We start from the raw sequence: 55,765 nt of genomic DNA, 5'->3' as shown, positions 1-55,765 counted from the left end.
CATGACGGGCGCGAAGTCGCCGATCGGGTCGAAGGGGGTGCGGCTGCCGTAGAGGGCGGGGCCCATGCCGTTCGGCCCGGCATTGCCCATCAGCAAGGTGTAGCCATCCGGCGGGCTGCGGGCGACAAGTTCCGCGGCGATGAAGCCGTTGGCGCCCGGCCGGTTCTCCACCACCAGGGTCTGGCCCAGCGAGGCGGTGAGATGCGGCGCCATGAGCCGGGCGATGATGTCGCTCGCGCCACCCGGCGGATAGGGAATGACCATGCGGATAGGCCGCTGCGGCCATTCCCCTTGCGCGAGCGCCGGGCTGGCGAGCGCCAACCCACCGAGGACGAGGCCGCGGCGGGTGGCGCTCACCGGCGTCAGCCCGCCGCGTCGATGGCGCGCTTGGCCATGACCGTCACAAGGTGGGCGCGGTACTCGGCGCTGCCGTGGATGTCGCCGTTCAGCCCATCGGCCGGCTGCTTCACCCCGGCCACGGCGTCCGGCGACCAATTGGCCGTCAGCGCCTTCTCCATATCCGCCTGGCGGAAGACGCCCGGGCCGGCGCCGTTGATGGCGACGCGCACCGCGCCGCCGGTCTTGGCGACGAAGGCGCCGGCCATCACGTAGCGGCTGGCCGGGTTGCGCATCTTGGCATAGCCGGCCTTCTCAGGGATCGGGAACTCGATCGCCACCAGCAGCTCACCCGGCTCCAGCGCCGTGGTGAACATGCCTTGGAAGAAGTCATCCGCCGCGATGCGCCGCTTGTCGGTGACGACCGTGGCGTTCAGCCCGAGCACCGCCGAAGGATAGTCCGCCGCCGGGTCGTTGTTGGCGACGCTGCCGCCGATGGTGCCGCGGTTGCGCACCTGGGTGTCGCCGATGGTGGAGGCCATCTGGGCGAGGGCCGGGATCGCCGCCTTCACCTCGGGGCTGGTCGCCACCTCGAAATGCTTGGCGAGCGCGCCGATGACGAGCTTGTCGCCCTCGCGCTTGATGCCCTTCAGCTCCGCGATGCCGGAAAGGTCGACAACGGAGGTCGGCTTGTTCAACCGGTGCTTCAGCGCCGGCAGCAGGGTCTGGCCGCCCGAGATCGGCCGCGCATCCGGGTCGGCCGAGAGCAGCTTCACCGCATCCGCCAGCGAGCCGGGCTTGTGGTACTCGAAGTCATACATCGCTCGATCCCCTGATCATTCCGCGGCCATGGCCGGCCGGCTTGCGTTGATGATGCCCCAGATCTTCGCGGCCGTCGCCGGCATCTCGATATGCCGGACGCCGTATTCCTTCAACGCATCGACGACGGCATTGATCACCGCCGGCGGCGAGCCGATCGCCCCCACCTCGCCGCAGCCCTTCACCCCGAGGGGGTTATGGGTGCACAGCGTGGTGTGCGTTGCGACGCTCACCATCGGCAGGTCGTTCGCCCGCGGCATCTGGTAGTCCATGAAGCTCGCCGAGACGAGCTGCCCTTCGCTGTCATAGACGCAGGATTCGAGCAGCGCCTGGCCGATGCCCTGGCAGACCCCGCCCTGCACCTGGCCCTCGACGATCATTGGGTTGATGACGCGCCCCACATCGTCGACGGCGGTGAAGTTGACCACGGTGGTGATGCCCGTCTCCGGCTCGATCTCCACCTCGCAGATATGGCAGCCGCCGGGATAGGTGAAGTTCTTCGGGTCGTAGAAGGCGGTCTCGTCGAGGCCGGGCTCCAGCTCCTCGATCGGGTAGTTGTGTGGCACATAGGCGGTCAGCGCGATTTCGGCCCAGGACTTGGTCTTGTCCGTCCCCGCCACCCGGAAGGTGCCGCGGTCGAACTCCACGTCCTCGACCGAGGCCTCCATCAGATGGGCCGCGATCCGCTTGGCCTTGGCGACGATCTTGTCCATCGCCTTCACCATGGCCGAGCCGCCGACCGCGAGGCTGCGGCTGCCATAGGTGCCCATGCCGAAGGGAATCTTGGCGGTGTCGCCATGCACCACATCGACCTGCGCCAGCGGCACGCCGAGGCGGTCGGTGACGAGCTGGGCGAAGGTCGTCTCATGGCCCTGGCCGTGGCTGTGAGTGCCCGTCAGCACGGTGACGCTGCCCGTCGGATGCACCCGGATGGTGCCGACCTCGTAGAGGCCGGCCCGCGCGCCGAGCGAGCCCACCACGGCCGAGGGCGCGATGCCGCAGGCCTCGACATAGGTGGAGATGCCGATGCCGCGCAGCCTGCCGCGCGCCTTGGCCTCTGCCCGCCTGGCCTCGAAGCCGGCCCAGCCGGCCGCCTCCAGCGCCTGGTTCAGCGTGGCCTGGTAGTCGCCGCTGTCGTATTGCAGGGCCACCGGGGTCTGATAGGGGAAGGCATCGGCGGGGATGAAATTGCGCCGGCGGATCTCGACCCGGTCCATGCCCGTCTCGGCCGCCGCCACGTCGACCAGGCGCTCGAGCAGGAAGGTCGCCTCCGGCCGCCCGGCACCGCGATAGGCATCGACGGGCACGGTGTTGGTGAAGACTGCCTTCACTTCGGCATAGACCGATGGCGTCGCATACACCCCGGCCAGCAACGTGGCGTAGAGATAGGTCGGCACGCTTGTTGCGAATGTGGACAGGTAGGCGCCCATATTCGCCAGGGTCTGCACGTGCAGCGCCAGGAATTTGCCGTTGGCATCGAGCGCCAGCCGCGCCTTGGTCACGTGGTCGCGGCCATGCGCGTCGGTGATGAAGCTCTCGGTGCGCTCGGCCGTCCACTTCACCGGGCGCTTCACGCGTCCCGCGGCCCAGGTGACGATCGCCTCCTCGGCATAGTGGAAGATCTTGGAACCGAAGCCGCCCCCCACATCGGGCGCCACCACGCGCAGCTTGTGCTCCGGCAAATGGAGGACGAAGGCGCCCATCAGCAGCCGAATTACATGCGGGTTCTGGCTGGTGGTGTAGAGGGTGTAGTCCTCGGTCGTCGGGTCGTAGTCGCCGATGGCGGCGCGCGGCTCCATCGCATTCGGCACCAGCCGGTTGTTCACCAGCTCGAACTCGACGACCTTCGCCGCCTTGGCGAAACCCGCCTCGTTGATCGCCTTGTCGCCGATATGCCAGTCGTAGCAGACATTGCCGGCGACATCGTCGTGCACCTGCGCGGCGCCCGGGGCGAGCGCCGCTTCCAGGGTGGCGACGGCGGGCAATACCTCGTACTCGACTGCGATGGCCTCGGCGGCGTCCTTGGCCTGCGCCCGCGTCTCGGCGATCACCGCCGCGACGGCATCGCCGACGAAGCGCACCTTGCCGACCGCCAGCACGGGGTGCATCGGCTCCGCCATCGGCGAGCCGTCCTTGTTGTGGATCTGCCAGCCGCAGGGGATGCCCCCAAGGTCGGGCATGTCCGCCCCGGTGAAGACCGCCACCACCCCCGGCATCGCCGCGGCGGCCACGGTGTCGATGGAGGCGATGCGCGCATGAGCATGCGGGCTGCGCAGGATGGCCGCATAGGTCTGGCCGGGCCGGTTGATGTCATCGGTGTACTGGCCGCGGCCGGAAAGGAAGCGCAGGTCCTCCTTGCGCTTGACGCTGGCGCCGATGCCTTCGAACGGGGTCACGACATTCATCTGCAACGCCTCCCTGGGTGCTGCTCGCCCCACCTTTGCGGCGGGATCCTTTTATGGGGCGCGCGGGTGGTGCCGCGCGCCCGGGGGCGACCGCTATTCGGCCGCCGGCGCCAGGGCCTGGGCCCGGCCGTGCATCACTTCCTGCGCTGCGGCGATCGCCTTGACGATGTTGTGGTAGCCCGTGCAGCGGCAGAGGTTGCCCTCGAGCCCCTCGCGGATCTCCTTCTCGGACATCCCGTCGGGATGCTTCTCCACCAGGTCGATGGCCGACATCACCATGCCCGGCGTGCAGAAGCCGCATTGCAGCGCGTGGTACTCGCGGAAGGCCTCCTGCATCGGGTGCAGCGTGCCATCCGGCTTGGCGAGCCCCTCGATGGTCGTCACCTGGCTGCCATTGGCCTGAAGGGCCAGGATGGTGCAGGCCTTCACGCTCTCGCCATCCACATGGACAACGCAGGCGCCGCACTGGCTGGTGTCGCAGCCGACATGCGTGCCGGTCAGGCGCAGTTTCTCCCGCAGCAGCTCCACCAGGAGCGTGCGGCCCTCGACATCGACCGTGCTGGTCTTGCCGTTCACGGTCAGCGTTACTTGCGGCATGCCGCGCCTCCCCCGATCCATTGGAAATCCGACGCCCCTGCGCAACGAGGGGCATCCGTGGGTGGAAAGGTCGCCTCGCACCCGGCTTCCGTCAAGGACCAGAGCGGGCGATCAGCCACGTCCTGCTGTTTCGGGTGCCGGAATCAGGCGTTTCCGCCCCCGCGTGGCCAGCAACAGCCCCCCGAGCAACAGAGTGCCGACCGGCCAGAGCACCCAAAGCGTGCCGATGGCCATCGCCCCGAACAGCCCGGCCCCCATCGCCACCTCGGGGTCCGGCCCGGCCAAGTAGGGCGTGACGGCCGCGCAGGTGCCGAGGCTGCCAACCAGCATCAGCAGCTGGAAGCCCCAGAAGCACCATCTCACCACCCGGCCGAAGCGGCTCCGCCGCTCCCGCACCTCCAGCAAGACCGGCTCCGCCATGGTCAGACCGCGAGCAGCGCCTGCCCCTTGGCCACCGCCAGCGGGTTCCGGTCCGCCGAGAGGTCGTGCAGGTGGCAGGCCGCAAGGTGCCCCGCCTCCAGCGCGGTCGGCACCGGGCGCAGCGGCGGCTCCTCGACCCGGCAGCGGTCGAAGGCATAGGGGCAGCGGGTGTGGAAGCGGCAGCCCTTGGGCGGGTTGATCGGGCTCGGCACGTCACCCTTGAGGATGATCCGCTCGCGCGCCTTGCCCGGCATCGGGACCGGCACGGCGGAAAGCAGCGCCTCCGTATAGGGGTGCTTCGGTGCAGCGAAGAGGCTGCGCTTCGGCGCCACCTCGGCGATCTTGCCGAGATACATCACCGCCACCCGGTGCGTCATGTGCTCAACGATCGCCAGGTCGTGGCTGATGAAGAGCAGGGCGAGGCCAAGCCGCTCCTGCAGCTCCTGCAGCAGGTTGACGATCTGCGCCTTCACCGAGACGTCTAGCGCCGAGACCGCCTCGTCGCAGATGATGAGGTCCGGCTCGGCCGCCAAGGCGCGCGCGATGCCGATGCGCTGCCGCTGCCCGCCGCTGAACTCGTGCGGCCAGCGGTTCACCGCGTCGCGCGGCAGCCGCACCGTGTCCATCAGCTTGCCGACCTTCTCCTCCAGCTCGGCACCGCTCCGCGCCAAGCCGAAATTATGGATCGGCTCGGCCAGGATGTCGCGCACCTTCATGCGCGGGTTGAGCGAGGAGAAGGGGTCCTGGAAGACCACCTGCATGCGCCGCCGCAGCGGCCGCAGCGCGCTCGACGACATGTCGTCGATGCGCGTGCCGTCCAGCACCACCTGCCCGGCAGTGATGCCGAAGAGCTTGAGGATCGCCTTGCCGACGGTCGACTTGCCGCAGCCGCTCTCGCCGACGAGGGAGAGCGTCTCGCCCTTGTTGATATGGAAGGAGACGCCGTCCACCGCATAGACATGGCCGGTGACGCCGCCCAAGAAGCCGCCCTTGATCGGGAAATGCTTCTTCAGGTCCTGAACATCGAGCAGCGGGGAGCTCATGCGGCGATCGCCCCTTCCTTGAGTGCGTAGTGGCAGGCGGCGACGTGGCGCGGCGCCTTCTCCTCCAGCGCCGGCGCGACCTTGACGCAGAGATCGGTCGCATGCGGGCAGCGCGAGGCGAAGACGCAGCCGGGAATCTTCTGCTTGAGGCTCGGCACCAGGCCGGGAATCTCGGCCAGCCGCGTCTCCGTCCCCGTCAGCGAGGAGCCGAGCTTCGGCATGGAGCCGAGCAACCCCTGCGTATAGGGATGGCGTGGCGAGTTGAAGAGCTCGACGACCGGCGCCTCCTCCACCTTCTTGCCGGCATACATCACCACCACCCGCTCAGCGACCTCGGCCACCACGCCGAGGTCATGGGTGATGAGCACGATGGCGGCACCGACGCTGTGCTTCAGCCCGCGCATCAGCTCGAGGATCTGCGCCTGGATCGTCACGTCGAGCGCCGTGGTCGGCTCGTCGGCGATCAGCAGCTTCGGGTTGCAGGCCAGCGCGATGGCGATCATCACCCGCTGCCGCATGCCGCCCGAGAGCTGGTGCGGATACTCGCGCACGCGCCGCCCCGGCTCCGGGATGCCGACCAGCTTCAGCATCTCGACGGCCTTGGCCTCGGCATCGCGCGCCGAAAGCCCCTGATGCAGGCGCAGCGTCTCGCCGATCTGCCGGCCGATATTCAGCACCGGGTTCAGCGAGGTCATCGGCTCCTGGAAGATCATGCTGATCTCGTTGCCGCGGATGTCGCGCATCTCGCGGTCGGAGAGCTTCAGCAGGTCCCGCCCCTGGAAGCGGATGGAGCCGGCGATCTTGCCTGGCGGCTCCGGGATGAGGCGGAGGATCGACATCGAGGTGACGGACTTGCCGCATCCCGATTCGCCGACGATCGCCACCGTCTCCCCCGCATTGACGTGGAAGCTGACGCCGTCCACCGCGCGGTTGATGCCATCCGGCGTGCGGAAATGTGTCTGCAGGTTCTCGACGACGAGAAGCGGCTCGGCCATGGCCTAGACCCTCTTTGCCATGCGCGGATCGAGCGCATCGCGCAAGCCGTCGCCGAGCAGGTTGATCGCGAGCACCGTGATCGACAGGAACACCGCGGGGAAGAAGACGATATAGGGCTTCACCTGCCAGAGGGCGCGGCCCTCGGCCATGATGTTGCCCCAGGAGGGGATGATCGGTGGCGTGCCCGCGCCGATGAAGGAGAGGATCGCCTCCGTGATCATCGCCGCGCCGCAGACATAGGTCGCCTGCACGGTGATTGGCGCGAGCGTATTGGGCAGGATGTGGCGCAGGATGATGCGCGGCGTCCGGCTGCCGGCGGCGACGGCGGCATCCACATAGGGCTGCTCGCGGAGCGAGAGCACCACGCCGCGCACCAGGCGGGAGACGCGCGGGATCTCGGCGATGGTGATGGCGAGGATGACGTTCTGCACGCTGCCGCGCGTCAGGGCCATCAGCGCGATGGCGAGCAGGATGGAGGGGATCGACATCATCCCGTCCATGATCCGCATGATGATGCTGTCCGCCCAGCGCACATAGCCGGAGACGAGGCCGATCGTGAGGCCGATCACCGAGGCGAAGAAGGCGACCGAGAAGCCGACGATCAGCGAGATCCGGGCGCCGTAGAGCACGCGGGAGTAGACGTCGCGCCCCAGCATGTCGGTGCCGAACCAGTACATGGCCGAGGGCTCGCGCGTGCGCCGCGCCGGCGCCAGGGCGGTCGGGTCGACCGTCCAGAGCAACGGCGCGAAGACGGCGATGCTGACCATCAGCAGCAGCAGGAAGGCGCCGATCGCCATGGTCGGGTTGCGACGGATGAAGCCGATGAGGCCCCGCTTCGGCTTCACCGGCGGCAGGACGTCGCCCATCGGCGGAGCCGCGGCGACCTCCTGCGGCGGGGCGGAGGAGAGGACGGCGGAGGACATCAGTAACGGATCCTCGGATCGAAGAGGGTATAGGCCAGGTCGATCAGCAGGTTGACCAGCACGTAGACGAAGCTGAACAGCAGCACGACGCCCTGAATCACCGGATAGTCGCGGCGCAGGATGGCATCCACCGTCAGCCGGCCGAGGCCCGGGATGGCGAAGACGCTCTCCGTCACCACCGCGCCGCCGATCAGCAGGGCGATGCCGATGCCGATGACGGTGACGATCGGCACCGCGGCGTTCTTCAGTGCGTGCAGGAAGAGGATGTTGCGCTGCCCGGCGCCCTTGGCCCGCGCCGTGCGGATGTAGTCCTGCTGCAACACCTCGAGCATGGTCGCCCGGGTGATGCGGGCGATCAGCGCGATATAGACCCCGCCCAGCGCGATGGACGGCAGGATCAGGTTCTCCAGCCAGGGGAAGAAGCCCTCGCGGAAGGCGGTGTAGCCCTGCACCGGCAGCCAGTCGAGCTCAAGCGCGAAGATATAGGCGAGCACGTAGCCGACGACGAAGACCGGCACCGAGAAGCCGAGCACGGCGAAGCCCATCACCGCGCGGTCGATCCAGCTGCCCTGCTTCCAGGCGGCGATGACGCCCATCGGCACCGCGATGGAGACGGCGAGGCAGAGGGTAAGGACCATCAGCGAGACCGTGGGCTCGATGCGCTGCTGGATCATCGTCGTCACCGGCAGGTTGGTGAAGATCGAGACGCCCATGTCACCGTTGAGGATGTTCCACACCCACTCCCCGAAGCGGATCAGGAAGGGCCGGTCGAGGCCGAGCGAGGCGCGGATGCGCTCCACATCCTGCGGCGTCGCCTGGTCGCCGGCGATGACGGCAGCCGGGTCGCCGGGCGCGATGTAGAGCAGGCTGAAGACGAAGAGCGCAACGATGGCCATCACCGGAATGGTGGCCAGGACGCGCCGGACTGCATAGGCGAACATGGCGCCTCCTTACGCTTGGGAGAGTTCCGCGCAACCGGTTTGCGGCTGCGCGAAGCTTCCGATCTTATCCATCACAGTCAAGTCTTCGAGACACCCCAGAAGAAGGGCAGCGGCCCCTTCGCGATGCCCGAGACATTCGCCCGCCAGGCCTGATAGCCGAGGAAGAAGCCGGTCGGCGCGTAAACGACGTTGTCGAGCGCCGCCTTGTTCAGCCGGTTGATGACGGCCTTCTCCGCCGCGAGGTCAGGCGCTTCGAACCAGTTCGCCACCTCGGTCTCGACGGCGGGAATGTTCGGCCAGCCGAACCAGGCGCCGTCGCCGCTGGCGCGGATGGCATTGTAGACGGCCGGGTTGATGCAGTCCGCGCCAGCATGCCAGCTGTGGAACATGCTCCAGCCGCCCTGCCCCACCGGGTTCTTCATGGCGCGGCGCTGGCCCGTGGTGCCCCAGTCGGTCGCCACGAAATCGACGTTGAAGCCGATGCGCTTCAGCAGGTCGGCGGTGACGTCGCCCTGCGCCTTGGTGATCGGCTGGTCCTGCGCAACGACGCAGGTGACAGGCGTGCCGTTGTAGCCGCTCTCGGCCAGCAGCCGCTTCGCCGCGTCGAGGTTGCGCGGCCCCTTGAGGATCTCCCCGCCCTCCTCGCTGTAGAGCGGCGTGCCGGGGGTGAAGTAGCCGGGCAACGGCTTCCACAGCTTGTCGTCGTCGCCGACCAGCGCCCGCATGTAGTCTTCCTGGCTCAGCGCCGCCAACACCGCGCGCCGCGCCTTCACGTTGTTGAAGGGCGTCGTCGTGTGGTTCATGCGGAAGGTGCCGATATTGCCGAGCGGGTCGGCGATGTCGACGCGGATGTTGCGGTTGCGGCGAAGCTGCGGCACCAGGTCGGTGATCGGATTTTCCCACCAATCGACCTCGCCGTTCTGCAGGGCGGCGGCGGCCGTCGCCGGGTCCGGCATCACGAGCCACTCGATCCGGTCGACGCCCATCCGCTTGCCGCCGGCGAGCCAGGAGCTCGACTCCTCCCGCGGCACGTAGTCGGCAAATCTTTCGAAGACGGCCCGCGCACCGGGATTCCACTCGTCGCGCTTGAAGCGCATCGGGCCGCTGCCGATGAACTCGCTGACCTGCTGGAAGGGGTCGGTCTTCGCCAGCCGTTCCGGCATCATGAAGCACATCGGCGTGCTGTTCTTGCCGAGCGCCATCAGCAGCTTGGGATAGGGCTTCTTCAGCACCCAGCGGAAGTTCCGGTCGTCGACGGCGACCAGCTCGTTCTGCAGGGCCTTGACCATCAGCCCCATCGGGTCGCGGGCCGACCAGCGGGTGAGGCTCGCCACCACGTCCTTCGCCAGGACCGCCGTGCCGTCATGGAATTTGAGGCCGGGGCGCAGGCGGAACTCCCAGGTCAGCCCGTCGGCCGAGACCTGCTCGGCCTCCACCATCTGCCGCTTCGGCGTCAGTGTCTCGTCGAAGCCGTAGAGCGTGTCCCAGACCATGGCCGCGGCGTTGCGGACCACATACTGGGTGCCCCAGATCGGGTCGAAATTGGCGAGGTTCGCCTGTGGCACGAAGCGCAGCGTGCGCGCCGCGGCCCCTTGCGACAGGGCCGGGCCGGCCAAGCCGGCAGAGGCGCCCACCAGGCCGGCAGCGGCCGTCCCCTTCAGGAAACTCCTGCGATCCATCCTTTGTCGTCCCTCAGCTCCCAGCCGTGCGGTCCGTTCCCGCCCGGTTATCCATCAGCCTGCCTCAGCCTTGGGCATTGCGCCAGCGTACTTACGCAGCGACAAGGGCCTTGGCTGCGGTCCGGCCAGAACCGCAGCCTGCTCACTTGCACGGCCCGTGCCACTAGCCCCGGCGAACGTTCCAGAACAGCGGCGGCCCGCCGGTGACGATGTTGGTCAGGCTCCGGCGGAAGGCCTGGGGCGGCCGCAGCAGGCCGAGCGGGATGAAGGGCGCCTCCTCCCACACCAGCGCCTGCAATTCTTCGGCGATCTTCCGTTCCGCCGCTTGGTCCGGCGCATCGAACCAGGCCTCGCGCAGCGCCTCCCGCCGCGGGCTGGTGGACCAGCCGATCCAGCCCTGGGCGCCATTGCCGCGGATCGGCTGGTGGCTGCCGGGGACGGAAACGTCCAGCCCCTCCCAGGTGGTGCAGAAGATGTTCCAGCCGCCTTGGGCCGGCGCCTCGCGCTTGGCCCGGCGCTGCACCAGCGTGCCCCAGTCCATGCTTTGGAGATCGACCTTCATTCCCACCCGCCGCAGCGCATCCGCCGCCACCTCGGACAGGGCGTTGATGGTCGGGAAGTCGGTCGGCGAGAGGATGACGACCGGCTCGCCCCGGTAGCCGGCCGCGGCCAGCGCCCGCTTCGCCGCCTCCAGGTCGCGTGGGCCGGCCAACGCCTCCATCCCGACGCTGTTGGCCAGCGGTGTGCCCGGGGTGAAGGCCCCCGCCGGCACCTGCCACAGCGCCCTGTCCTCGCCGAGCGCCGCCTGCATGAAGGCCGTCTGCTCGATCGCCGGCAGCAGCGCCCGCCGGACCTCCGCCCTGTCGAAGGGCGGATGGAGGTGGTTGAAGCGGATCATCGCCAGCGCACCGGCGGTGTTCACCACTTCGATGGCGATGTCGCGGTTGCCGCGCAGCACCGGCAGCAGGTCGGCGAGCGGCGTCTCCCACCAATCCACCTCATTGTTCTGCAGGGCGGCGGCGGCGGTCGCCGGGTCCGGCATCACATGCCACTCGACCCGGTCGAAATGCACCACCTTGCCGCCGGCGAGGAAATCCGCCGGCTCATCCCGGGGCACATAGCCGGAGAAGCGCTCATAGGCCGCCATGCTGCCCGGCACCCATTGCGAGCGGCGGAAACGGAAGGGTCCGCTGCCCACATACTCCGTGATCTGGGTGAAGGGGTTGGTCTGCGCGATCCGCTCGGGCATGATGGCGCAGATATTGGCCGAGGGCTTGCCGAGCGCCCAGGCCAGCCCCGGCCAGGGCTTCTTCAGCACGATCTCGAAGCGGTCATCGGCCTTGACCCGCACCTCCTCGAGCAGCAGGGCGAGGTGCTGGCCGAGCACGTCGCGCTTCGACCAGCGGGCGATGGAGGCGATGCAGTCCCGGGCCAGCACCGGCTGCCCGTCATGGAAGCGGAGGTCGGCCCGCAGGGTGACGGCATGGGTCAGCCCGTCCGCCGAGACCTCGTGCCCCGCCGCCATCTGCGGCTTCGGCTGGAAATCGCGCCCCAGCCCGAAGAGCGTGTCATAGACCATCAACCCGTGATTCCGGGCGAGGGTCGTCGTGGTCCAGACCGGATCGATATTGGCTAGGTTGCCCTGCGGCACGAAGCGGAGGGTCCGGGCATTGCCCTGGGCCAGCGCCAGGCGCGGCGCCGCCAGGGCGAGGCCCGTGCCCTGCAGCAGGGTGCGACGATGCATGCGGCGTTTCTCCCGGTCCGGCCCGGCAGTGCTTGCCTCAGCCCCGCCCCCCGCGCAACGGGGTTACGCCTTGGACATGTTCCAGAAGACCGTCGCCGGGGTCCTGAAGGCCCCGGTGATGTTCCGCCGCCAGGCCGAGGGCTGCCAGTAGAAGCCGAGCGGGATATAGGCCATCACCTCCATGGCCCGCCGGTTCAGCGCCTCGGCCACGCGCCGCCCCTCGGCCGGATCCGGCGCATCGACCCAGGCCTGGCGCAGCCGCTCGATCTCGGCATCCTCGGGCCAGCCGAACCAGGCCTGCGGCCCGTTGGCGCGCAGGAAGAGGTGATAGACCGGCAAGGTCAGCGACTGCCCGGAGGAGGTGGTGTGGATGATGCTCCACCCGCCCCGCTCCACCGGCTCCTTGCTTGTCCGCCGCTGCACCAGCGTGCCCCAATCGGTCGAGACCAGTTCGAGGTTCATCCCGAGCCGCCGCAGGATGTCGGCGGTGACGAGGGAGAGCGCGTTGATCTGCGGATAGTCGCCGGGCGCTACCAGCACCACCTTCTCGCCCTTGTAGCCCGCCTCGGCCAGCGCCGCCTTCGCGCGCTCGATGCTGTGCGTCTTCAGCACCTCGCTGCCCACCTCATTGGCGAGCGGCGTGCCGCAGGTGAAGACGCCCTCGCAGGCCTCCCACCCGCCCGGCTCGTTGCCGGCAACGGCGCTCAGATAGTCGCGCTGATTCACCGCCATGGCGACCGCGCGGCGGATGGCAGGATTGTCGAAAGGCGGCTGGAGGCAGTTGAAGCGGCAGATGCCGTAGAAGCCATCCAGCAGGCGCTGTTCCACCACCACCTGCCGGTTCCGCTTCAGCAGCGGGAGCAGGTCGTGCAGCGGGTATTCCCAATAGTCCTGCTCGCCCGTGGTCATGGCGGAGGCCGCCGTCGCCGGGTCGCTGATGACTGTCCACTCCACCCGGTCGAGCCGCGGCACCCGCCCGCCGGCCAGCCCGTCCACCGGCTCCGGCCGGGCCTCGTAGCCGTCGAACTTGGCCCAGACAGCGCGTTGGCCCGGGTTCCACTCGTCGGGGAGGAAGCGGAAGGGCCCGCTGCCGACCGCCTCCCGCACCTGCTGGAAGGCGTCGGTCGCGGCGATCCGCTCCGGCATGACGAAGCAGGGAAATTGCGTCTGCCCGAGCGCCATGGTCAGCAGCGGCACCGGCTTCCGCAGGCGGAAGCGGAAGCGCCGGTCGTCCATCACCTCCACTGCAGCGACGCTCGGCTGCAGCACCTGCATGAAGGGGTCGCGCCGCGCCCAGCGATTGATGCTGGCGACGCAGTCCTTCGCCAGCACCCGCTCGCCATCGTGGAATTTCAGGCCGGTCCGCAGGGTGAAGGTGACGGTCAGCCCATCCGGCTCCGTCACCCAGCCCTCCACCATCTGCGGCCGGATCTCGCCCTTGGCATCCTGCGCGAGCAACTGGTCGTAGACCAGGAAGCCATGGTTGCGGGTGACGACGGCCGTGGTCCAGACCGGGTCGAGGCTGGTGAGGTTGGCCTGCGGGATCACCCGCAGCACCTTCGCCGTCCCTTGCGCCAGCACCGGCGCGGGAAGCGCCGCCAGCGCGGCACCTTGCAACAGGCTGCGACGATGCATCGGCTAGCTCCGCTTCAGGTTCCAGAACAGCGCAAAGCCCGGCACACGGCCCGAAAGGTTGCGCCGGAGCGAGGTCATCGAGAGATAGGCCCCGACCGGAATGTAGGGCACCTCGTCGAGCGCCGTCAGCTGAATCTCCCGTGCCAGCCTCTGCTGCGCCTCGATGTCCGGCGCGTCGAACCAGGCATCCCGCAGCTCCTCCAGCCGCGGGATGGTCGGCCAGCCGAACCAGGCCGCCGCGCCATTGCCCCGCAGCGGGAAATTGCCCGCCGGGTCGGCGAATTCGAAGGACGAGAATGCGGTGAGGAAGGTGCTCCACCCGCCCTTCTCCACCGGCTCCCGGCTGGCACGGCGCTGGATGACGCTGCCCCAGTCGGTCAGCACGAAGTCGAGGTTCACCTCCAGCTTGCGGAACATGTCCACCGCGACCTGCGTCAGGGCCGCCGGCGCCAGGATGTCGGTCGGGCCGATGAGGCGGATCGGCTGGTTGGCATAGCCCGCCTCCTTTAGAAGCGCCTTCGACCGGTCGATGCTGCGCGGGCCGAGCAGCGCCCCCATCCCCGCGTCATTGGCCAGCGGCGTGCCGGGCGTGAAGATGCCCATGCTGGAGAAGCCCGCCGGGTCCGGCCCGACGATCGCCGTCATGTAGTCCGTCTGGTCCACCGCCGGCAGCAGCGCCTGGCGGATCTTCCTGTCGTTGAAGGGCGGATGCAGGTGGTTGAAGCGGAGGATCGCCGGGTTCGGCAGGATGTCGATCGGCTCCACCACGATCTGCCGGTTGCGGCGGAAGAGCTGCTGGATCTCGGGCGGCGGCTGCTCGTACCAGTCGATCTCGCCGGCCTGCAACGCCGCCGCCGCCGTCGCCGCATCGGTGATGATGTGCCACTCGATCCGGTCGAAATGCGCGACCTTGGGCCCCGCCGTGAGGCTCACCGCGCCGGAGGAAACCGGCTGGTAGTCCGGGTTGCGCTCATAGGCGACGAAGCTGCCGGAATTGTACTCGCGCGGCAGGAAGCGGAAGGGCCCGCTCCCCACTGTCTCCCGGATCTGCTGGAACGGATCGGTCCGGGCGATCCGCTCCGGCATGATGAAGGCCGCCGGGTTGGACGGGTTGGCGAGCGAGGCGAGCAGCCGCGGGAAGGCGCGCTTCAGCCGGAAGCGCAGCCGCCGGTCGTCGAGCGCGACCAGCTCATCGACCAGCGGCTCGATCTTCTGCCCATTGGGATTGCGCTTCATCCAGCGCCGGAGGCTAGCGACGCAATCCGTGGCGCGCACCGGCTCGCCGTCATGGAAGCGAAGGCCGTCGCGGAGGGTGAAGGTCCAGACGCGCCCCTCATCCTCCACCGTGTGCCCCGCTGCCATCTGCGGCTGCGGCTGGAAGCGCGCATCCATGCCGTAGAGCACGTCGTAGACGAGCCAGGCATGGTTGCGGGTGACGTTCGCCGTGGTCCAGATCGGGTCGAGGCTGGTGAGGTTGGCCTGGGGGACGAATTTCAGCACCCGCGCATTGGCGGGCTGGGCCAGTGCGGCGGTGGGCAGGGCGGCGGCCGGCAGCGCGGCGGCACCCGCCAACAGGCTACGGCGATGCATGGTCAGGCCTTCCTCGCATTCCAGAACAGCGGCGGACCTTTCAGGACATCGACGAGGCTCCGCCGGTAGGCCGTCATCGGATAGCACTGGCCGAGCGGCAGGGTCGGCACCTCCTCGAAGGCGATCGCCTGCTGCTCCCGCGCCGCCTGCTGCTGCACGGCGAGGTCTGGCGCGTCGAACCATTCCGCGCGCTTCGCCTCCAGCCGCTCGGAGCTCGCCCAGCCGAACCAGCCATTGGTGCCGTTGCCGCGGAGCGGCTGGTTGACGCCCGGATTGATCGTGTCGAAGCCGCCCCAATAGGTGAAGAAGATGCTCCACCCGCCCCTCGACGGCGGCTCGCGGCTGTTGCGCCGCTGCACGACCGTGCCCCAGTCGGACGCGACGAAATCGACGTTCAGCCCGACCTGCTTGAAGAGATCGGCGCCGACCATGCACAGCGCGTTGATGATCGGGAAATCGGTGGCGCCGAGCAGCACCACCGGCTCGCCCTTGTAGCCGCTCTCGGCCACCTCCCGCTTCACCTTCTCCAGGTCGCGCGGACTGGTCAGGGCGGCGAGGCCGGCATCGCTGGCGAAGGGCGTGCCCTCCGGGAAGAAGCCCACCTTGTCCCGCCAGGCGCCCCGCTCGCTGCCGAAGGCCGCGGTCATGAAATCCGCCTGGTTGATCGCGCCGAGCAGGGCGCGGCGCAGCTTCGGGTTGTTGAAGGGCGGGTGCAGGTGGTTGAAGCGGCCGAATGCCAGCTGCCCGGCCGGATCCGGCAGATCGACCGTGATCTCGCGGTTGCGGCGGAGCGGCGGCACCAGGTCGTTCGGCGGGTTCTCCCACCAATCGACCTCCCCCGATTGCAGCGCGGCCGCCGCCGTCGCACTGTCCGGCGTCACCCGCCACTCGACGCGGTCGAAGAAGGCGCGCTTCGGACCGGCGGTCCAGGAAGGCGTGCCCTCGCGCGGCACGTAGCCCTCGAACCGCTCATAAACGAAGCGGCTGCCCTGCACACGCTCATCTGCCTTGAAGCGAAAGGGCCCGCTGCCGACGAACTCGGTGATGGGCCGGAAGGCGTCAGTATTGGCCAGCCGCTCCGGCATCATGAAGGGCGTCGGCGAGCCGATCTTGCCGAGCGCGTCCGGCAGCAGGGCGAAGGGTTTCTTTAACCGGAAGACCATCGTGCGGTCATCCGTCGCCACCAGCTCATCGGTCCGCGCGGCCAGCTCCTGCCCGAGCGGGTCGCGCCGCTGCCAGCGCTTGATCGAGGCCACGCAATCCCGCGCCCGCACTGCCTCGCCATCGTGGAATTTGAGGCCGGGGCGCAGTGTCAGCGTCCAGCGCCTGCCGTCATCCTCGACCCGGTGCCCCTCGACCATCTGCGGCTGCGGCTTGAGCTCGGCATCCAGCCCGTAGAGCGTGTCCCAGATCAGGAAGGCATGGTTGCGGGTGACGTAGGCGGTCGTGGTGATCGGGTCGAGGGTGCCGATATCCGACTGGGGGATGAAGCGCAGCACCCGGCTGTTGGCCGGCTGGGCGATCGCAAAGCGGGAAAGGGGCGCTGCCGCGGCAGCGCCCAGCAGGGTGCGTCGATTCATCGTGGTCTCCCCGGAAGCCGGTCGAGCCGGCCGTTCCGGGGAGTGAAGCGCGGATCGCCGCCGATCCGCAAGCGGGTGGGATCAGGCTTTCTGGGCGTTCCAGAACAGCGGCATCCCCCCGAGCACGCCCGTCAGCCCACGGCGATAGGACCAGGGCTGGAAATACTGGCCGAGCGGCAGATAGGGCGCCTCGCGCAGCCCCTCCTCCTGGATCTCGGCGGCCAACTTCTGCTGCGCGGCGAGGTCCGGCGCATCGAGCCAGGCGGTGCGCAGCTCTTCGAGCTTCGGCATGGTGGGCCAACCGAACCAGGCACTGGTCCCGTTGCCGCGCAGGCCGAGATGCGTCGCCGGCGAGAAGAAGTCGAGCCCGGTGAAGAAGGTGAAGAAGACGCTCCAGCCCCCCTTCTCCGCCGGCTCGCGGCTGGCGCGGCGCTGCACGACGCTGCCCCAATCGGTCGAGACGTAATCGACATTCATCCCCGACTTCACCAGCATGTCGCGCCCCACCTGGGCAAGGGCGTTGAGCGAGGGGAAGTCGGAGGCGGCGATCACCACGATCTTCTCGCCCTTGTAGCCGGCGGCGGCGAGGTCGCGCTTCACCTTGTCGTAGTCGCGCGGACCCTTCAGCGCGTCGAGGCCGACGGTGCTGGCCATCGGCGTCCCCGGCGGGAAGCAGCCGACGCCGTCCCGCCAGTTGGACGGGTCGGTGCCGATGACGGCGCTCATGTAGTCGGACTGCTCGACGCCGCCGAGCAGGGCGCGGCGGATCGCAGGGTTGTTGAAGGGCGGGTGCAGGGAGTTGAAGCGCAGCAGCGCCATCAGCCCGGTCGGGTCGTAATTCTCGACGACCAGGTTGCGGTTGCGGCGGAGCAACGGCAGCAGGTCGGCTGTCGGTTGCTCCCACCAATCCGCCTCGTTGTTGCCGAGCGCGGCCGCGGCGGTCGAGGCATCGGGGACCACGCGCCATTCGACACGGTCGAAATTGACGCGCTTCGGCCCCGAGGTCCAGGCCGGCGTGCCGGCCTCGCGCGGGACGTAATTCGGGTTGCGCTCATAGACCAGCAGGCTGCCTGGCACCCGCTCGTCGGCTTTGAAGCGGAAGGGCCCGGAGCCGATATTCTCCTTGATCGGCGTGTTGGCGTCCTGCGAGGCGATACGCTCCGGCATCATGAAGGGCACCGGCGTCGAGGGCTTGGCCAGCGCGTCGAGGAGCAAGGCAAAGGGCCGCTTGAGGCGGAAGGTGAGGTTGCGGTCGTCATCAGCGACCAGCTCGTCGGTCGCTGCCATCAACGCCTGGCCGAGCGCGTCGCGTTGGGCCCAGCGCTTGATCGAGGCGACGCAGTCCCTCGCCCGCACCGGCTCCCCGTCATGGAAGGCAAGGCCCTGGCGCAGCGTGATGGTCACCCGCCGCCCGCCATCCTCCACCTTGTGCCCCTCAGCCATCTGCGGCTGCGGCTTGAAATCGGCATCCAGGCCATAGAGCGTGTCATAGATCAGGAAGGCGTGGTGCCGCGTGACATAGGCGGTGGTGACGATGGGGTCGACCACCGCCACGTCGGACTGGGGGATGAAGCGCAGCACCCGGCTGCCCGCCGGCTGCGCCAGGGCGGGCACCGGCAGGCGCATAGCGGCGCCGGCCAGCGCGGCGCCGGCCAGCGCGGCGCCGGCCAGCAGATTGCGACGATGCATGGGCTCTTTCTCCCGGAAACGAAACGGCCGGGACAGTAGCGGTTTTCCCGTCCCCGTGAAGCACCCTATTGGGGAACGGCATCCGCAGGGTGAAGCGCGTGTCCGCCGGGGTGGAAGTGACCTCAACGATGCTGCCTTGCGGCTCGGCGATCTGCTGGGCGATGCAGAGGCCGAGCCGTACACCGGCTGGTCCGCTGCGCCATGGGGCAGTGCGTTGCCGAGCAGGCTGGAGACGAGGTGCGTCATGTGCCTGGAGGCACAGGGGACTGGCGCATCGAGGGGGCGGGTAATCTCGCCAATCCGATCCGGTCAGTCGCCTTACAACCTGTGCGTGATTTATTTCAAAAATCATTACATCTCGACGTGCTCTCGCTCGAACAACAGCCCGCCGTCGATGGCGGTGAGCGGGTTGCGCAAGTCATGCTCAAGCACCACGATGAACTGCTCGTGCAGAGCCGCCACGCGGTGCGCGTCGAGCAGCGTCGCCCGCTCCAGCGCTGTGAGATGCTGCCCGATGAAGTCGGCGAACATCTCGAACAACCTAACGATCTCGCGCACCTCCAGCCGGTGCGGCTCCGAGTTGATGGTGAAGGGCATACCGAAGACGCTGCCGTCGGCGCCGCCAATCGACACGGGAACGTAACCGCGGAAGCCGCAGCTCGCTGGCGTGTGATGGGAACAACAGACCGGATGGGCGATGACGACGCGCGTCGTCGCCACGCGCACCCGATGGCAAAGCGTCGACTCGATGGGAACCTCGCCGCCGGGGCGAGGTCGAAGACGATCTCGTCACGGACGGCGCAGGCGATCCACCGGTCCGTTGCCGCGCGACGCTTGCGAAACGCATGTCGCTCAACCGCCAGACGATGTCGAGAACGGCGGGACGACCAGGATGCTGCCGATTGCGGCCACATCCGCGGCAAGGTCCTCGATCATTGTGCCTGCGAGCTTTTCATTGCTGTGTGATAAAAGATTTCCGGATCGAACTGGACTATTGGCGTGTGGATTTCCGTGGCGCCTGCGCCGTGGAACGTGACAGCGGAAGCGGCGGTTTCGCGCCCTGGGTGAGCGGTTGTCACCGCGCCGTGGTTTGTCGCAGCAGGCGAGGACGCGTATTCCTTGCTGCATACAGGATGCTTTGAATGAATTCTTCCCTCACCGGTCCCGATCTTGCCGCTGCCTCCTTCGCCACCCGCAACGGTGGCGGCATGCTGGGCGAGCTGTTGCGCTTCGGCACGGTCGGCGTGGCCGGCTTTATCGTCGATGCGGGTGTGTTGACGGCCGGCATCGCGCTCGGCACCGGTCCTTGGCTGGGGCGTGTGCTTTCCTATCTTGCCGCCGCCACCACAACTTTTGCGTTAAACCGGGCATGGACCTTTCGCGCATCTCGGCGGGAAGGCGGGCTTGGTCGGCAATGGTTGCTCTTTCTGCTCGTGAATGTGCTCGGCTTCCTGTGCAACTACGGAACCTACGCGGCGCTGGTCGCCGGAGTTCCGCTGGTCGCGGCCCATCCCGTGATTGGTGTCGCGGCTGGCTCGCTCGCCGGTCTTGCCGCCAACTTTCTCATGTCCCGGCGCTTCGTTTTCGGTGCCGCCGGGGCCGACCCCCGTTCCTCCAGAGCGTGAAGGCCAGCGGGAGCCATGCCCATCGCAATCGAGAGCCTCAACCCCAGCCCTGGGCGGTCAGCATGCAGGACGTGATGCCCCCCGAGCACCGCACCGGCGACAGCCGGCTGCTGACCGCAGTGGCGGAGGCCGGCTGGGTCGGCCTCCGCGGCGGTGCGCGCCGCGAGCGCTGGGCGATCGGTTCGCCGTTGCCGCCGGCACTGCTGGCATTGGCCGTGGCGATGCTGGACGCGCTGTGCCTCGCCGCCACCGGCCTCGCCGTGCAGGCGCTGCCGCTGGAGCCGGCCGAGGGGCCGGCGCTGCGGCTGATCGGCTTCGTCGCGCTGCTGGTGCCCTGCCTGATCGCCGCGGCCGGCGGCTACGGCCATGCCGCGCTCTTCGGCGGCAAGCGGGCCGGGCTCGGCGCCCTCGCCGGACTGGTCCTCGGGATCGGCGGCATGGGTTTGGCGGCGCAGGCGCTCGGCGCCCGCGGCAATTTCGCGCCTGGCCTGGCGCTGCTCTGGCTCGTCATTGCCATGCCGCCGGTGCTCGCCGCGCGGATGGCGGCCGCCGTCGCCCTTCGCGCCGCGGCGGAGCGCACCCGGCAACGCGCCGTGGTGGTCGGTGACGGGCCCCAGGCCGCGCGCCTGGTCGCCGCCCTTGGCGGCCGGCCGGACCGCAGCCTGGAGCTGGTCGGCCTGGTCGATGACCGTCGCACCCACCAGGTCGGCGGGCTGCGCAACGGCCTGCCCTATCTCGGCTCGCTCGAGGCGCTGAACGCCATGATCCGCCGCGGCGAGGTGGATCAGGTGATCCTCGCCCTCCCCTGGGCGGCGGAATCCCGGCTGCAGAACCTGCTGCGGCATTTCGGCGACTACCCGGTCGATGTCCGCCTCGCTCCGGACCTCATGGCTTATCGCAGCCTCGGCACCGCGCCGGAGGGCGAGCGGCTGCGCCTGCTCCGCCTGGCCGACCGGCCGATCAGCGGCTGGGGCGCCGTGGTCAAAATGGTGGAGGACTACGTACTGGCCGCGCTGGCGCTGGCCGTTGCCGCCGTGCCGATGGCGCTCATCGCCCTCGCGGTGCGGCTCGACAGCCCAGGCCCGGTGCTGTTTCGCCAGCGCCGCACCGGCTTCAACAACCAGCCCTTCTACGTGCTGAAGTTCCGCACGATGTACCACGAGGCGGCGGACTATACCGTCGCCCGCCAGGTCTCGCTCGGCGACAAGCGGGTCACGCGGGTGGGTGCCATCCTGCGCCGCACCTCGCTCGACGAGTTGCCGCAGCTCTTCAACATCCTCCGCGGCGACATGTCCTTTATCGGCCCCCGGCCGCATGCGCCGGGCACCCGCGCCGGCGGGAGGCCCTTCGAGGAGGTCGCCGCCCGCTATGCCGCGCGGCACCGGGTGAAGCCAGGCCTCACCGGCCTCGCTCAGGTCCGCGGCTGGCGGGGCCCGACCGAGACGGAGGAGAAGCTGCTCCGCCGGGTCGAGAGCGACCTCGAATATATCGAGACCTGGTCGCCCTGGCTCGATTTCACCATCCTGGTTCGGACGCTGCTGGCCGTCGCACGGATGCGCAACGCCTTTTGAGCGGCGGGGGTCATTCCCCCGCCACATTCCCCGTCCAGAATGGTCGCGGAGCCCCTCGGGAGCCCAGGACGGAAGCCCTCAGCATGTCGGAGAGCGCCTTGCCCGATACCCATATGACGCCCGGCGCGCAGCTGCTGCCGCTCGCGCGCAACGCCCCCCGCATCGCCGTCCTCATCCCCTGCTACAATGAGGAGGTGGCGATCCCCCGCGTGGTCGCCGCCTTCCGCGCCGCCCTGCCCGACGCGACCATCTACGTCTACGACAACAACTCGAAGGACGGCACCGTCGCCGCCGCCCGCGCCGCCGGGGCGGTCGTCCGCAACGAGTCGCTGCAGGGCAAGGGCCATGTCGTGCGGCGAATGTTCGCCGATATCGAGGCCGACGCCTATGTGCTGGTCGATGGCGACGACACTTACGACGCCGCCGCCGCGCCGGAGATGCTGCGCCTGCTCCTTGCCGACCGCCTCGACATGGTGACCGGCGTGCGCCGCACGCCCGAAGCGATCGCAGCCGCCGCCTATCGCCGCGGCCACCAGCTCGGCAATGCCGTGCTGACGGGCATGGTGCGCTGGGTCTTCGGCGACCGCATCTCCGACATGCTTTCCGGCTATCGCGTCTTCTCGCGCCGCTTCGTCAAGAGCTTCCCGGCGCTCGCCGCCGGCTTCGAGACGGAGACGGAGTTCACCGTCCATGCCCTGGAACTGAAACTGCCCGTCGGCGAGGTGCCAAGCGCCTACAAGGAGCGCCCCGCCGGCTCCACCAGCAAGCTCAACACCTACCGGGACGGCTTCCGCATCCTACGGACCATCATCCATCTGGTGCAGCGGGAGCGGCCGCTGATGTTCTTCTCGGTCGCCGGCGGCATCCTCCTGTTCCTCGCCCTGGTGCTGGCGGTGCCGCTGCTGCAGACCTTCCTCGCCACCGGCCTCGTCCCCCGGCTGCCGACGGCGGTGCTGGCGACCGGCCTCGTCCTGCTCTCCTTTCTTTCCTTTGTCTGCGGCCTCATCCTCGACACGGTGACGCGCGGCCGGCAGGAGGCGAAGCGCATCGCCTACCTCGCCCTGCCCGCGCCGGATTTCGAGGAGCACCCATGAGCCTCGGCCCCTATCCGGCCCCCGAGCATGTCGCCGGTGCCCGCGGGCCGGCGGGCGAGGTGGATGCCGACGTCATCATCCTGGCAATGGACCGGGCCGAGGAGACGGTGGCCGCCATCGCCTCCGCCCGCGCTCAGGCCGGGCTCTCCAAGCATGTCTGGATCGCCGATCAGGGCAGCCGGCCGGAGAACCTCGCCCGCCTCGCCGCCGCCGTCGAGGGCGCGCCGGATGCGACGCTGGTGCGGCTCGACCGCAACTGGGGCGTTGCCGGCGGGCGCAACCGGGCGACGGCGCTCGGCCGCGGCCGGATGGTCTTCGCCCTCGACAACGACGCCGAATTCGCCGACGCCGACACCCTCGCCCGCGCCCTCCGCGCCCTGGATGCAGAGCCGGACATCGCCACCATCGCCTGCCGCATCCTCGTCTTCGACACCGGCGCGGAGGATCTCTCCTCCTGGGGCTACCCGGCCGGGCTGCTGCCGCGCGCGGCGGAAAGCTTCGACGTCGCCACCTTTGTCGGCGCCGGCCATGCCATCCGCCGGCGGGATTTCGAGCGCACCGGCGGCTATGACGACGCACTCTTCTTCTGCTGGGAGGAGTTCGACTTCGCCCTCCGCGCCATCAATGCCGGCCAGCGCATCCGCTACCGCGGCGACATCGCCGTGCGCCACAAGGTGAGCGGTGAGCACCGGTTCGCCTGGTCCGGTACCCGCTGGTTCCACTTCGTCCGCAACCGCCTCTATATCGGGCTGAAATACGGCCTCGCCCCGGCCTCGCTGCTGCCGCGCTTCCTTGCCTACCAAGTGAAGGGCGCCCGCAACGGCGTGCTTGCCCAGGGTCTGAAGGCGGGTCCCGCGGCGCTCGGCCTCTGGCGCCGCTTCCGCCCCGCACCGGGAATGGAGGCGCTTTACCGGCTGACGCCCGCGGCGCGCGACTACCTCGCCCGCAACGATGCCGCCCATCGCGGGGGCCTCGGCCGGCGGGTGCGGGCTGAGGTGCTGGCGGCCCTGCCCAGTGCCAAGGCCAGTTGAGGCCGGGCACCGTCGCCCCCACCTGAGACCAATGCCCGAGGACAAGAGCGACGAATTGCGCGGCGAGATCATCGCCCTGGAAACGGCCCTGGCCGCGGCCTTCGGCGAGATCGCCGTGCTGCGCGCCACCATGCAGGGCGGCGGCGCCGAGATCGCCCTCGCCTCCATGGAGGAAATGGCGAAGCAGCTCGAAGCCTCCGTCCTGCGCGGCGTCGTCGGCGCTGAGGAGGCCGGCCGCCCCCAGGCCGCCGCCGGCTTCGAGCGCCGGATGGAGCTGATCGTGCACGCGCTCCGCAACGCCATCGCCTTCCGGGCCGGGTAGGCGAAATGGCGCGGTTGCTTTGGAGCCTCGGCACGCTGCTCGTGCTGGTCGGCGTGCTGGCGCATCTCTTCGGCTGGGATGCGCTGCTCTGGATTCCGGAGGCGGTGTTGGATGCGCTGCGGGCGGACCCAAGGACCTATGGGGTGATCCTGGCCGGGGCGGTGCTGATGCTGGTGGCGAGGATCATCAGCCGGAGAGGGTAGCAGCCCCTTAGCGGGGCCGCTTCGCTTCCCGCCGCAGCAGGGCGATGATCGCCGGGCTGTCCACCAGATAGCGCCGGGCGAGGCGCTTCGGGTCCTGCATCAGCCGCCAGGCCCATTCCATCCCGGCCCGCTGCACCGCGAGCGGCGCCCGCCGTTCCTCGCCGGTGAGGAAGAGCAGGCTCGCCCCGATGCAGAGGCCCACCCCCCGCCCCTTCCCGCGCTCCGCCACAGCCTGCGCCACCCGCTCCTGCCGTGGCGAGCCGACGGCGAGGAAGCTGTAGCGCGCCGGGTGGTCCTCGATGAAGCGGACCGCCGCCTCGAACTGTGCCGGGTCGCGGTCGAACCCCATCGGCGGGTTGTGGTGGGCGATCCGCCGGAGCCCCGTCCGTGCCGCCAGCCGTTCGAGCGCCGCCGGCGCCAGGCCGAGCACCGTCACCGGCTCGTCCGCCGGCAGCGCGTCCATCAAGGCGGCGGTGAGGTCGCTGCCCGGCACCACCGCCGGCGCCGCCAGCCCCATCACGCCGGCGAGCCGCGCCACCACCCGGCTGTCGAGCAGGCGCAGCATCGCCGCGTCATACAGCGGCCGCAGCGCCGGATCGCGCGCCACCCGCACCAGATGGTCGGCATTCGGCGTCACGACATAGCCGAAGGGCGCCTCCGCCGGCCGCTCCGCCAGCAGGGCCAGCACGCCCTGCAAGGGAAGGTCGGCGAAATCCAGCTCGAGCAGGCGCCGGAGCGGAGCCTCAGATCGCAAAGCGGAGCCGGACCTGCAGCAGGTTGCGGTCGAACTCGCGGAAGCCGCCTGTTGCCTCGAGCCGCCGGCGATAGCCGTAGCTCGCCACCACCGAGGCGTTGCGGTTCAGCAGGTAGCGCGCGGTCAGGGTGAGGACCATGTCGCTCGCCGTCTGGTTCGGGCTCTCATACTCGCGCCGGTCGTAGAGCACGTCGCCCTGGAGCAGCACGTTGCGCAGGTATTCATGATCGAGGGTCAGGCCGGCCTGGGTGCGCTGGAAGCTCACCGAATCCTGGCGGATGGACTCCTCGATGGTGCGGGTGAGCCGGAAGCGGACAGTGGTCAACTGGGTCGGGGCATAGGTGAGGCCAGCCTCGACCGCCGGACCCTCCAACGGCCTGATCGGCCCCTCGTATTCGCGGTGCCGCCAGCCGAGGCCGATGCGGGCCTGCCAGACGCCGTCGAAGTCATAGTCGAAGCCGGCCAGCGCCTCCCAGGTGAAGCTGTTCCGGTTTCGCGGGTTGTCGAAGATGTTTTGCGGGTTGAAGGCCGGGTTCTGGAAACCCGAGCCGGAGGAGGTGTACTGGATGTCCTGCACCCGGACGACGGCGGTGATGTTGCGGCCCGGGGCAAGGGCATAGCTGGCCCCGAGCGCGCCGATCACCGTGTTGAAGCTGTTCCGCGAGGTGTTGAAGCCGTTCTGCGGCACGTTGAAGCCGTCCTGCAACAACGGCGTCGGGGTGGTGCCGATGACCCGCTCCTCGAAGTCGAACGTCCTGTAGACGCCCTGGGCGATCAGCCCGAGCCGGTTGAACCGCGTGTTGCCGGTCACCGAGACCTCATCCGACTCGTAGGCGACAGGCTGGACGATGCCGGCGGCCTGGACGTCGAAGCTATAGACGTCGAGATGCGAGCGGTAATGACGGTACTGACCCAGCAGGGCCGTATCGGCCGAAAAGTCATAACGCCCGAAGCCGCCTATGTCCCAGTCGTTCCAGTCGAGCTGGCTCTGGCTGAAATACTGCCTGTTGGTGGAGTTGGCGGAGACGCCGACCGCATGGTTCGTCCAGGTACTGCGGAGGTTCACGTTTCCCCGCTCCTCAGCGAAGCCGTCGGAAACGACGTTCCTTCTCCGGCCGAAGAGATTGCTGTCCCAGCCAGGCCCGGCCTCGATCCCGCCATTCAGGAGGAAGCCGCCGAGGCGGACGCCAAGCGGATCGTAATCCGGCCGCTGCCGGTTCACCACGGTGATGCCACGCTGGACCTCGGGCGAGTCACCCAATTGGGCCTGCGCCTCGCCCAGCGGCAGGGCAGCCACGAGCAAACCCAGAACCCCCCAGCTTCGAAAGCTTTTCACCACCATTTCCCCGTCATTATGAGCCCCCGGCCTCCCTAGCACGGGTTGCTGGAGGAGTGTGCATGCAACAATCACATCCCGTCATGCAGACGAGGCAATCCGTCACTTCCGGGTCAGGTGTGGCACAACCGCCGCGGAGGACCAGGGCGGAGATCGATACGGAACAGCATCTCTTCCGCCTGTTACCGTACGGAAATTTCTCGGGTTTAGGGTTGCATTTCACGGAAACCGGAGTGCGTATTCAATCCGCGCCGCCCAGGCGCCCCTGTCCCCCAGCCCCCCTACTTCGGGACAACAGCGTGCAAGCCATGCGGGATGATAGCGCTGATTCGCCCGTCTGGGCGTATCATCGCATTCCCATGGCCGGCCCAGGATGGAGCCCAGTATGGCCAATGTCGAAACCCTCAGGCCAAACCCCGCGCCGGCCCCCTTTCCGGCCGTGACGGTCCCCGCCGACCCTCAGGCCTTCCGCACGGAAGACCGTCTGACCGGCCTCCTCGCCTTCGCGATCGCCACAGAGCGGCGGGAAGACGCCAGCCCCGAAGCCGTCGCGCGTTGCCAGCGGGAGGCCGAGGCCGCGCTCTGCGACCACGCGCTGCGCTATCTGCACAACAACATCGAGCGCATCCGCCAGGAGGCCGTGGCCGAGCAGATCGGCCGCCTCCGCCACCCGCCCGGCTTCCTTCGCCTGGTCGCCGCCAACCTGGTGGCGCTCATTATCATCGGCGCCGCCGGCGCCTGGCTCGCGCTGCATCCCGAAACCCTGGCCGGCATCGCCGGCCGCCTGGCAGGCTGACGCATGTCCCACACCCGCACCCTTCTCCCCGGGGCCGATGCGGCGGCGGATACCCCGCTGCGCCGGGCGCTCCGGGCCTGCCGGACCCAGTTCATCCTCGTCGGTGTCTTCAGCGGCGTCGTGAACCTGCTGCAGCTCACCACCTCGGTCTACATGATGCAGGTCTTCGACCGCGTCCTGTCGAGCCGGGCGCTGGACACCCTGCTCTACCTCTCGCTGATCGCCATCCTGGCGACGGCGGTGCTCGCTATCCTCGAGGGGGTGCGCGGCAAGGTGATGCAGCGCATCGGCAGCTGGGTGGAGCACCGGGTGGCACCGGAGGGTTTCGTCCGCGCGCTCGAGAGCACGCTGCGCGGCCGGCCCTACCGGATGGAGGCCTTGCGGGACCTCGCGGTCTGCCGCGGCTATCTCGGCTCGCCGGGCGCGCTCTCGCTCTATGACGTGCCCTGGGTGCCGATCTATATCGGCGTCATCTTCCTCCTCCACCCGGTGATGGGCTTCATCGCCCTCGGCGGCGCGGTGGTGCTGTTCGGCCTGACGCTCGCCAGCGAAGTCTCCACTTCCGCCCTGTTGAAGGAGGCGAACACCGCCGGCATGGCCTCGCAGCGCCGGGCGGATGCCATCTCGCGCAATGCCGAGGTGATCGACAGCATGGGGATGCTGCCCTCGGTCATCGGACGCTGGCGGGAGTCGGTCGCGGCGATGACGGTGCCGCAGCAGCGCGCCGCCGACCGCGCCTCCTTCCTCGTCGCCATGACGAAGTTCTGCCGCCTCACGGTGCAGATCGGCATCCTCGGCGCCGGCGCCTACCTGGTGCTGCAGCAGGAGCTGACCTCGGGCGCCTCCATCGCCGGCTCGATCATCATGGGCCGGGCGCTGGCGCCGGTGGAGCAGATGATCGGCGGCTGGAAGCAGCTGGTTTCCGCCCGGCAGAGCTTCCGCCGGCTGCAGAGCTTCCTCGCCATGCCGCGGCTGCGCCCGCCGGGGCTGCCGCTGCCGGAGCCGGTCGGCAAGGTTTCGGTCGAGCGCGTCTCCTATGCCTTCCCGGGCCAGGGCGTCGCCATGATCAAGGGCGTGAATTTCAGCCTCAGCCCGGGCGAGAGCCTGGCCGTGATCGGCCCCTCGGCGGCCGGCAAGACGACGCTGATCCGCATGCTGATCGGCACGCTGCCGCCCTCGGCCGGCACCGTCCGGCTCGACGGCGCCGATGTCTACCAATGGATGCGCGAGGATTTCGGCCGCCATGTCGGCTACCTGCCGCAGGATGTCGAGCTGTTCGACGGCACCGTCTTCCGCAACATCGCCCGCATGGCCGAGGCCGAGCCGGAGGCCGTGTACGAGGCGGCGAAGCTCGCCGGCTGCCATGACATGATCCTCCGCCTGCCGAACGGCTACGAGACCGAGATCGGCGACAGCGGCCAGTACCTGTCGGGCGGCCAGCGGCAGCTGATCGGCCTGGCGCGGGCCATGTTCGGCCGGCCGAAGCTGGTCGTGCTCGACGAGCCGAACAGCAACCTCGACGGCGACAGCGAGGCGGCGCTCACCCAGGCGCTGGAGCGGCTGAAGGCGCAGGACACCACCGTTATCCTCGTCTCGCACCGCCCGACCCTCGTCCAGGGCGTCGACAAGGTGCTGCTGCTGAAGGACGGCGCGATGGAGATGTTCGGTCCGCGCGCCGAGGTGCTGAAGCGCCTGATGACGCCGCCGCGCCCTGCCGAGGTCCAGAACGCCCCCGTTGCCCGCCTTGAAGGGAGCGCCGCCCGATGAGCGTCACCACCCAGGACTCCAAGCTGCCGGCGCTGACCGGCAGCCGCGCGCTGGCACCGATCCGCACCGACCTCGGCGGCACGCTGCCGCCCTTCCCCTTCGACCCGCTGCTCGACGCCCCGGCGCCGCGCACCCGCGGGACGATGATCTTCGGCATGATCGTCTTCATGTTCTTCGTCGTGGGCGGCGCGGCCTGGGCGGTCATGGCCCCGCTGGCCGAGGCCTCCATCGCCGCCGGCGTCGTCAAGGTCGAGGGCACGCGGCGGACCATCCAGCATCTTGAGGGCGGCATCGTCCGCGATATCCTGGTGCGCGACGGCGACAAGGTGGAGAAGGGCCAGGTGCTCGCCCGCCTCGACGACATCCAAGCGGATGCCACGCTGGAAACGCAGCGCGCCCAGCGCTGGGCGCTGATGGCGCAGGAAGCGCGGCTGCGCGCCGAGATCGCCCGGGCGCGGGAGGTCACCTTCCCGGCCGAGCTGCTGAACGCCAGCAATGCCCGCGCGCTCGACAGCGTCACCGGCCAGCGCGCCCTGTTCGAAGCGCGGATGGCAAGCCTCGTTAGCCAGGTGCAGGTCTTCCAGGCCCGCATCGACCAGCAGCAGGCGGTAATCGCCGGCGCCCGCGGCCAGCTCGCCTCCACCCGCCGCCAGCTCGCGCTGATCAAGCAGGAGGAGGAGATGACGCGCACCCTGGTCAACCAGGGCCTGCAGCGGCTGCCGCAGCTGCTCGCGCTCCAGCGCAGCTTCGCCGGGCTGGAGGGCAGCATCGAGGACCTGAACGGCCAGATCGACCGCGCCAATGCGGCGATCGCCGAGGCGCAGAAGCAGATCAGCCAGGCCACCGACCAGCGGATGCAGGAGAACGGCCAGGAGCTGCGCGATGTCCGCGGCAGGCTCGCCGAGGCCGAGGAGAAGCTGCGCGCCGCCTCCGACGTCATGACGCGGCGGGATATCACCGCGCCGGAGGACGGCACCGTCGTCAACCTGCGCCTCTTCACCGTCGGCGCCGTCGTCAAGCCGGGCGAGTCGGTGATGGACCTGGTGCCGCAGCACGACCGGCTGATCGCCGAGGTCAACGTCCAGCCGAACGACATCGACGTGGTCTATCCGGGCTTGCATGCCGAGGTGCGGCTGCCCGCCTTCAAGCAGCGGCTGGTGCCCTATCTGCACGGAGAGGTGACCTGGATCGCCGCGGACGTGACCACCAACGAGCAGACAAGGCAGCAATACTACCCGGCACGTATTTTGATCGACCAGGCGCAGCTGACCTCGCTGCCCAACGTCTTCCTCACCCCCGGGATGCCGGTGGAAGCCCATATCAAGATCGGCGAGCGGACCTTCTTCCGCTATATCACCCAGCCGATCCGGGACAGCTTCCACCGCGCCTTCCGCGAACAATAGGACGCCCCATGAGCGACACCCGCGTGACCATCTTCGCCGACGGCATCCTCGACGCCAGCGTGACCTACGGCGTCGCCCGGCTGACGCTGGCGCAGACCGGGGCCGAAGGGAAGCCGACGCCCTGCGGCCAGCTGGTGGTGCCGCTGGTGCAGCTCCCCTCGCTCGTCACCAGCCTCTCCGGGCTGCTGAAGCAGGTGGAAACGAGAATGAAGGAGCAGCAGGCGGCCAGCGCACCCGAGAATGCCGCCCCGGCCGCCTTCCGCTTCGGTTGACGTCGTGACGACCCGCCGGGGCCTCCTGGCCCTGCCGCTGGCCGGCGCCTTCGCGGCGCCGGCAACCGCCCAGGAGCAGCCGCCGATGCGGCGGCGGCTCGCCACGCTCAAGCTCGGCGCCAATCTCGAGCGCTGGTACACCATCACCAAGGACAACCAGCCGCGCCGGCTCGGCGTCGGCTGGTGGCGCGGCTTCCGTGCGGCCGGCTTCGACCATGTGCGCATCTTCCTGCCGGAGGTCGCGCAGACCGGCTCCAGCATGGACATCCCCGCCCTCTACCTGAACGCGGTGAAGGACGCCGTGGAGGCAGGGCTGCCGGTCTTCCTCGGCGTGGCGGATTTCTTCTACCAGAAGAAGCCCTGGGCCGACCGCGACTGGGAGGGGATGCGGGCACGGGCGCAGTTCTTCGCCGAAAGGACCGACCCCTCCATGGTCGCGCTGGCACCGTTGAACGAGCCGATCTTCGAAGACACGGCGAGCTGGCTGCCGGTGCGCGACCGGCTGCTCGCCGACCTGCGCCGCGCGGCGCCGCGCCATACGCTGATGTGGGGCGGGCGGGACTGGCACAGCGCCCCCTCGTTGGTCGAATGCTCCCCGCCCGCCGACCCAAACACCATCGCCGAGGCCCATGACTACCAGGGCACGCAGTCGCCCGGCCGATTCCAGGCGGTCGCCGCCTGGCGGGACCGCAACCGCATCCCCGTCATCGTCAGCGAGCTGGGCGGCGCCGTCGGCCATGAGACCAACCGCTCCGCCTGGGCCGCCGACCTGGCGCAGGTGCTGCCGGAGTTGAAGCGGCTCCGCCTGCCAGTGACGCTATGGTCCTACAGCCATGGCCGGTACTGGCGGCTGCAGAACGGCGACGAGCCGATGCCGAAGCCGGACCTCATCCCACCCGGGATGCTGTCGGCGCGCTGACCGCCGCGGCCCGCCCCGCGGCGCGGCGGCGGAGGAGCCAGCGATTGGCCGGCACCTCCACGAAGCGCCAGGCGAGCCAGCCGGCGACGAGGCTCGCCAGGAAGCCGGCGATCATCAGCCCGGCCCGGCCAGCGAGGCCGGGATCCACCCGGCGCAGCACCAGGACGAGCCCGGCCTCGATGAAGACCCAGCAGAGATAGACGCCGAAGGAGGCCTCGCCGAGGCGGAGCAGCAGGTCGGGCCGGGCGGGCGCGGCCGCGGGCACCGGGCGGCGCAGCAGCGGGATCAGCGCGGCGAGGCCGAGCACGGTCAACGCGTCCCATTCCAGCCAGAGGCCGAGCGGCAGCGCCAGCAGCACGGGCCAGAGGGCGGCGCGCGGCAGCAGTCCCTCGGTCGTCAACCGGCCGATGGCGAGGCCGGTGGCGAATTCCAGGGCAAAGCGCAGCAGGCCGAGATGCAGCGTGTAGTTCAGCCCGAGGCTCGGGTCTTCCGCGCCGAGGGCGGCGATGCCGGCGAAGCCGAGCAGCGGCACGGCGGGCAGCGCCGCGCGCGGCAGGCGGATGAGTGCGGCGAGGACGAAGGGGAAGGCAAGGTAGCCGGCCCATTCCACCGAGAGCGCCCAGGAAGGGTAGTTCCAGGCATGGCGGGCCGTCGTCTCCCATGCATTCAGCAGGAAGAGCTGCAGCACGAATTCGCGCAGGCCGAAGCGCTCCGGCTCGCGGATGGTGAGGCCGGCGGCCATGGCCAGGCCGACCAGCAGCGCCAGCGCCAACAGCGCCAGCGCGTGCAGCGGCCAGATCTTGGCGAAGCGGCGGCGGAGGAAATCCGCGATTCCGGCCCGGCCCCAGGGCGGCCGGGCGCCATAGCCGAGCCAAAGGGCGAAGCCGGAGAGCAGGAAGAAGCCGTCCACGCCGAGATAGCCATGCTGCAGCAGCGGCGCCAGCGCCGGCAGGCCAAGGCTGACGCGCAGCGGCAGGTCGAGGTGGTAGAGGATCACCCAGCCGATCAGGAAGAAGCGCAGCCGCGTCAGCGCGGCGTCGCGGGGTGCGGCCTGGTGGATGGGGCCCTGCATCGGTCCTCGCCTCGTGGTTCGAAGGGCGCATCGCTGCCACAACCGGTGGCCCCGGCGCATCCCCCGAGGCGGTCACGCTTTCGGGTGGCGCACCGGGTTGACGGAAGGCTGATTGGTGCGCGCCGGGGCTGCGTGACAGAACCGTTCGCATGCCGAGCCTTACCTCTCCCCTCGCCCAGGTCCTCATCGCGCTCTTCGGGGCGACGCTGATGCTGCTCTTCGCGCTGCTGGCGCCGGGGCCCTTGCTGCTGCTGCTGCCGGCGATGGTGGCGTTGCTGCTCGGGCTCGCGGTCTACCAGTTCCCGCTGGCGATCGTGGCGGGGCTGGTGGCGATCTACGGGCTCGGCATCGACATCCAGCTCGATGCCGGCATGCTGGCGGGCGTGGGCGGCAATGCCGCGGCTGCGCTCGGCTCGGCGGTGGTGAAGGTGGTGCCCTTCGCCCTCGCCGCCGTGCTGCTGCTGCGCTACGGGCCGAGCAGCGCGATCAACTGGCCCTTCCTCGCCTATACGGCCATCGCCGCGATCAGCATCGTCGTGCTGCCGATGGGGCGGATCGGGTCGACGGGCGACATGATCCGCAGCTTCATCGGCTCCACCGCGCCCTTCGTGCTCGGCTTCTGCCTGGCGCCGAAGAGGATCTGGACCTGGATCATCCGCGGGGCGACCGTCGTGCCGCTGATCAGCGCCTTCGGCAGCCTCTTCACCCATCTGGCGGGGCTCTACCCGGCGATCGACCAGCTGGGCCGCTTCCAGGGGATGCACAGCGCGCCCTTCCTCGCGGGCTTCTGCGAAGCGGCGATCTTCGCCGCCACCCTCGAATACATGCGGGGCTTCCGGCCGATCTGGCTGATCATCGCCGGGCTCGACCTCGCGGTGCTGCTGGCCACCCAGGCGCGGATGCCGCTGGCGACGGTGGTGATCTTCCTCGGCATCGTCTTCTTCTTCTCGAACCGCCACATCTTCCCGCTGCGGCGGAAGGTGGACCTGGTGATGGGCGGCGGCGTGCCGGGGCTGCTGCTGCTGAGCCCGGTGATCGCCTTCGCCATGCAGCGCTTCATCAGCCAGGGCACCGACACCTCGGGCCGCGACCTGATGTGGCCCTACTACCTCGACGCCATCGTGGAGCGGCCGCTCTTCGGCTATGGGCTCGGGGCGGGCAAGCTGCTGGTCGATCCGGACGACCCGCTGATGAAGCTGCTCGGCACCACGGCGGCGCATAACGAGTACCTGCGGCTCTCGATCGATGGCGGGATCATCGGCTGCGCGGCGATCTTCCTCTCGATCGCCGCCTGGATGTGGTGGGGGTCGCGCAGCCTCGGCGCGCGCGAGCGGCTGGTGCTGCGGGCGGCGCTGCTCGGCTTCCTGCTGCACAGCGGCTTCGACAACACGCTGATTGCCAGCACCTCGGTCATGCTGTTCTGCGTCATCGGCGCGATCCTGGCCCGCGGGCGGGTGGAGGCGCAGGCGGCCCGGCATGGGCGGCGCCACTCTTCCTCCGGCTCCTCCTCGGCCGGGGCCTATGCCTGGCGGCCGGCGCGGACGGGCTGAGGCGGTGCCGGACCAGGGGGTGGCTGCAGCACCGGCGACGGTGCGGCGGGAGCGGCGGCTTGATCTCGACAGGGCACGAGGCATCGCCATCCTGCTCGTCGTCTTCGGGCATATCGTGGCGCGGGACGTGCCGCCGGGCGTCGAGTGGTACGAGCCGGTGCGCTACCTGCTCTACCGCTTCCACATGCCGTTCTTCCTTTATCTGAGCGGGACGGTGGTGGTGCTCTCCGGCCTGCTGGGAAAGCCGCCAGGGCGGGTGGCGCAGCAGCGGGCCGTCCGGCTGCTGGTGCCCTTCTTCGCCATCGGCCTGGCGATCCTGGTGGCGAAGCTCGTCGCCGTGCAGCTGGTGCCGGTGGACAACCCGCCGGAAGGGCTGGCGGGGGGCCTGCGCGACCTGTTCTGGACGACGGCGCGCAGCCCGGCGACCTCGGTCTGGTACCTGCTGGTGCTCTTCCTCTGCACGCTGGTGGCGATGGGGTTGCGGCGGCTTGGGGTCGGGGCGACGGGGCTCGTGCTGCTGGGTGTGGCGCTGCAGTTCGTCGATGTGCCGGCCGTCGCCTATCTCGACCGCTTCGCCTCGCATTTCCTGTTCTTCGCGGCCGGGCTCTGGGTGGCGGAGCGGGAAGCGGCGCTGCTGCCGGCCTTCGACCGGTGGCAGGCGTTGTGGTGGTTGGCCTTCGCCGGCGGGCTGGCGCTGGCGGCGCTCGGCTGGGTGGATGAGCGGTGGTCGATGGTGCTCTGCGGGTTGCTCTGCATCCCGGCGCTGCACGGGGCAGTGCGGCTGGCGCCGATCTCGCGCTGGCAGTGGCCGCTGGTGCTCGGCGGCTTCTCCATGGCGATCTACCTGTTCAACACGCTGGCGATCGGCGGCACCAAGGCGGTGCTGATGAAGCTTGGCTTCGGCTGGACCGAGGCGTGGTTCCCGCTGCATGCCGTCGCCGCCATGACGGCCGGCGTCGCCCTGCCGGTGCTGCTGAAGGTGCTGGTGCTGCGGCGGGTGCCGGCGGTGGACCGGCTGACGGACTGATCTTTCCCCAAGGGCACCGCTGCCGGCTGGGTTTGCGCCCGGGGAAAGCCGCGGCTCGAAGCCTTCAATCCCTCAAATCCCGGCAACGCCAAGGCCTTGAAAAGGCCTGCTTTCCAGGCCGGAATTGAGGAATTTAGGGGTTGATCCCGCCGAGCCGTGGCGTTGCCTCGGCCAGCGGCATGCCGGTGCTCAGGATTGGGCTTCCGCCTCGTGGATCGTGAGGCGCAGCCGGGCCATCGCGCTCCTGACACCTTCAGAACCCTGCGTTTTCTCGGCCACCGCGAGGATGCGCGTCAGCTGGTTGAGATACTCCGCCGAGTGAATTCCCTGGTGGATATGGGAGCCGTCGAGATTCACGGCCGATGAAGTGCCCGGAAGCCAGACTCCGTTCTCGGCACTGTCGATTCCGATATCGGCTCTCTCCAGGATCCCTCTGGCGGTGGTGGCCCCCTGGATGCGCTGGGGCACGATGTGATGGGCGTGATAGCCATGACCGGGCGGATAGACCCCGGCGGCGCGCAGTGCCGCGCCGAGTATCGCGCTGCCCCTGGGTGCCGAAATCCGGACATTGATGTCGTCGCGTATCGTCAGGCCTTCGGTATCGTCGTCCGGCCTTGCGCCGGCATTTCGGCCGGCCTGCGCCTCGGCGAAGATCTCGAGTATGTCCTGCCTGCGTATGTAATCAGGGCTTTTCGGCGCTTGAGCCATGTCCTGTCCGCCTCTGCTTCGAGCTGCCGGGGCAGCCGCATCGGAGAGACGCCCGACAACCTGCACCCGTGTGCAACCGGCCATGGAACGGGCCGGAGGCCTTCGGACGTCGCTCGCCACAGCGGTCGTATCTAGTTCAATCTGGCGGGTGATTGTCCAGACACATCCGGTACCGGCCGGATGGGCGGGCATGCCGGTGTTGCCCGCCCGTCCGGTGGATTGGGCATGGCTCAAGAATGGGCGGATAATCCTATACCGCCCGGCCCACCGAAGTCCAGCGGAAAGGTCAGCCGCGGTCGCCGAAGCCCTTGGGGTGGGCCGAGTGCCAGGCCCAGGCCGTACGGACGATGTCGTCGAGGGCGCCGAAGCGGGGGCTCCAGCCCGTCTCCTCGCGTAGCCGGGCGGAGGAGGCGACGAGCACCGCCGGGTCGCCGGGGCGGCGGGGGCCGAGACTATGGGGGACGGGGCGGCCGCTGATGCGCTCGACCGAGTCCATCACCTGCTTCACCGAGTAGCCTGTGCCGTTGCCGATGTTGAAGCGGCAGCTGCCGCGATCAAGCCGCGTCAGGGCGCGGAGATGGGCATCGGCCAGGTCCGTCACATGGACGTAGTCGCGGATGCAGGTGCCGTCCGGCGTCGGGTAGTCGGTGCCGAAGACCGTCAGCGGCGGGCGGGTGCCCATGGCGGCGCCGATGGCCAGCGGGATCAGGTGGGATTCGGGGTCGTGGTCCTCGCCGATGGTGCCCGAGGGGTCGGCGCCGGCGGCGTTGAAGTAGCGCAGCGAGGCGGAGCGCAGGCCATGGACCTTGTCGGCCCAGTCGAGGCCGCGCTCGACCATCAGCTTGCTTTCGCCATAGGCGGAGACGGGGGCGACCTCGGCCTCCTCGTCGATCGGGATCCGCTTGGGGAAACCGAAGAGGGCGGCGGTGGAGGAAAGCACGAAGCGGAGGCAGCCGGCCTTCACCGCCGCATCCGCCACGATCAGGCTGTTGGACAGGTTGTCGATGCAGTAGCGCAGCGGGTCCCGCATCGACTCGCCGACCAGGGAAAGGGCGGCGAAGTGGAGGACGGCGTCGAATGTCCAGCCAGCGAAGACATCCGCCACTTGGCGGCGGTCGGCGAGGTCGATGGAGACAAGCTTGACCGAGGGCGGCACCGCGGCGCGGTGGCCCTGGCGGAGGTCGTCGATGACGACGACCTCATCCCCACGGTCCACCAGCGCCTTGACCACATGGCTGCCGACATAGCCGGCGCCGCCCGTCACCAGATACCGACCACCCATCGAGGGCTTACTCCCGGAAGTAACCGCCATAGCGCGGGTGGTAGACCTCGGCATCCGCATAGCCGGAGCGGCCATGCACCTTGGCATCCACCTGCGTCAGCGCGGCGCCGATGACCCTGGCATGCGCTTCCTCGAGCAGGCCGAGGGAGTTGCGCACGACCGAGCGCGGCGTGTCGCGCCACTTTACGCAGAGCAATGTGGCATCGGCGAGGCGGGCCACGACGCGGGCATCGGCCATGGCGAGCGCCGGGGGCGCGTCCAGGATGATGAGGTCGTAGTCGCGCCGCACCCGGTCGAGCAGGCCGGCCATCGCCTCGGACATGAAGAGGCCGAGGGAATGGATCTCGGCCGCGCCGGCCGGGATGTAGTCGAGGCTGGAGAGGTGGTCGCGGCGGATGATCCGCTCCAGCAGGGCCTGGCCGAGCAGCAGGTCGGTCACGCCCGGCGCGCCCTCGCAGCGGAAGACCCGGCCGAGCGCCGGCTGGCGCACGTCGCAGTCGATCAGCAGCACGCGCTCGCCGTTCATCGCCGCCGAGCGGGCCAGCGCCACCGAGGTGGTGGTCTTGCCCTCGCCCGGCCGGGCGGCGGTGATGACCACGACCCGCGGCGGCTCCGAGCCCAGCCAGAGGGCGGCGCGCAGCGTGCGCATGCTCTCCGAGAAGGGGCTGAGCGGCTTGCGGACGACGTAGTCCTCCACCTTGTGGCGGCCGAGCAGGCCGCGCTTCAGCATCGGCACCAGCGCCAGGCAGGGCAGGCCGAGGGCCGAGCGGACCTCGTCGCCGGAGCGGATGGTGCTGTCGGCCTGTTCGAGGAACCAGATCACCAGCAGGCCGAAGAGGATGCCGAGGATCGTGGCGGCCGCGACGAAGAGCGGGATCTTCGGGAAGCTCGGCCGGCCGGGGACGGTGGCGGGCGAGAGGACGCGGGCGTCCGGCTTCTCGATCGCGGTCTGCGAGACGGTCTGCTGCGAGCGCTCGAGCACGGCGCGCAGCAGGCTGCGGGCGGCGTCGGCGTCGCGCTCCAGCGCGGCGACCTGGATCTCGGCGCCGGAGCTCTGGTTCAGCAGGCCTTCCTGCGTCTTCAGCGCATCCTCGAGGCTGGAAACGCGGGCACGGGCGGCACGGGCCTCCGCATCCAGCGCCTGGACCACGCGGCCGGTCTCGCCGGAGACGTTCCGCTCGGCTTCCGCAAGGCGGGAGCGGGCAGCGCGCACGTCCGGATGGTTGGAGCCAAGCGTCGCCTGCAGGCGCTCCACCTCGCGCCGCGCATCGTCCCGCGCGGCGCGGGAGCCGGTGAGGTTGGAGGCGCCGAGCGCGGTGAGGTCGGCGCCGCCGCCGCGCCGGGCGGCCGAAAGGCGGGCCTCGGCGGTGGCGAGCTGGTTGCGGGCGTCGATCAGGTCGGCGTTGATCTTGCTGACCTGCTCGGTGCCGAGGCCGGCGCTCACGCCGCGCGTCAGGCCGGAGCGGCTGCGCAGGTCGGCGATGCGGCTCTCGGTGGTCTGGAGCTCGCGGCGAAGCTGGGCGACGCGGCCGTCGAGCCAGTCATTCGCGCGGCGCACCGCGTTGAACTTCGACTCGAGCTGGTCGGAGATGTAGAGGTCCGCCGCCATGTTGGCGATGTCGGTCGAGAGCTGCGCCTCCTCGGTTGTGGCGGCGATGGTCAGCACACGCGAGTTGCGGACGACCGTGACGAGGATCTTGTCGCGCAGCCGCTCGGCTGCGGAGATCTCGGCGCGCTCAGCGCTCGGCCTCGGCACCGGCGCCTCGGGGGCGATCAGGTCGGCGAGGTCGGGCGAGAGCGTGGCGATGCGGCGCGCGATGCCGTCCTGGATGCGGTAAAGCAGCTCTTCCGGGCGCTTCGCCTCGCTCACCCACCAGGCGAACTCCTCGCGGTTCGTGAGGTCGAACTGCCGCACGATGCGGCGGGCGACGGAGAGGCTGCGGATGACGTCAACCTGGCTGGCGAGCACTGCATCCGTCGTCGTCTCGTCGCGCAGGATGCTCTGCAGTTCGGTCGCCTGGTAGTCGGTCGGCTCGAACATCACCGTGGACGTCGCGGTATACCGCGGCGTCAGCTCCTTCGCGGCGATGAAGGCGGCGATCGGAAACAGCAGGGCGCAGAGGAAGAGCACGAAGCGCCGGCGCCGGAGCGCCGCGAGCAACGCCGTGACCGTAAGGCCTTCCGGCTCGATCGGCGTGGCGACGGGCGCCGGCGTACGGAGCTGCGGCTTCCGCTCATTCGAGGGAGGCCGCGATTCTACCGGTCTGTCGAGCATAGGGGGTGTGTCTTCCCTTCGCGGCAATGGCTGCGGAGGCTTGGGCAATACGCGTTGGCGGAGAGGGGGGTCAATCAACGGGCGAGCGAACAAGGCCGCCTGGCGCAAACATCAGCGTGATGAACCATTAACGCAAGGAAACGCGAATGTGCCAATCGCGCGATGTCTGGCAGAGACAAGTCGCCTGATGCGGGTGTTGCCGCATGACGGCCATGTTCGCATGCGTCCCTGCCCGGGTCGATGACAAACCCGGGTCACGAAAGGAAAGCCAGACGATGCATTCTCGCCGCGTGTTCTCCCTGATGCTGCTTGGCGCCGTGGCGGCCTGCGCCTCGCCGGGCGCGAATCTGCCGCTGTTGCCGGACACGCCCCTCTCGGCCTACCGCATCGGGCCGGAAGACCAGCTGCGCGTCACCGTTTTCAACGACCCGCGCCTCACCGGCGATTTCCGCGTCGGCGACACGGGGACGATCGCGCTGCCGCTGATCGGCACGGTGCGCGCCGCAGGCCTGACCACCGCCGAGATCGAGCGCGCGGTCGAGAAGGAGATGCGGGACAAGAACCTGTTCCGCGACCCTTCGGCGGCGGTGCAGGTGATCACCTACCGCCCGGTCTTCGTGCTCGGGATGGTCGAGAAGGGCGGGCAGTTCCCGTACCAGCCGGGGATGACGGTGCTGACGGCGGTCGCCGTGGCGGGCGGGTTCAACTACCGCGCCATCCAGGACTACGTCTCCGTCACCCGCATCGGGCCGGACGGCAAGGCGATGGAGTACCGCGCAAGGCGGGACAGCCTGGTGCAGCCGGGCGACACCGTGACCGTCTTCGAGCGGCGCTTCTGATCTTCCGCACGAGGCACGCGGGGTCCTAGGCTCCGGCAAGCGTCCCGCGGCGGGGCTGCGGGACGCATCCTTGCGGTATGCTGCCGCGGGGTGCGGGGTCGGGACGATGCGGAGCTGGCGTTGGGGGTTGGTGATGCTGCTGGCGGCGCTTACGCCGGCGGCAGCGGAGAGGATCGATCAGCCGGCGCCCTGGGCGGCGGCGAAGGTGCCGGCGCCGGGGCCGGCGCGGATCATCGGCGGCACGGGCCTCGGCTGCATCGCCGGGGCGATGGCGCTGCCGGTGGAGGGGCCGGGATGGCAGGCCGTGCGGGTTTCGCGCAACCGGCATTGGGGACATCCAGCCCTGGTCCGCTTCGTCGAGCGTTTGGCGGCGGAGGCCCAGGGTCAAGGTTTTCCGGCGCTCTGGATCGGCGATATGGGGCAGCCGCGGGGCGGGCCCCTGCCCTATGGGCATGCAAGCCATCAGACGGGACTCGATGTCGATGTCTGGCTGGAGCTCTCGCCGAAGCCCGCGGTGCCGGCGGCGGCGCGGGAGGATATCAGTGTACCCTCGCTGGTTCTGCCGGATGAGAGCGGGGTCGACCTCCGCGTCTGGCGGCCGCGGCATGCGGCGCTGATCCGGCTGGCGGCGGAGCAGCCGGGAGTGGACCGGGTGCTGGTCAACCATGCGATCAAGCGGGAGCTGTGCCGGAGCGACGCGGGGGCGGCCTGGCTGCATCGCGTGCGGCCCTGGCGGGGGCATGACAGCCATATGCATGTGCGGCTGCGCTGCCCTGCCGGGCAGGCGGAGTGCCGCGAGCAGGCGGCGCCGCCGGCGGGCGATGGCTGCGACGCGTCGCTCGCCTGGTGGCTGACGCCGGAGGCCAGGCGGCCTGCGCCGCGGCCGCCGGGGCCGGCGCCGCAGATGCCGGCCGCCTGCGCGGGGGTGCTTGGCACCCCCTGAGCCTTACCAGCGGCGGATGGGACCGCAGTCGAGATGAACGAAGCCGTCGCGGCGGTAGAGGCCGACGCCGCCGAGCTGCATCTCGGCGGCGAGCCTCGCCATGCCGAGGCTTTCTCGGCCGACCAGGCGGACATCGGCGGCCATCCCCGACATGTGCAGGCTGGCGCGGGAAACGCGGCGGGATTCGCGGGCGCGGGCGGCATTGGTCTCCGGCGCGCGGTAGCCGCTGATGACCTGGTAGCCCTCGGTCGCCTCCATCTGCCGGGCGACGGCGGCGAGGACGTCGAAGAGGCGCGGGTCCATCGGCGTCGCCTCCTCCATGGAGGGGTCGCGGAGGAGCCAGTCGAGCTGTTGCAGGGCCTCGCGGTCGTAGCGGCCGTCGCGCCAGTAGGCGCCCTCGAAGCTCTCGCCGGTCTGCACGCGCTGGATGGCGAGGCTGCGGGGCGCGCCGCCGAGGACCTGGGCCGGGGAAACGGCGATCCCGGTGCAGGCGAGGCCGAGGCCGAGGGCGCCGCGGAAGAGGCCGCGGCGGGTGCAGCAGGAGCAGTCCATCAGCGGATGCCGGCGTTGGCGACCCGGCTGCGCCCGGCATCGAGTGCGCGGGCATAGGCTTCGTCCAGCCCGTAGATGTCGGGGCGGAGACGGACCTGGCCGCCCTCCACCCGCGCCGTGGTGTAGTGCAGACGGACGGGGATGCTGCGTGGCAGGGCGAGGCCGGTGGTGACGCGGCTGGCGAGCACGCGGTCGGCGCGGGCACGATCCCAGCCGGGGGCGCCTTGCAGCACCGCGTCCAGCAGCTCCATCGGCTTCTCCAGGCGGATGCAGCCTGAGGAGAAGGCCCGGTCGGGGCGGCGGAACAGGTGCCGATCGGGCGTGTCGTGCATGTAGATGTCCTCGGTATTCGGCATGATGAATTTGATGCGGCCGAGGGCGTTGATATCGCCGGCGTCCTGCCGGATGACATAAGGAAAACGTTGCGGATTGATCGTTGTCCAATTGATGGTGGTCGGGTCGACCTCCACCCGCTGGCCGTCGACATAGCTGTAGACGCGGAAGCCCTTCTCCATCATCGCGCGCGGGTCGCGGCGGAAGCGGGGCAGCAGGTCCTCGCGGGCGTTGCGCTCGGGCACGCCCCATTGCGGATTGAACTGCACGGCATTGAGCCGGACCTGGAGCATCGGCGTGGCGCGGGCGGGCTTGCCGACGATGACCGCCATCTCAAGGAGGGTCCGGTTGCCTTCCGACAGGGTGAACCACTGGAAGGGGATGTTGACCTCGATATGGCGCTCGGCTGGGGGCGGCGCGGCGGCGCGGCGCATGTCGAGGGCGACGCGGAGCTGGCGGACCGTCGCTTCGGCCGGGCGGTTGAGGGCGGCGAAGCTGAGGCGGCCGATGCGGCCATCGGCCTCCAGCCCCTCGCCGGCCTGGAAGCGGCGGACGGCGGCGACCAGCGGCTCGTCATAGGTGTCGCCGGCGCCGGGATTGGCGGCGAGCAGCGGGTCGGTCATCGCCAGGCGGGCGCGGAGCGCGGGGACGCGGAGCGGGTCGGTCGCGCCGGGCTCCAGCGCGTCCGTGCCGGGGGTGGGCGGCACCGGGGGGAAGCCGCCGGCAGCGACGCGGGCGCGGGCGGCGGCGAGCGCGCGCCTCAGCGCGGCGGCCTCCGGTGCGAGGAGGGCGGCGCGGTCGATCAGCGTGGCGGGGTCGGGCGAGGCCTGGAGTTGCGTCAGCCAGGGGCTGAGCGGCAGGGCGGCCGTGTCGCGCCGGAGGTCGGGGCGGTTGGGCAGGTCATGGACGCGGCCGTGCAGCAGGTCCGTCAGGACGGCGATGGAGGCGCGGAGCAGGCTGGCTTGCCAGGCGGCGGGGTCGCGCTCGGCCTCGGCATCGGCGGGGATGGCATAGGCGCGGGGGTCGAGCCCGTCCTCCTCCAGCCGGCGGAGGCGGTCGGCCAGGCGGAGCAGGGCTGGGCTGGGCGCAGCCTGGGCGACGACCATGGGCCCGGCCGGACGGGTGGCGAGGCCCGGGGTGGAGAAGATCGGGGCCGCGAGGGTCAGGCCGCCAAGGCAGGCCAGGAGGAGGATTGCGCGCACGCCGCCTAGTTACACATGCGCGCGGCAGCCCGCCAAGGCTTCCGCGCGCCGCGAGGTCGGTCCAGCCGAAGGGTCGCTCAACCGTGACGTGAGGACCTCACCCGAAGCCGGCCAGCACCGCCTTGCCGATGCTCCGCCCGCTCTCGACCAGTGTGTGCAGGGCGCGGAGGCTGGCGGCGTCGATGCGGCCGCCGTGATGGGTCATCGTCGTCCGCAGCGTGCCGGCATCGACCAGGCGGGAGACTTCCGCCAGCAGGCGGTGCTGCTCGGCCATGTCGGGCGTGCCGAAGAGGGAGCGGGTGAACATCAGCTCCCAGTGCAGGGAGACGCTCTTCCGCTTGAAGGGGACGATGTCGAGGCTCTGCGGGTCGTCGATGATGGCGACGTGGCCCTGGGGGGCGATGGCACGCTCGATGGCGGGCCAATGGCGGTCGGTCGCGATCAGGCTGGCGATATGGGTGACGGCGGGAAGGCCGATGGCGGCAAGGCCTTCGTCGAGCGGCTGGCGGTGGTCGATGACGTGGTGGGCGCCCATCGTGCGGCACCATTCGGTGGTCTCCGGGCGGGAGGCGGTGGCGATCACCGTCAGGCGGGTGAGCCGGCGGGCAATCTGCGTCAGGATGGAGCCGACGCCGCCGGCGCCGTTGACGATGAGGAGGCTCTGGCCTTCGCCGCCATCGCGGGGGATACCGAGGCGGTCGAAGAGCAGCTCCCAGGCGGTGATCGCCGTGAGCGGCAGGGCGGCCGCTTCGGCAAAGCCGAGGCTGCGTGGCTTGGGGCCCACGATGCGCTCGTCGACGAGCTGGTGGGTGGCGTTGCTGCCGGGGCGGTCGATGGCGCCGGCATAAAAGACCTGGTCGCCGGGGCGGAAGAGCGTCACCTCGGCGCCGACCGCCTCGACGGTGCCGGCGGCGTCGAAGCCGAGGATGCGGGCCCCGCCGGGGGGCGGGGCGGCGGCGGCGCGCTGCTTCACATCGACCGGGTTCACCGAGATGGCCTCGACGGCGACCAAGAGGTCGCGCGGGCCGGGGGTGGGTTTCGGCAGGTCGAGCTCGACCAGGGAGTTAGGGGCGGTGATGGGGGATGGGGTGCGGTAGCCGATGGCGAACATCGCCGGGTCTCCTCGATGGGGTGGCGGGAGGATGGGGCGTGGTGCCGCGGGGCGCGATACGGCATAATTCGGCACATAGTACCCGCTTGGATACCATCCCCGATGAAGCTGAAACGCTATGACTGCGCCCCCGGATGCCCGGTGGAGGCGGCGCTCGACCTGATCGACGGCAAGTGGAAGGGGGTGATCCTCTACCACCTGCTCGACGGCACGCTGCGCTTCAACGCGCTGCGGCGGAAGCTGGGCGGAGTGACGCAGCGGATGCTGGTGAAGCAGCTGCGGGAGCTGGAGGAAGCGGGGCTGGTGCTGCGGACCGTCTATGCCGAGGTGCCGCCACGGGTGGAGTACAGCCTCACCGCCGAGGGGCGCAGCCTGGAGCCGGTGCTGCTGGCGCTGATGCGCTGGGGCGAGGCCTGGATGGCGGCGCGGCAGATGCCGCAGGCGGCGGAGTAGGGGCGCGAGCCCCCTCCCCTGCCGGCAAGCTGCTGGCCGAAGCGGGCCGGGCGGCGTAGCCTGCGCCCCGGACCCGCAGAGAGAGTTCCCCCGATGTCGATGCCAACCCCCGTGGTCCGCCACACGCCCAATCAGAGTCGGCGCGTGCTGCTGCTGACCGGCGCCTCGCGCGGCATCGGCCATGCCACCGTCAAGGTCTTCTCGGCCGCCGGGTGGCGCGTCGTCACCGTCTCGCGCCAGCCCTTCCCCGAGGAATGCCCGTGGGAGATGGGGCCGGAGGACCACATCCAGGCCGATCTCTCGGATGCGGGCGACACGGTGCGGGCGATCGAGGAAATCCGCGAGCGGCTGATCCCCGATGGCGGGCGGCTGGACGCGCTGGTCAACAATGCCGGCATCTCGCCGAAGGGGGCGGACGGGGCGCGGCTTGGCACGATGGATACGGCGATCGACGACTGGAAATGGGTGTTCCAGGTGAATTTCTTTTCCTCGATCATGCTGGCGCGCGGGCTGGTGGAGGAGTTGCAGAAGACCAAGGGAGCGGTGGTGAACGTCACCTCCATCGCCGGGAGCAAGGTGCATCCCTTCGCCGGGGCAGCCTATGCGACCTCGAAGGCGGCGCTGATGTCGCTGACGCGCGAGATGGCGCACGACTTCGGGCCGCTCGGCATCCGGGTGAACGCGATCTCGCCGGGGGAGATCGACACCTCGATCCTGTCGCCGGGGACGGAGAAGATCGTCGAGGAGCAGATTCCGATGCGGCGCCTGGGCAAGCCGGCCGAGGTGGCGAAGGCGATCTACTTCCTGTGCTCGGATGCGTCGTCCTACGTCAACGGCGCCGAGATCCACATCAATGGCGGGCAGCACGTCTAGGAACCCCCAACGACGCCGCTGCCCGGCGCCGTGGGGGCCCTTCAGGGTCAGGCGTGCTTCACTACCTCGCCGCCTTTCATGATGAGCGGCATGTGGCGGCCCTGGGCGGTCAGCAGGCTGAGGTCCTGGAGCGGGTTGCCATCCACCGCGATGAGGTCGGCGCGGGCGCCGGGGGCGATGCAGCCGATCTCGCCTTCCATGCAAAGCAGCTTCGCGGCGATGTGGGTGGCGGAGGCGATGACCGACTGGGCCGGGAGGACGCGGCCGCGGATGACGAACTCCTCCGACTGGTGGCGGTGCATCGGGCCGAGCAGGTCCGTGCCATAGGCCATGGGCAGGCCGGCCTCGTGCATGATGGAGATGGATTCCATGCCGGAGAGGCGGACATCGTCGATCTTGCCGAGGGATTCGGTGCCGATGCCGAGCGCCTCCCCTTCCTCCGAGAGCTTGTCGTAGGTGACGAGGGTCGGGACGGCGATGGCGCCGCGCGAGGCGGCGAAGCGGGCGGTTTCGGCCTGGATGAGGTTGCAGTGCTCGAGCGAGCGGACGCCGCATTCGACGGCGCGGCGGATCGCCGCATCCGTGTAGAGATGGGCGGAGACGTAGGTGCCGGCGTTCTCCGCTTCCTCGACGACGGCCAGCAGCTCCTCGCGGGAGAAGCCGAGGAAGTGGATCGGGTCGGTCGGCGAGGCGACGCCGCCATTGGCCATGATCTTGATGAAGCGGGCGCCGGCCTTGATCTCCTCGCGGGCGGCCTGGCGGATGGCGGGGACGCCGTCGCAGAGCCGGCCGAGGGAGCCGAGACGGCGCTCGTAATGCGGCGGCGCGGCGTCGTAGCGGCCGCGGAAGTCGCAATGGCCGCCGGTCTGGCTCAGCGCCTTGCCGGCGATGACGAGGCGGGGCGCAAGCACCGTGCCCTCCTCGATGGCGGCGACCTGGCCGTGGTCGGCGCCGCCGACATCGCGGAGCGTGGTGAAGCCGCGCATCAGCATCTCGCCCATCAGGCGGATGGAGCGGGCCATGACCAGGCTGTCCGGCATGGTGGCGCAGCGGGCGAGGCTGGCATCGACGGCGACGACATGGACATGGGCGTCGATCAGGCCGGGCATCAGCACGCGGCCAGCGAGGTCGATGGTCTCGGCGCCGGCGGGGGCGCGGGCGGTTGTGGAGACCTCGCGGATGCGGCCGCCCTCGATCACCACGCCCTGGGGGTCGGTCGGCTCGGGGGCGGTGCCGTCGACGATGCGGGCCTGGGCGAGGAAGAGGCTGGGCATGGGGGCGTCCTGTCTGCGTCGGTTGGCGGCGACAGAAGGCCGGGGGAGTGGAAGATTCAAGCGGGTTTTTCGGTGTGCCGGGCGGCTGGATTTCGCGCGGCGGGCGGCTAAGGTCGGCGGACGGGAGAGGGGGGTTCGACATGGCGACCATGGCGCTGGCGACGCTGGTGCATCCGACCGGGTCGCATCCCGCCTCCTGGCTGCATCCTTCGGCGCATCCCGGGGCATCGATGGACATCGGCTATTACCGCGACATGGCGCAGCTGGCCGAGCGGGGGATGTTCGACCTCTTCTTCATCGCCGACACGCCGGCGGCTCGGACCAGCCAGCTCGAGGCCTATGCGCGCTTCCCGCTGTTCATGAACGTGTTCGAGCCGTTGACCCTGCTCTCGGCGCTGGCGGGGGCGACGACCTATATCGGCCTCGGCGGAACGGCGAGCACGAGTTTCTTCGAGCCGTACAACGTTGCCAGGCAATTCGCCTCGCTCGACCATATCAGCGGCGGGCGGGCGGCCTGGAATGTCGTCACCTCGGCGAACGACTTCGCGGCGCGGAATTTCGGCCTGGACAAGCTGCCGCCGCATGGGGACCGCTATGAGCGGGCGCGCGAGTTCGTCGATGTTGTCAGGAAGCTTTGGGATACGTGGGAGGACGGGGCCTTCCTGCGCGACCGGGAGAGCGGGTTGTTCTTCGACCCGGCGAAGCAGCATCCGGTGGCGCATGAGGGACGGCATTTCCGGGTGAACGGGGCGCTCAACATCGAGCGGGTGCCGCAGGGGCAGCCGGTGATCATCCAGGCGGGGGCCTCGGATACCGGGCGGGAATTCGCGGCGGAGACGGCGGAGCTGGTCTTCTCCTCCGACAGCACGCTGGAATCGGGGCAGCGCTTCTATGCCGACCTCAAGGGGCGGATGGCGCGGTACGGGCGGCCGCCGGAGGCGCTGAAGGTGCTGGCCGGGCTGCCGGCCATCGTCGCCGACAGCGAGCAGGAAGCGGAGGACATGTACCAGACGCTCCAGGCGCTCATCCATCCGGATGTGGGGCGGATGCGGCTGGGGATGGATCTGGAGGCGGACCTCTCGGGGCTGCCGCTGGACGAGCCGATACCCGCCGACCGCATTCCCAAATCGGCCAATCTGCACAAGGCGTATTTCGAGCATATCCTCGGGATGATCCGCGAGGGGCTCACGCTGCGGCAGCTCTACATGCGCTACGAGCGGGGCAACAAGACCATCCGCGGGACGCCGAAGCAGGTGGCGGACCATATGGAGGCGTGGTTCACCGGCGGGGCGGCGGACGGCTTCATGCTGACCTTCGGCCTGTTGCCGCTCGGCATGGCGGATTTCATCGAGAAGGTGGTGCCGGAGCTGCAGCGGCGTGGGCTGGTGAAGCGGGAATGGCGCGGGCGGACGCTCCGGGAGAATGTCGGGCTGGAGCGGCCGGCCTGGCGCCGGACCTAGCGCTTAACCTTCGGCTAGGGCCTGCATGTCCTCCAGCGCCTCGGCGAATTCCTGCATGAAGCCCTCGACGACGCTGCGGCAGGATTGCACGCCCTCCACCAGCCCGACGCCCTGGCCGACGAAGTAGCTGACCAGGGCGCGCGCCGCCGCGTTGCCGCCCTCAGCGGCCTGGGTGATGCGGGCCATGGCGGGCTCGCTGACGAGGCCCTGGAGCGGCATCGGCAGCGTCCCCGGGCTGCCGGGGTCCTCCCAGGCCTCGGTCCAGGCGGAGCGGAGCTGGCGGGCCGGCTTGCCGGTGCGGCCACGGGAGCGGACGGTGTCGCGCGAGCGGGCGGCGACCATCTTCTCGCGGAAGACGGGGGAGGTCTCGGCCTCGGCGGTCGCCAGCCAAACGGAGCCGGTCCAGACGCCGGCGGCGCCCATCGCCATGCAGCCGGCCATCTGGCGGCCGGTCATGATGCCGCCCGCCGCCAGCACGGGCGTGCCGCGCGCCGCGCGCAGCACTTCCGGCACGAGGACCATGGTGGAGACCTCGCCGCAATGGCCGCCGGCCTCGCCGCCCTGCGCGACCAGGATATCGACGCCGGCCTCGACCTGGCGCTCGGCATGCTCGCGGGCGCCGACGAGCGCGGCGCAGGGGATGCCGGCGGCGCGGGCGCGCTCCAGCATGGAGGCGGGCGGGACGCCGAGGGCATTGGCGATCAGCCGGATCGGGTGGCGGAAGGCGACCTCCATCAGCCGCTCGCCGCTTTCGTGCTGGTAGGGGGCCGGGCGGTCCGGGGCGCCGCGGTGGCAGTCGCCGACGGGGCCGTCCGGGTCGATGCCGTGGCGGCGCAGCAGATCCTGGACGAAGGCGCGGTGCTGCGGGGGGATCTGCGCCAGCAGCCCCGCGCTGCCGGTCTCGCCCTCGGTGCGGATGGCGAGGTTCTCGGGGATCAGCAGGTCGACGCCATAGGGACGGCCATCGACCTGCGCGTCGATCCAGCGGAGCGCCGTCTCCAGCTCCTCCGGCGTCATGCTCGCGGCGCCGAAGACGCCGAAGCCGCCGGCCTTGCTCACCGCCGCCACCACGTCGCGGCAATGGCTGAAGGCAAGCAGCGGGAAGCCGATGCCGAGCATGCGGCAGAGGCGGGTGTTCATGGTGGTTGTCCTCCCTGTTCGCCCCGGGCGGCTTGGGCCGCTCTTGGGGTGGCGGTTACTTGACGAGGCGCCACTGTACCAGCGTGTAGGGCGGCGTCGCCTCGTCATGGGGCTCGAAGACGGCCTCGACCTCGGCGCCGATCGTCACCTCCTGCATCGGGTCGCCGAGCAGGTTGCCGACCATGCGGATGCCATCGGCCTCCGGCAGCTCGACCAGGACGATGAGGTAGGGACCGTGGCCGTTCAGCGCCGGGTGCACCGGGTGGTGCGGGCGCTGCCAGCTGTAGATGCGGCCGCGCGGCGCCACCTCCGCCCAGCCGAGGTCGAAGGAGTGGCAGCGGTGGCAGATCCACTCCGGGCCCCACTGGTGCTTGCCGCAGCCGTTGCACTTCTGCACGACGAGGCGGTTGGCGCGGGTGCCTTCCCAATAGGGTTGGGCGATGGGCTCTTGGGCGGGGGCGGGCAGGCCTTCGGGGAGGTAGCGGGTGCTCACAGGGTGTCCTCCGTGCCGACGACCAGGCTGCTGACCGGCGTCACCATCGGCCCGCCGAGCACGGCGACGACCTTGGCGTCCTTCACCTGGTTGATCGCGGTGCCGCGCAACTGGCGCACCGCCTCGTTCACCATCTCGAGCCCGTGCATGTAGCATTCGGCGAGGTTGCCGCCCGAGGTGTTCATCGGCATCCGCCCTCCCCCGACCAGCAGGTTGTCGAGCACCAGCTGCTCGTTCGCCGTCTTCGGGTCGACGAAGCCGTGCTCGACGAGGCTCAGCAGCACGCCGCCGGTGAAGTTCTCGTAGGCCTGGACGACGTCGCAATCCCCTGGGCCGAGCTTGGCCATCTCCCACATGTTGCGCGCCACTGTCTTGAAATGGGCGGAGGCGTAGTCGGGCGCGTTGTGCACCGGGGCGGCGCTGCGGTGGTGGCCGCCCTGGGCGGCGCCGAGCAGGTAGACCGGCTTGTGGCGCAGGCCGCGGGCGCGGTCGGCGGGGACGACGAGCACGGCGCCGGCGCCGTCATTCTCCTGGCAGCAGTCGAACAAGCGGTGGAAGGGCTCGATGATCCAGCGCGAGGCGTCGTACTTCTCCTCGCTCAGCGGCCGGCCGCGCATCACCGCGTTCGGGTTGCTCTGGGCGTGGTGGTAGGAGGCCATGGCGATGGCCCGCAGCGCCTCGTGCCGAATGCCGTGCTCGGTCATGAAGCGGGTGATCTTCATGGCGAAGCGCTGGGCGGGGGACATCAGCCCGTAGGGGGCAAGGAAGGCGTCGTCGCCGCCGATGGCCGCCGACTGGTTGCCGCGGCCGTAGCGGGCGAACTGGCCCTGAGCCAGCGAGCGGAAGGCGATGACGCAGTTCGCCATGCCGGAATGCACCGCCGCCCCGGCATTGGCGACCGCCGCCGCGACACCGCCGCCGCCGCCGCCCCAATGCATGTTGGAGAAGCGCAGCTCCCGGATGCCGAGGGCGGCGGCGAGGCGCGGGCCGTCCGAGCGGTCGCCGCCATAGGAGGCGAAGCCGTCCACGTCCCGCGGGTCGACGCCGGCGTCGCGGCAGGCATTGACGATGGCCTGCAGCGCCAGCTTGAACTCGGCGTCCGGCGACTGGCCGTGCTTGTAGTAGGTCGTCTCGCCGATCCCGGCGATCGCGACCTTGCCGCGCAATGTGCGCTCGCTCATGCCGGCATCCCTCCCTCGATTGTTCGCTTGCTTATGGTAAGCATGGCTATCTTGTGCATGCCGGAACGGCGTGGACAAGCCCGCATTGGGGAGGCTGAGATGACCGAGTTCGACCCGGCCCGGCACCGGATGGTGGCGGAGCAGCGCTGGTTCGAGGACTTCGCCATCGGCGAGCGCTTCGTCCTGCCGAGCCGGACGATGACGGAGGCGATCTTCCTCGCCTTCCAGGCGGCGAGCGGCGACAACCATCCGGTCCACTACGACGCCGAGTACTGCCGGGCGCGCGGCATGCCGCATATGCTGGCGCACGGGTTGCAGACGCTGATCCAGACGGCGCCGGGGGCGGGGCTCTTCCCCTTCCTGGTCGAGGAGTCGTTGGTCGGCTTCCTGGAGCAGTCGAGCCGCTTCCTGAAGCCGGTCTTCGCCGGCGATACGCTCTACCCGGCGCTCGCGGTGGCGGAGCTGGCGCCGCGGCGGACGACCGGTGTCGTCGGATTGGCGAGCACGGTGCACAACCAGCGGCGGGAGCTGGTGCTGGAGGGGGCGATGCGCTTCGTCATCCGCAAGCGGGGCGCGGTAGCAGGCCCCGGTTGATCATCGCCCAGCGGATATGGGCGAGCACGGCGGCCAGCGCCTCCGGCAGCGGGCGGGCGTCAAGCAGCGCCTCCAGCGGCAGGGGCGGCAGGCGGTCGCCGAGGTCGAAGAGTTGGTCGCAGAGGGATGCCTTCTCCTCCTCCGGCAGGGCCGAAAGGGTCACGCCGCGCATGGCGTCGCAGAGCAGCGGGTGGAGCTTGCGCTCGCGGCTGGAAGGGACGGCGGGCAGCGGGGCGAGGTGCGGGGCGCCGATCAGGGCGAGGAAGCCGGGCAGGACCGAGCCGCCATGCGGGGCGCAGACCGCCTCGTAGTCGTGGAAGGCGCAGGCCCTGGGGCCGAAGGCCTGGCGCCAGACCTGGGTACGGCGCTCGAAATCCGCCGAGAGCAGGTTGTCGGCATCGCCGAGGAAATGCGTGAGGGGACGTGCCTCGCCGCCCATCTGCACCTCGTGGCGCCAGCGCGAAAGCAGGAAGGCCAGCGGCTCGCGCACCAAGCCGATCACCCTTGGCGCATAGGGGCGGAGGAAGGCGGCCAACTCGGCGAGCGGCTCCGGGTTGAAGTCGAGGCGGCAGAATTCCTCGCTGCTCAGCAGGATGGTGCGGCCTGCGGCCTGGGCGGCGTCCAGTTGCGGGCGGTAGTGGGCCTCGACCTCCGCGCGGGTATAGGGGCGGTCCTGCCAGGGGTAGTCGCGGCCCTCGAAGCCCCAGGCGAGGTCCGGGTGGCCGAGCCAGCCGCTTAGCCCGGCGGGGATGTCGATGCCGACCTCGGCGAGGTGCGGGGCGATGTGGGGCAGCGCCTCCTGGATCGCGGTGGAGCCGGTCTTGTGGTAGCCGATATGCAGCAGGACGGTCATGGCGCGGCGAGCCGGGCCAGGACGACGTCGGCGAGCGCCTCCGCCGTGGTTCCGGGGGTGCTGCGCAGCACGAGGTCGGGCGCCTCCGGCGGCTCGTAGGCGCTGCCGATCCCGGTGAAATTGGGAATCTCGCCGGCGAGGGCCTTGGCGTAGAGGCCCTTGGGGTCGCGCTGGATGCAGTCCGCGAGCGGCGCATCGACGAAGACCTCGAGGAAGCCGCCGGGCGGCAGCATCTCGCGCACCATCCGCCGGTCGGCGCGGAAGGGCGAGATGAAGGCGCAGATGGCGATCAGCCCGGCCTCGGCGAGGAGCTTCGCCGCCTCGCCGGCGCGGCGGATGTTCTCCACCCGGTCGGCTTCGGTGAAGCCGAGGTCGCGGTTGAGGCCGTGGCGGAGGTTGTCGCCGTCGAGCAGCATGGTGGCGCGGCCTTCGGCGTGCAGGCGCTGCTCCACGAGGCGGGCGATGGTGGACTTGCCAGAGCCGGAGAGGCCGGTGAACCAGAGGACGCGGGGCGACTGGCCGAGCAACGCGGCGCGGGCGGCGGGCGTCACCAGCCCGGCCTGGCGGTGGATGTTGCTGGCGCGGCGGAGGGCGTGGCGGATCATGCCGGCGCCGACCGTGCGGTTGCTGGCGCGGTCGACCAGGATGAGGCCGCCGGTCGGGCGGCATTCGGCGTAGGGGTCGAAGGCAAGCGGCTGCAAGGTGGAGAGGTTGGCGAGGACGACCTCGTTCATCGCCGCGCTGTCGGCCGGCTCCGTGGTGCCGGTCGCGATGTCGAGGCGGTGGCGGATGCGGGTGACGGTGCAGGGCGTCCAGGCGGTGCCGGCGCGCAGCAGGTATTCGCGGCCGGGGAGCAGCGGCTCGGCGTCGAACCAGACGAGGTCGGCGGCGAATTGGGCCGAGACGGTCGGCCGCCGGTCGGGCGAGGCGAGCAGGTCGCCGCGGGTGGCGTCGATCTCCTCGGCGAGGAGAAGGGTGACGGCCTCGCCGGCCTCGGCTTGCTCGCGCTCGCCATCCGGGCCGAGGATGCGGGCGATGCGGCTGGTGGCGCCGGTGGCGGCGACGGTGACGGCATCGCCGCGGCGCCAGGTGCCGGCGGCGACGGTGCCGCAGAGGCCGCGGAACTCGGGCGAGGCGCGGTTGACCCATTGCACCGGCAGGCGGGGCGGCGCGGCGAGCTCCGGGCGTTGGAGGGGCAGGTCCTCGAGCAGGGTCAGCAGCGGCGGGCCGTCATGCCAGGGCATGGCGGCGGAGGCGGTGGTGACGTTGTCGCCGTCGCGGGCCGAGATCGGCACCGCGGTCGCGGAGCGGAAGCCGAGGCCGGTGGCGAGGCCAGCGAACTCGGCGGCGATGCGGCGGAAGGTGGCTTCGTCGAAGCCGACGAGGTCCATCTTGTTGACGGCGAGCACGAGGTCGCGGATGCCGAGCAGGGCGCAGATCGTCGCGTGGCGGCGGGTCTGCAGCAGCAGGCCCTTCCGGGCATCTGCGAGCAGCACGGCGGCGTCGCAGCCGCTGGCGCCGGTCGCCATGTTGCGGGTGTACTGCTCGTGGCCCGGCGTGTCGGCGACAAGGAAGCTGCGGCGGGCGGTGGCGAAGCTTCGGTAGGCGACGTCGATGGTGATGCCCTGGGCGCGCTCGGCCTCCAGCCCATCGACCAGCAGGGCGAGGTCGGGCGCGGTGCCGGTGGTGCCGAAGCGGCGGCTGTCGCGGGCGAGGGCGGCCCGCGTGTCGTCCATCACCTGGCCGGTTTCCCAGAGCAGGCGGCCGATGAGGCTCGACTTGCCGTCATCGACGGAGCCGCAGGCAAGGAAGCGGAGCGTCTCGCGCGTGCTGGGCGTGGCGGCGTCGAAGGCCATCAGAAATACCCCTCGCGCTTCTTGCGCTCCATCGAGGCCTCCTCGTCACCGTCGATCAGGCGGCCCTGGCGCTCGCTGGTGCTGGCGGCGCGCATCTCGGCGATGATGGCGGGGAGCGTCGTCGCGGTGCTCTCGACGGCGCCGGAGAGCGGGTAGCAGCCGAGGGTGCGGAAGCGGACGGAGCGCCATTCCGGCTGCTCGCCGGGGGCGAGGGGCAGGCGGGCGTCATCCACCATGATCCAGGTGCCGGCGCGGCGGACCACGGGGCGGGGGGCCGCGAAGTAGAGCGGGACGACGGGGATGCGCTCGGCCTCGATGTAGTCCCAGACGTCCAGCTCGGTCCAGTTGGAGAGGGGGAAGACGCGCATGCTCTCGCCTTCGGCGAGGCGGGTGTTGAACAGGCTCCACAGCTCCGGGCGCTGGTCGCGCGGGTCCCAGGCATGGCCGGGGCCGCGATGGGAGAAGATGCGTTCCTTGGCGCGGCTGCGCTCCTCGTCGCGGCGGGCGCCGCCGAGGGCGGCGTCGAAGCCGTGGGCGTCGAGCGCCTGGCGCAGCGCCTCGGTCTTCATCACTCGGGTGTGGAGGGCGGAGCCGCCCGCGATGGGGTCGATGCCGCGGCGGACACCCTCCGCGTTGGTGTGGACGATGAGGTCGAGGCCGTGCTCGCGTGCGGTATGGTCGCGGAAGGCGATCATCTCGCGGAACTTCCAGCCGGTGTCGACATGCAGCAGCGGCATCGGCAGGCGCGCGGGGGCGCAGGCCTTCTGCGCCAGGTGCAGGAGGACGCTGCTGTCCTTGCCGATGGAGTAGAGCAGCACCGGGCGGCGGAAGGCGGCGAAGCACTCGCGGATGATGCCGATCGCCTCGGATTCGAGGCGGCGGAGGTGGGCGGTGAGGCCGGCCGTGGCAAGTTGCGTCGGCATGGATTGTTATCCGCGAGGGAGACTCGGGTCAGAGCGGTTTCTGCACCAGGCCGAAGCCGCAGCCATCCTTGTAGGTCAGGCGGTTCGGGCTGCCGGCGGCGCCGGGCCCGGCTTCGCCGACGAAATTGTTCAGCAGGATCATGTTGCGTCCGGCGCCCCATTCGCGCGCGGCGCGCAGCACGCCGCCCTCGCCGCTGCGGTCGAATTCCTGCGCGAAGGCGCTGGTGTCGTGCAGGCTCAGCAGGCCGCCGGGCGCCAGCCGGTCGTACCAGAGGTCGAGC

At 70.1% G+C, this 55,765-nt stretch carries 52 protein-coding genes (1 of these 52 cut by a window edge); 19 read left to right on the top strand and 33 right to left on the bottom strand.

The genetic code is table 11. From position 1 onward, the window contains the following. The 16 genes from LH62_RS12260 to LH62_RS28330 all read right to left on the bottom strand — a co-directional run. Nucleotides 1-357 carry the beginning of a tripartite tricarboxylate transporter substrate binding protein gene (locus tag LH62_RS12260; RefSeq protein ID WP_052214310.1) on the bottom strand. The gene continues 612 nt to the left of window position 1, outside the view, so 357 of the gene's 969 nt are visible here — the first part of the coding sequence; the start codon lies at nt 355-357; its stop codon lies beyond the left edge, outside the window. Nucleotides 358-362: 5 nt separating this feature from the next. Next, complete coding sequence (locus tag LH62_RS12255) at nt 363-1,157, bottom strand: xanthine dehydrogenase family protein subunit M (RefSeq protein WP_043361604.1); 795 nt, start codon at nt 1,155-1,157, stop codon at nt 363-365. A gap of 15 nt (nt 1,158-1,172) precedes the next feature. Further along, nucleotides 1,173-3,560, bottom strand: coding sequence for a xanthine dehydrogenase family protein molybdopterin-binding subunit (locus LH62_RS12250; RefSeq protein WP_043361601.1), 2,388 nt, complete (start codon nt 3,558-3,560; stop codon nt 1,173-1,175). Nucleotides 3,561-3,653: 93 nt separating this feature from the next. Continuing rightward, nucleotides 3,654-4,157 (bottom strand): (2Fe-2S)-binding protein, encoded by a 504-nt coding sequence (locus tag LH62_RS12245; RefSeq protein WP_043361599.1) that lies wholly within the window; start codon nt 4,155-4,157, stop codon nt 3,654-3,656. 111 nt (nt 4,158-4,268) lie between these two features. Beyond that, the gene (locus LH62_RS12240; RefSeq protein ID WP_043361597.1) at nt 4,269-4,577 is read right to left on the bottom strand and encodes a hypothetical protein; all 309 of its coding nucleotides are present in this window, start codon (nt 4,575-4,577) and stop codon (nt 4,269-4,271) included. Nucleotides 4,578-4,579: 2 nt separating this feature from the next. Further along, nucleotides 4,580-5,620, bottom strand: coding sequence for an ABC transporter ATP-binding protein (locus tag LH62_RS12235; protein WP_043361595.1), 1,041 nt, complete (start codon nt 5,618-5,620; stop codon nt 4,580-4,582). Then, nucleotides 5,617-6,615 carry an ABC transporter ATP-binding protein gene (locus LH62_RS12230; RefSeq protein WP_043361594.1) on the bottom strand — a complete coding sequence of 333 codons (999 nt, stop codon included), beginning with the start codon at nt 6,613-6,615 and terminating at the stop codon, nt 5,617-5,619. The genes LH62_RS12235 and LH62_RS12230 overlap by 4 nt, the downstream gene beginning before the upstream one ends. 3 nt (nt 6,616-6,618) lie before the next feature. Further along, entirely contained in the window at nt 6,619-7,539 is a 921-nt protein-coding gene (locus LH62_RS12225) for an ABC transporter permease (protein WP_043361592.1), read from the bottom strand. Next, nucleotides 7,539-8,480 carry an ABC transporter permease gene (locus LH62_RS12220; protein WP_043361590.1) on the bottom strand — a complete coding sequence of 314 codons (942 nt, stop codon included), beginning with the start codon at nt 8,478-8,480 and terminating at the stop codon, nt 7,539-7,541. Before LH62_RS12220 ends, LH62_RS12225 begins: the two co-directional genes overlap by 1 nt. Nucleotides 8,481-8,557: 77 nt before the next feature. After that, the gene (locus LH62_RS12215) at nt 8,558-10,159 is read right to left on the bottom strand and encodes an ABC transporter substrate-binding protein (RefSeq protein ID WP_043361588.1); all 1,602 of its coding nucleotides are present in this window, start codon (nt 10,157-10,159) and stop codon (nt 8,558-8,560) included. Between the two features lie 163 nt (nt 10,160-10,322). Then, nucleotides 10,323-11,903: an ABC transporter substrate-binding protein gene (locus tag LH62_RS12210; RefSeq protein ID WP_043361586.1), complete on the bottom strand. Its 1,581-nt coding sequence runs from the start codon at nt 11,901-11,903 to the stop codon at nt 10,323-10,325. 63 nt (nt 11,904-11,966) lie between these two features. Next, nucleotides 11,967-13,538, bottom strand: a complete 1,572-nt coding sequence (locus LH62_RS12205; protein WP_043361584.1) for an ABC transporter substrate-binding protein — start codon at nt 13,536-13,538, stop codon at nt 11,967-11,969. A gap of 3 nt (nt 13,539-13,541) precedes the next feature. Next, nucleotides 13,542-15,128, bottom strand: a complete 1,587-nt coding sequence (locus tag LH62_RS12200; protein WP_043361582.1) for an ABC transporter substrate-binding protein — start codon at nt 15,126-15,128, stop codon at nt 13,542-13,544. 2 nt (nt 15,129-15,130) lie between these two features. After that, the gene (locus LH62_RS12195; protein ID WP_043361581.1) at nt 15,131-16,708 is read right to left on the bottom strand and encodes an ABC transporter substrate-binding protein; all 1,578 of its coding nucleotides are present in this window, start codon (nt 16,706-16,708) and stop codon (nt 15,131-15,133) included. An 81-nt stretch (nt 16,709-16,789) separates the two neighbouring features. Continuing rightward, nucleotides 16,790-18,397, bottom strand: a complete 1,608-nt coding sequence (locus LH62_RS12190) for an ABC transporter substrate-binding protein (protein WP_043361580.1) — start codon at nt 18,395-18,397, stop codon at nt 16,790-16,792. 351 nt (nt 18,398-18,748) lie between these two features. Further along, the gene (locus LH62_RS28330; protein WP_144404469.1) at nt 18,749-19,117 is read right to left on the bottom strand and encodes a hypothetical protein; all 369 of its coding nucleotides are present in this window, start codon (nt 19,115-19,117) and stop codon (nt 18,749-18,751) included. Between the two features lie 422 nt (nt 19,118-19,539). Between LH62_RS28330 and LH62_RS12180 the strand changes: the two genes are divergently transcribed. The 6 genes from LH62_RS12180 to LH62_RS12155 all read left to right on the top strand — a co-directional run bounded on the left by LH62_RS12180 (nt 19,540) and on the right by LH62_RS12155 (nt 24,243). Further along, complete coding sequence (locus LH62_RS12180; RefSeq protein ID WP_236552541.1) at nt 19,540-20,022, top strand: GtrA family protein; 483 nt, start codon at nt 19,540-19,542, stop codon at nt 20,020-20,022. Between the two features lie 62 nt (nt 20,023-20,084). Next, nucleotides 20,085-21,593 (top strand): exopolysaccharide biosynthesis polyprenyl glycosylphosphotransferase, encoded by a 1,509-nt coding sequence (locus LH62_RS28325; RefSeq protein ID WP_052214305.1) that lies wholly within the window; start codon nt 20,085-20,087, stop codon nt 21,591-21,593. A 113-nt stretch (nt 21,594-21,706) separates the two neighbouring features. Further along, the gene (locus tag LH62_RS12170; RefSeq protein ID WP_052214979.1) at nt 21,707-22,687 is read left to right on the top strand and encodes a glycosyltransferase family 2 protein; all 981 of its coding nucleotides are present in this window, start codon (nt 21,707-21,709) and stop codon (nt 22,685-22,687) included. Further along, complete coding sequence (locus LH62_RS12165; RefSeq protein WP_052214302.1) at nt 22,684-23,718, top strand: glycosyltransferase family 2 protein; 1,035 nt, start codon at nt 22,684-22,686, stop codon at nt 23,716-23,718. The genes LH62_RS12170 and LH62_RS12165 overlap by 4 nt, the downstream gene beginning before the upstream one ends. A 31-nt stretch (nt 23,719-23,749) precedes the next feature. Then, on the top strand, nt 23,750-24,040 hold the full coding sequence (locus LH62_RS12160) for a hypothetical protein (protein ID WP_043361579.1): 291 nt from the start codon (nt 23,750-23,752) through the stop codon (nt 24,038-24,040). Nucleotides 24,041-24,045: 5 nt separating this feature from the next. Further along, nucleotides 24,046-24,243 carry a hypothetical protein gene (locus LH62_RS12155; RefSeq protein ID WP_043361576.1) on the top strand — a complete coding sequence of 66 codons (198 nt, stop codon included), beginning with the start codon at nt 24,046-24,048 and terminating at the stop codon, nt 24,241-24,243. 7 nt (nt 24,244-24,250) lie between these two features. Here LH62_RS12155 and LH62_RS12150 read toward each other — a convergent pair whose 3' ends face one another. After that, entirely contained in the window at nt 24,251-24,997 is a 747-nt protein-coding gene (locus LH62_RS12150) for a WecB/TagA/CpsF family glycosyltransferase (RefSeq protein WP_043361575.1), read from the bottom strand. After that, nucleotides 24,987-26,333 carry an outer membrane beta-barrel protein gene (locus LH62_RS12145; protein ID WP_160299831.1) on the bottom strand — a complete coding sequence of 449 codons (1,347 nt, stop codon included), beginning with the start codon at nt 26,331-26,333 and terminating at the stop codon, nt 24,987-24,989. Before LH62_RS12145 ends, LH62_RS12150 begins: the two co-directional genes overlap by 11 nt. Before the next feature lie 385 nt (nt 26,334-26,718). On the opposite strand from LH62_RS12145, the gene LH62_RS12140 reads away from it, so the two are divergent. Genes LH62_RS12140 through LH62_RS12120 form a run of 5 tightly spaced genes read left to right on the top strand, consistent with a single transcriptional unit; the run spans nt 26,719 to nt 31,490 of the window. Then, entirely contained in the window at nt 26,719-27,129 is a 411-nt protein-coding gene (locus tag LH62_RS12140) for a hypothetical protein (protein WP_043361572.1), read from the top strand. 3 nt (nt 27,130-27,132) lie between these two features. Continuing rightward, nucleotides 27,133-28,896 (top strand): type I secretion system permease/ATPase, encoded by a 1,764-nt coding sequence (locus LH62_RS12135; protein WP_052214300.1) that lies wholly within the window; start codon nt 27,133-27,135, stop codon nt 28,894-28,896. Beyond that, complete coding sequence (locus LH62_RS12130) at nt 28,893-30,299, top strand: HlyD family type I secretion periplasmic adaptor subunit (protein WP_052214297.1); 1,407 nt, start codon at nt 28,893-28,895, stop codon at nt 30,297-30,299. The genes LH62_RS12135 and LH62_RS12130 overlap by 4 nt, the downstream gene beginning before the upstream one ends. An 8-nt stretch (nt 30,300-30,307) precedes the next feature. Then, nucleotides 30,308-30,571 (top strand): hypothetical protein, encoded by a 264-nt coding sequence (locus tag LH62_RS12125; RefSeq protein ID WP_043361570.1) that lies wholly within the window; start codon nt 30,308-30,310, stop codon nt 30,569-30,571. Nucleotides 30,572-30,575: 4 nt separating this feature from the next. Next, entirely contained in the window at nt 30,576-31,490 is a 915-nt protein-coding gene (locus LH62_RS12120; RefSeq protein ID WP_160299830.1) for a glycoside hydrolase family 5 protein, read from the top strand. Here the strand turns inward: LH62_RS12120 and LH62_RS12115 are convergent. Continuing rightward, nucleotides 31,459-32,562, bottom strand: a complete 1,104-nt coding sequence (locus tag LH62_RS12115) for an acyltransferase (RefSeq protein WP_043361568.1) — start codon at nt 32,560-32,562, stop codon at nt 31,459-31,461. The two genes, LH62_RS12120 and LH62_RS12115, sit on opposite strands and share 32 nt — an antisense overlap. 149 nt (nt 32,563-32,711) lie before the next feature. Here LH62_RS12115 and LH62_RS12110 point away from each other — a divergent pair, with 149 nt between their 5' ends. Both LH62_RS12110 and LH62_RS12105 read left to right on the top strand, forming a co-directional pair. Beyond that, the gene (locus tag LH62_RS12110) at nt 32,712-34,112 is read left to right on the top strand and encodes an O-antigen ligase (RefSeq protein ID WP_043361566.1); all 1,401 of its coding nucleotides are present in this window, start codon (nt 32,712-32,714) and stop codon (nt 34,110-34,112) included. Nucleotides 34,113-34,131: 19 nt separating this feature from the next. Further along, the gene (locus LH62_RS12105) at nt 34,132-35,139 is read left to right on the top strand and encodes an acyltransferase family protein (RefSeq protein ID WP_160299829.1); all 1,008 of its coding nucleotides are present in this window, start codon (nt 34,132-34,134) and stop codon (nt 35,137-35,139) included. Between the two features lie 189 nt (nt 35,140-35,328). Here the strand turns inward: LH62_RS12105 and LH62_RS12100 are convergent, their stop codons facing one another. The 3 genes from LH62_RS12100 to LH62_RS12090 form a co-directional block, all read right to left on the bottom strand. Continuing rightward, the gene (locus tag LH62_RS12100; RefSeq protein WP_043361562.1) at nt 35,329-35,847 is read right to left on the bottom strand and encodes an AHH domain-containing protein; all 519 of its coding nucleotides are present in this window, start codon (nt 35,845-35,847) and stop codon (nt 35,329-35,331) included. A gap of 286 nt (nt 35,848-36,133) precedes the next feature. After that, a complete protein-coding gene (gene galE / locus LH62_RS12095) occupies nt 36,134-37,129 on the bottom strand; it encodes a UDP-glucose 4-epimerase GalE (RefSeq protein ID WP_043361560.1) in 996 nt (331 codons plus the stop codon). 7 nt (nt 37,130-37,136) lie between these two features. Beyond that, nucleotides 37,137-39,404, bottom strand: a complete 2,268-nt coding sequence (locus LH62_RS12090) for a polysaccharide biosynthesis tyrosine autokinase (RefSeq protein WP_043361559.1) — start codon at nt 39,402-39,404, stop codon at nt 37,137-37,139. Nucleotides 39,405-39,679: 275 nt separating this feature from the next. On the opposite strand from LH62_RS12090, the gene LH62_RS12085 reads away from it, so the two are divergent. Together LH62_RS12085 and mepA are read left to right on the top strand one after the other, a co-directional pair. Next, nucleotides 39,680-40,243 carry a polysaccharide biosynthesis/export family protein gene (locus LH62_RS12085; protein ID WP_043361557.1) on the top strand — a complete coding sequence of 188 codons (564 nt, stop codon included), beginning with the start codon at nt 39,680-39,682 and terminating at the stop codon, nt 40,241-40,243. Between the two features lie 106 nt (nt 40,244-40,349). Further along, entirely contained in the window at nt 40,350-41,186 is an 837-nt protein-coding gene (mepA, locus tag LH62_RS12080) for a penicillin-insensitive murein endopeptidase (RefSeq protein ID WP_082012527.1), read from the top strand. A gap of 3 nt (nt 41,187-41,189) precedes the next feature. On the opposite strand, the gene LH62_RS12075 is transcribed toward mepA, so the two are convergent. The 3 genes from LH62_RS12075 to LH62_RS12065 all read right to left on the bottom strand — a co-directional run bounded on the left by LH62_RS12075 (nt 41,190) and on the right by LH62_RS12065 (nt 44,384). Then, nucleotides 41,190-41,738, bottom strand: coding sequence for a DUF882 domain-containing protein (locus LH62_RS12075; protein ID WP_043361555.1), 549 nt, complete (start codon nt 41,736-41,738; stop codon nt 41,190-41,192). Further along, nucleotides 41,738-43,273 carry a murein L,D-transpeptidase gene (locus LH62_RS12070; protein ID WP_043361553.1) on the bottom strand — a complete coding sequence of 512 codons (1,536 nt, stop codon included), beginning with the start codon at nt 43,271-43,273 and terminating at the stop codon, nt 41,738-41,740. The genes LH62_RS12075 and LH62_RS12070 overlap by 1 nt, the downstream gene beginning before the upstream one ends. Nucleotides 43,274-43,370: 97 nt before the next feature. Further along, entirely contained in the window at nt 43,371-44,384 is a 1,014-nt protein-coding gene (locus tag LH62_RS12065; protein WP_043361551.1) for a zinc-binding alcohol dehydrogenase family protein, read from the bottom strand. Between the two features lie 102 nt (nt 44,385-44,486). Here LH62_RS12065 and LH62_RS12060 point away from each other — a divergent pair, with 102 nt between their 5' ends. Then, entirely contained in the window at nt 44,487-44,837 is a 351-nt protein-coding gene (locus tag LH62_RS12060; protein WP_043361549.1) for a helix-turn-helix domain-containing protein, read from the top strand. A gap of 93 nt (nt 44,838-44,930) precedes the next feature. Next, on the top strand, nt 44,931-45,710 hold the full coding sequence (locus LH62_RS12055; protein WP_144404467.1) for an SDR family NAD(P)-dependent oxidoreductase: 780 nt from the start codon (nt 44,931-44,933) through the stop codon (nt 45,708-45,710). A gap of 47 nt (nt 45,711-45,757) precedes the next feature. Here LH62_RS12055 and LH62_RS12050 read toward each other — a convergent pair whose 3' ends face one another. Beyond that, nucleotides 45,758-46,984: an amidohydrolase family protein gene (locus LH62_RS12050; protein WP_043361546.1), complete on the bottom strand. Its 1,227-nt coding sequence runs from the start codon at nt 46,982-46,984 to the stop codon at nt 45,758-45,760. Nucleotides 46,985-47,124: 140 nt separating this feature from the next. Between LH62_RS12050 and LH62_RS12045 the strand changes: the two genes are divergently transcribed. Next, on the top strand, nt 47,125-48,444 hold the full coding sequence (locus tag LH62_RS12045; RefSeq protein WP_201445483.1) for an LLM class flavin-dependent oxidoreductase: 1,320 nt from the start codon (nt 47,125-47,127) through the stop codon (nt 48,442-48,444). A gap of 3 nt (nt 48,445-48,447) precedes the next feature. On the opposite strand, the gene LH62_RS12040 is transcribed toward LH62_RS12045, so the two are convergent. The 3 genes from LH62_RS12040 to LH62_RS31500 are packed head-to-tail and all read right to left on the bottom strand — an operon-like array spanning nt 48,448 to nt 51,258. After that, the gene (locus tag LH62_RS12040) at nt 48,448-49,584 is read right to left on the bottom strand and encodes a nitronate monooxygenase family protein (protein WP_043361542.1); all 1,137 of its coding nucleotides are present in this window, start codon (nt 49,582-49,584) and stop codon (nt 48,448-48,450) included. 55 nt (nt 49,585-49,639) lie between these two features. Continuing rightward, a complete protein-coding gene (locus LH62_RS12035; RefSeq protein WP_201445482.1) occupies nt 49,640-50,077 on the bottom strand; it encodes a Zn-ribbon domain-containing OB-fold protein in 438 nt (145 codons plus the stop codon). Further along, entirely contained in the window at nt 50,074-51,258 is a 1,185-nt protein-coding gene (locus LH62_RS31500) for a thiolase C-terminal domain-containing protein (RefSeq protein WP_043361539.1), read from the bottom strand. Before LH62_RS31500 ends, LH62_RS12035 begins: the two co-directional genes overlap by 4 nt. A 99-nt stretch (nt 51,259-51,357) precedes the next feature. On the opposite strand from LH62_RS31500, the gene LH62_RS12025 reads away from it, so the two are divergent. Beyond that, nucleotides 51,358-51,852 carry a MaoC family dehydratase gene (locus tag LH62_RS12025; RefSeq protein ID WP_043361537.1) on the top strand — a complete coding sequence of 165 codons (495 nt, stop codon included), beginning with the start codon at nt 51,358-51,360 and terminating at the stop codon, nt 51,850-51,852. Here the strand turns inward: LH62_RS12025 and LH62_RS12020 are convergent. The 4 genes from LH62_RS12020 to LH62_RS31495 form a co-directional block, all read right to left on the bottom strand. After that, nucleotides 51,815-52,705, bottom strand: coding sequence for a hypothetical protein (locus LH62_RS12020; RefSeq protein WP_043361534.1), 891 nt, complete (start codon nt 52,703-52,705; stop codon nt 51,815-51,817). The genes LH62_RS12025 and LH62_RS12020 overlap by 38 nt on opposite strands. Next, entirely contained in the window at nt 52,702-54,561 is a 1,860-nt protein-coding gene (gene cysC, locus LH62_RS12015; protein ID WP_043361532.1) for an adenylyl-sulfate kinase, read from the bottom strand. The genes LH62_RS12020 and cysC overlap by 4 nt, the downstream gene beginning before the upstream one ends. After that, nucleotides 54,561-55,484 (bottom strand): sulfate adenylyltransferase subunit CysD, encoded by a 924-nt coding sequence (gene cysD, locus LH62_RS12010; RefSeq protein ID WP_043361529.1) that lies wholly within the window; start codon nt 55,482-55,484, stop codon nt 54,561-54,563. The genes cysC and cysD overlap by 1 nt, the downstream gene beginning before the upstream one ends. Nucleotides 55,485-55,512: 28 nt before the next feature. After that, the coding region (locus tag LH62_RS31495) for a hypothetical protein (RefSeq protein WP_201445481.1) at nt 55,513-55,765 on the bottom strand (253 nt) is incomplete at its 5' end.

Source organism: Belnapia sp. F-4-1 (assembly GCF_000802185.1).
Taxonomy (GTDB): Bacteria; Pseudomonadota; Alphaproteobacteria; order Acetobacterales; family Acetobacteraceae; genus Belnapia.
This window is presented reverse-complemented; position numbering and strand designations above follow the sequence as displayed.

Bases quoted from the DNA above. Each gene is read 5' to 3' on its own strand.
- LH62_RS12255 (WP_043361604.1), bottom strand. From the start codon at position 1,157: ATGTATGACTTCGAGTACCACAAGCCCGGCTCGCTGGCGGATGCGGTG.
- LH62_RS12250 (WP_043361601.1), bottom strand. From the start codon at position 3,560: ATGAATGTCGTGACCCCGTTCGAAGGCATCGGCGCCAGCGTCAAGCGC.
- LH62_RS12245 (WP_043361599.1), bottom strand. From the start codon at position 4,157: ATGCCGCAAGTAACGCTGACCGTGAACGGCAAGACCAGCACGGTCGAT.
- LH62_RS12240 (WP_043361597.1), bottom strand. From the start codon at position 4,577: ATGGCGGAGCCGGTCTTGCTGGAGGTGCGGGAGCGGCGGAGCCGCTTC.
- LH62_RS12235 (WP_043361595.1), bottom strand. From the start codon at position 5,620: ATGAGCTCCCCGCTGCTCGATGTTCAGGACCTGAAGAAGCATTTCCCG.
- LH62_RS12230 (WP_043361594.1), bottom strand. From the start codon at position 6,615: ATGGCCGAGCCGCTTCTCGTCGTCGAGAACCTGCAGACACATTTCCGC.
- LH62_RS12225 (WP_043361592.1), bottom strand. From the start codon at position 7,539: ATGTCCTCCGCCGTCCTCTCCTCCGCCCCGCCGCAGGAGGTCGCCGCG.
- LH62_RS12220 (WP_043361590.1), bottom strand. From the start codon at position 8,480: ATGTTCGCCTATGCAGTCCGGCGCGTCCTGGCCACCATTCCGGTGATG.
- LH62_RS12215 (WP_043361588.1), bottom strand. From the start codon at position 10,159: ATGGATCGCAGGAGTTTCCTGAAGGGGACGGCCGCTGCCGGCCTGGTG.
- LH62_RS12210 (WP_043361586.1), bottom strand. From the start codon at position 11,903: ATGCATCGTCGCACCCTGCTGCAGGGCACGGGCCTCGCCCTGGCGGCG.
- LH62_RS12205 (WP_043361584.1), bottom strand. From the start codon at position 13,538: ATGCATCGTCGCAGCCTGTTGCAAGGTGCCGCGCTGGCGGCGCTTCCC.
- LH62_RS12200 (WP_043361582.1), bottom strand. From the start codon at position 15,128: ATGCATCGCCGTAGCCTGTTGGCGGGTGCCGCCGCGCTGCCGGCCGCC.
- LH62_RS12195 (WP_043361581.1), bottom strand. From the start codon at position 16,708: ATGAATCGACGCACCCTGCTGGGCGCTGCCGCGGCAGCGCCCCTTTCC.
- LH62_RS12190 (WP_043361580.1), bottom strand. From the start codon at position 18,397: ATGCATCGTCGCAATCTGCTGGCCGGCGCCGCGCTGGCCGGCGCCGCG.
- LH62_RS12180 (WP_236552541.1), top strand. From the start codon at position 19,540: ATGAATTCTTCCCTCACCGGTCCCGATCTTGCCGCTGCCTCCTTCGCC.
- LH62_RS28325 (WP_052214305.1), top strand. From the start codon at position 20,085: ATGCAGGACGTGATGCCCCCCGAGCACCGCACCGGCGACAGCCGGCTG.
- LH62_RS12170 (WP_052214979.1), top strand. From the start codon at position 21,707: ATGACGCCCGGCGCGCAGCTGCTGCCGCTCGCGCGCAACGCCCCCCGC.
- LH62_RS12165 (WP_052214302.1), top strand. From the start codon at position 22,684: ATGAGCCTCGGCCCCTATCCGGCCCCCGAGCATGTCGCCGGTGCCCGC.
- LH62_RS12160 (WP_043361579.1), top strand. From the start codon at position 23,750: ATGCCCGAGGACAAGAGCGACGAATTGCGCGGCGAGATCATCGCCCTG.
- LH62_RS12155 (WP_043361576.1), top strand. From the start codon at position 24,046: ATGGCGCGGTTGCTTTGGAGCCTCGGCACGCTGCTCGTGCTGGTCGGC.
- LH62_RS12140 (WP_043361572.1), top strand. From the start codon at position 26,719: ATGGCCAATGTCGAAACCCTCAGGCCAAACCCCGCGCCGGCCCCCTTT.
- LH62_RS12135 (WP_052214300.1), top strand. From the start codon at position 27,133: ATGTCCCACACCCGCACCCTTCTCCCCGGGGCCGATGCGGCGGCGGAT.
- LH62_RS12130 (WP_052214297.1), top strand. From the start codon at position 28,893: ATGAGCGTCACCACCCAGGACTCCAAGCTGCCGGCGCTGACCGGCAGC.
- LH62_RS12125 (WP_043361570.1), top strand. From the start codon at position 30,308: ATGAGCGACACCCGCGTGACCATCTTCGCCGACGGCATCCTCGACGCC.
- LH62_RS12115 (WP_043361568.1), bottom strand. From the start codon at position 32,562: ATGCAGGGCCCCATCCACCAGGCCGCACCCCGCGACGCCGCGCTGACG.
- LH62_RS12110 (WP_043361566.1), top strand. From the start codon at position 32,712: ATGCCGAGCCTTACCTCTCCCCTCGCCCAGGTCCTCATCGCGCTCTTC.
- LH62_RS12100 (WP_043361562.1), bottom strand. From the start codon at position 35,847: ATGGCTCAAGCGCCGAAAAGCCCTGATTACATACGCAGGCAGGACATA.
- galE (WP_043361560.1), bottom strand. From the start codon at position 37,129: ATGGGTGGTCGGTATCTGGTGACGGGCGGCGCCGGCTATGTCGGCAGC.
- LH62_RS12090 (WP_043361559.1), bottom strand. From the start codon at position 39,404: ATGCTCGACAGACCGGTAGAATCGCGGCCTCCCTCGAATGAGCGGAAG.
- LH62_RS12085 (WP_043361557.1), top strand. From the start codon at position 39,680: ATGCATTCTCGCCGCGTGTTCTCCCTGATGCTGCTTGGCGCCGTGGCG.
- mepA (WP_082012527.1), top strand. From the start codon at position 40,350: ATGCGGAGCTGGCGTTGGGGGTTGGTGATGCTGCTGGCGGCGCTTACG.
- LH62_RS12075 (WP_043361555.1), bottom strand. From the start codon at position 41,738: ATGGACTGCTCCTGCTGCACCCGCCGCGGCCTCTTCCGCGGCGCCCTC.
- LH62_RS12065 (WP_043361551.1), bottom strand. From the start codon at position 44,384: ATGTTCGCCATCGGCTACCGCACCCCATCCCCCATCACCGCCCCTAAC.
- LH62_RS12060 (WP_043361549.1), top strand. From the start codon at position 44,487: ATGAAGCTGAAACGCTATGACTGCGCCCCCGGATGCCCGGTGGAGGCG.
- LH62_RS12055 (WP_144404467.1), top strand. From the start codon at position 44,931: ATGTCGATGCCAACCCCCGTGGTCCGCCACACGCCCAATCAGAGTCGG.
- LH62_RS12050 (WP_043361546.1), bottom strand. From the start codon at position 46,984: ATGCCCAGCCTCTTCCTCGCCCAGGCCCGCATCGTCGACGGCACCGCC.
- LH62_RS12045 (WP_201445483.1), top strand. From the start codon at position 47,125: ATGGCGACCATGGCGCTGGCGACGCTGGTGCATCCGACCGGGTCGCAT.
- LH62_RS12040 (WP_043361542.1), bottom strand. From the start codon at position 49,584: ATGAACACCCGCCTCTGCCGCATGCTCGGCATCGGCTTCCCGCTGCTT.
- LH62_RS31500 (WP_043361539.1), bottom strand. From the start codon at position 51,258: ATGAGCGAGCGCACATTGCGCGGCAAGGTCGCGATCGCCGGGATCGGC.
- LH62_RS12025 (WP_043361537.1), top strand. From the start codon at position 51,358: ATGACCGAGTTCGACCCGGCCCGGCACCGGATGGTGGCGGAGCAGCGC.
- LH62_RS12020 (WP_043361534.1), bottom strand. From the start codon at position 52,705: ATGACCGTCCTGCTGCATATCGGCTACCACAAGACCGGCTCCACCGCG.
- cysC (WP_043361532.1), bottom strand. From the start codon at position 54,561: ATGGCCTTCGACGCCGCCACGCCCAGCACGCGCGAGACGCTCCGCTTC.
- cysD (WP_043361529.1), bottom strand. From the start codon at position 55,484: ATGCCGACGCAACTTGCCACGGCCGGCCTCACCGCCCACCTCCGCCGC.